The organism is Paenibacillus physcomitrellae (genome assembly GCF_002240225.1).
Lineage (GTDB): Bacteria > Bacillota > Bacilli > Paenibacillales > Paenibacillaceae > Fontibacillus > Fontibacillus physcomitrellae.
The window spans coordinates 1,903,157-1,960,827 of sequence record NZ_CP022584.1 but is presented as its reverse complement, the minus strand read 5'-3'; the positions used below and the strand labels follow the sequence as shown (position 1 = coordinate 1,960,827).

The 57,671-nt window shown below is 51.0% G+C and carries 49 protein-coding genes, 11 tRNA genes, 3 rRNA genes, 1 pseudogene and 1 other annotated feature (2 of these 65 running past the window's edge); of the genes and pseudogenes, 59 read left to right on the top strand and 5 right to left on the bottom strand.

Features of this window, described 5'->3' with window-relative positions:
• From CBE73_RS08905 to yajC, 44 genes and pseudogenes are all read left to right on the top strand, one after another.
• Positions 1-250, top strand: the 3' end of a protein-coding gene (locus CBE73_RS08905) for a Maf family protein (protein ID WP_174704806.1). 359 nt of this gene lie to the left of the window's left edge; only the last 250 of its 609 coding nucleotides appear in the window; its start codon lies beyond the left edge, outside the window; it ends in the stop codon at positions 248-250.
• Positions 251-338: 88 nt separating this feature from the next.
• Positions 339-1,028 carry a RadC family protein gene (gene radC, locus CBE73_RS08900; protein ID WP_094093927.1) on the top strand — a complete coding sequence of 230 codons (690 nt, stop codon included), beginning with the start codon at positions 339-341 and terminating at the stop codon, positions 1,026-1,028.
• Positions 1,029-1,086: 58 nt separating this feature from the next.
• Positions 1,087-2,121: a rod shape-determining protein gene (locus CBE73_RS08895; protein WP_094093926.1), complete on the top strand. Its 1,035-nt coding sequence runs from the start codon at positions 1,087-1,089 to the stop codon at positions 2,119-2,121.
• 51 nt (positions 2,122-2,172) lie between these two features.
• Complete coding sequence (gene mreC, locus CBE73_RS08890) at positions 2,173-3,051, top strand: rod shape-determining protein MreC (RefSeq protein ID WP_094093925.1); 879 nt, start codon at positions 2,173-2,175, stop codon at positions 3,049-3,051.
• Between the two features lie 2 nt (positions 3,052-3,053).
• Positions 3,054-3,587 (top strand): rod shape-determining protein MreD, encoded by a 534-nt coding sequence (gene mreD / locus CBE73_RS08885; RefSeq protein ID WP_094096211.1) that lies wholly within the window; start codon positions 3,054-3,056, stop codon positions 3,585-3,587.
• Positions 3,588-3,662: 75 nt separating this feature from the next.
• Complete coding sequence (gene minC / locus CBE73_RS08880) at positions 3,663-4,325, top strand: septum site-determining protein MinC (protein WP_094093924.1); 663 nt, start codon at positions 3,663-3,665, stop codon at positions 4,323-4,325.
• A gap of 2 nt (positions 4,326-4,327) precedes the next feature.
• Complete coding sequence (minD, locus tag CBE73_RS08875; RefSeq protein ID WP_094093923.1) at positions 4,328-5,125, top strand: septum site-determining protein MinD; 798 nt, start codon at positions 4,328-4,330, stop codon at positions 5,123-5,125.
• A 241-nt stretch (positions 5,126-5,366) separates the two neighbouring features.
• Entirely contained in the window at positions 5,367-6,326 is a 960-nt protein-coding gene (locus CBE73_RS08870) for a M23 family metallopeptidase (RefSeq protein ID WP_094093922.1), read from the top strand.
• The gene (locus CBE73_RS08865; protein ID WP_094093921.1) at positions 6,319-7,182 is read left to right on the top strand and encodes a M50 family metallopeptidase; all 864 of its coding nucleotides are present in this window, start codon (positions 6,319-6,321) and stop codon (positions 7,180-7,182) included. The genes CBE73_RS08870 and CBE73_RS08865 overlap by 8 nt, the downstream gene beginning before the upstream one ends.
• Before the next feature lie 81 nt (positions 7,183-7,263).
• Entirely contained in the window at positions 7,264-8,448 is a 1,185-nt protein-coding gene (locus tag CBE73_RS08860; RefSeq protein WP_094093920.1) for an Rne/Rng family ribonuclease, read from the top strand.
• A 66-nt stretch (positions 8,449-8,514) separates the two neighbouring features.
• Positions 8,515-8,597, top strand: a sequence feature (ribosomal protein L21 leader region).
• A 13-nt stretch (positions 8,598-8,610) separates the two neighbouring features.
• Positions 8,611-8,922, top strand: coding sequence for a 50S ribosomal protein L21 (gene rplU, locus CBE73_RS08855; protein WP_068697202.1), 312 nt, complete (start codon positions 8,611-8,613; stop codon positions 8,920-8,922).
• Between the two features lie 14 nt (positions 8,923-8,936).
• Positions 8,937-9,269, top strand: a complete 333-nt coding sequence (locus CBE73_RS08850) for a ribosomal-processing cysteine protease Prp (protein ID WP_094093919.1) — start codon at positions 8,937-8,939, stop codon at positions 9,267-9,269.
• A gap of 19 nt (positions 9,270-9,288) precedes the next feature.
• The gene (gene rpmA, locus CBE73_RS08845) at positions 9,289-9,600 is read left to right on the top strand and encodes a 50S ribosomal protein L27 (protein WP_068697198.1); all 312 of its coding nucleotides are present in this window, start codon (positions 9,289-9,291) and stop codon (positions 9,598-9,600) included.
• Between the two features lie 231 nt (positions 9,601-9,831).
• Positions 9,832-10,572: a Spo0B domain-containing protein gene (locus CBE73_RS08840; RefSeq protein WP_157739466.1), complete on the top strand. Its 741-nt coding sequence runs from the start codon at positions 9,832-9,834 to the stop codon at positions 10,570-10,572.
• Between the two features lie 13 nt (positions 10,573-10,585).
• The gene (gene obgE, locus CBE73_RS08835; RefSeq protein ID WP_094093917.1) at positions 10,586-11,899 is read left to right on the top strand and encodes a GTPase ObgE; all 1,314 of its coding nucleotides are present in this window, start codon (positions 10,586-10,588) and stop codon (positions 11,897-11,899) included.
• A 269-nt stretch (positions 11,900-12,168) separates the two neighbouring features.
• Positions 12,169-12,606 (top strand): ACT domain-containing protein, encoded by a 438-nt coding sequence (locus tag CBE73_RS08830; protein WP_094093916.1) that lies wholly within the window; start codon positions 12,169-12,171, stop codon positions 12,604-12,606.
• A 61-nt stretch (positions 12,607-12,667) separates the two neighbouring features.
• Positions 12,668-13,954 (top strand): homoserine dehydrogenase, encoded by a 1,287-nt coding sequence (locus tag CBE73_RS08825; protein ID WP_094093915.1) that lies wholly within the window; start codon positions 12,668-12,670, stop codon positions 13,952-13,954.
• Between the two features lie 39 nt (positions 13,955-13,993).
• A complete protein-coding gene (gene thrC, locus CBE73_RS08820) occupies positions 13,994-15,064 on the top strand; it encodes a threonine synthase (protein WP_094093914.1) in 1,071 nt (356 codons plus the stop codon).
• A complete protein-coding gene (thrB, locus tag CBE73_RS08815) occupies positions 15,061-16,017 on the top strand; it encodes a homoserine kinase (protein ID WP_094093913.1) in 957 nt (318 codons plus the stop codon). Before thrC ends, thrB begins: the two co-directional genes overlap by 4 nt.
• An 83-nt stretch (positions 16,018-16,100) precedes the next feature.
• Positions 16,101-16,982: a prephenate dehydratase gene (gene pheA / locus CBE73_RS08810; RefSeq protein WP_094093912.1), complete on the top strand. Its 882-nt coding sequence runs from the start codon at positions 16,101-16,103 to the stop codon at positions 16,980-16,982.
• A pseudogene (locus CBE73_RS22615) lies at positions 16,957-17,327 on the top strand (aminotransferase class IV); the annotation flags it as partial. The gene pheA and the pseudogene CBE73_RS22615, both read left to right, overlap by 26 nt.
• A gap of 154 nt (positions 17,328-17,481) precedes the next feature.
• A complete protein-coding gene (locus CBE73_RS08800) occupies positions 17,482-19,365 on the top strand; it encodes a LysM peptidoglycan-binding domain-containing protein (RefSeq protein ID WP_094093911.1) in 1,884 nt (627 codons plus the stop codon).
• Positions 19,366-19,893: 528 nt separating this feature from the next.
• Positions 19,894-21,448 (top strand): 16S ribosomal RNA (locus CBE73_RS08795).
• Between the two features lie 307 nt (positions 21,449-21,755).
• A 23S ribosomal RNA gene (locus tag CBE73_RS08790) occupies positions 21,756-24,700 on the top strand.
• 62 nt (positions 24,701-24,762) lie between these two features.
• Positions 24,763-24,879, top strand: a 5S ribosomal RNA gene (gene rrf, locus CBE73_RS08785).
• Together the 16S, 23S and 5S rRNA genes with 11 tRNA genes alongside form the textbook arrangement of a ribosomal RNA operon.
• A 16-nt stretch (positions 24,880-24,895) precedes the next feature.
• A tRNA-Asn gene (locus CBE73_RS08780) sits at positions 24,896-24,971 on the top strand.
• Positions 24,972-24,974: 3 nt separating this feature from the next.
• Positions 24,975-25,066 (top strand) — tRNA-Ser (locus CBE73_RS08775).
• Positions 25,067-25,082: 16 nt separating this feature from the next.
• Positions 25,083-25,157: transfer RNA gene (locus CBE73_RS08770), tRNA-Glu, on the top strand.
• A 10-nt stretch (positions 25,158-25,167) separates the two neighbouring features.
• Positions 25,168-25,243: transfer RNA gene (locus CBE73_RS08765), tRNA-Val, on the top strand.
• Between the two features lie 87 nt (positions 25,244-25,330).
• A tRNA-Met gene (locus CBE73_RS08760) sits at positions 25,331-25,404 on the top strand.
• Positions 25,405-25,443: 39 nt separating this feature from the next.
• Positions 25,444-25,520, top strand: a tRNA-Asp gene (locus tag CBE73_RS08755).
• A 16-nt stretch (positions 25,521-25,536) separates the two neighbouring features.
• Positions 25,537-25,609, top strand: a tRNA-Lys gene (locus CBE73_RS08750).
• A gap of 19 nt (positions 25,610-25,628) precedes the next feature.
• Positions 25,629-25,703: transfer RNA gene (locus CBE73_RS08745), tRNA-Gly, on the top strand.
• Positions 25,704-25,707: 4 nt separating this feature from the next.
• Positions 25,708-25,784: transfer RNA gene (locus CBE73_RS08740), tRNA-Arg, on the top strand.
• 24 nt (positions 25,785-25,808) lie between these two features.
• Positions 25,809-25,891, top strand: a tRNA-Leu gene (locus tag CBE73_RS08735).
• A 7-nt stretch (positions 25,892-25,898) separates the two neighbouring features.
• A tRNA-Pro gene (locus CBE73_RS08730) sits at positions 25,899-25,972 on the top strand.
• 216 nt (positions 25,973-26,188) lie between these two features.
• The gene (locus tag CBE73_RS08725) at positions 26,189-26,809 is read left to right on the top strand and encodes a BofC C-terminal domain-containing protein (RefSeq protein ID WP_244905537.1); all 621 of its coding nucleotides are present in this window, start codon (positions 26,189-26,191) and stop codon (positions 26,807-26,809) included.
• Positions 26,810-27,025: 216 nt separating this feature from the next.
• Positions 27,026-27,529: a crossover junction endodeoxyribonuclease RuvC gene (gene ruvC, locus CBE73_RS08720; RefSeq protein WP_068700666.1), complete on the top strand. Its 504-nt coding sequence runs from the start codon at positions 27,026-27,028 to the stop codon at positions 27,527-27,529.
• On the top strand, positions 27,526-28,146 hold the full coding sequence (gene ruvA, locus CBE73_RS08715; protein WP_094093909.1) for a Holliday junction branch migration protein RuvA: 621 nt from the start codon (positions 27,526-27,528) through the stop codon (positions 28,144-28,146). Before ruvC ends, ruvA begins: the two co-directional genes overlap by 4 nt.
• 30 nt (positions 28,147-28,176) lie before the next feature.
• Positions 28,177-29,181, top strand: a complete 1,005-nt coding sequence (gene ruvB, locus CBE73_RS08710; RefSeq protein ID WP_094093908.1) for a Holliday junction branch migration DNA helicase RuvB — start codon at positions 28,177-28,179, stop codon at positions 29,179-29,181.
• A gap of 57 nt (positions 29,182-29,238) precedes the next feature.
• Positions 29,239-31,359: a SpoIID/LytB domain-containing protein gene (locus CBE73_RS08705; RefSeq protein WP_094093907.1), complete on the top strand. Its 2,121-nt coding sequence runs from the start codon at positions 29,239-29,241 to the stop codon at positions 31,357-31,359.
• 6 nt (positions 31,360-31,365) lie between these two features.
• Complete coding sequence (gene queA, locus CBE73_RS08700; protein ID WP_094093906.1) at positions 31,366-32,394, top strand: tRNA preQ1(34) S-adenosylmethionine ribosyltransferase-isomerase QueA; 1,029 nt, start codon at positions 31,366-31,368, stop codon at positions 32,392-32,394.
• Between the two features lie 27 nt (positions 32,395-32,421).
• Positions 32,422-33,561, top strand: a complete 1,140-nt coding sequence (tgt, locus tag CBE73_RS08695) for a tRNA guanosine(34) transglycosylase Tgt (protein ID WP_094093905.1) — start codon at positions 32,422-32,424, stop codon at positions 33,559-33,561.
• 38 nt (positions 33,562-33,599) lie between these two features.
• A complete protein-coding gene (yajC, locus tag CBE73_RS08690; protein WP_094096210.1) occupies positions 33,600-33,902 on the top strand; it encodes a preprotein translocase subunit YajC in 303 nt (100 codons plus the stop codon).
• A gap of 174 nt (positions 33,903-34,076) precedes the next feature.
• Here the strand turns inward: yajC and CBE73_RS08685 are convergent, their stop codons facing one another.
• The 3 genes from CBE73_RS08685 to spoVB all read right to left on the bottom strand — a co-directional run bounded on the left by CBE73_RS08685 (position 34,077) and on the right by spoVB (position 37,107).
• Entirely contained in the window at positions 34,077-34,892 is an 816-nt protein-coding gene (locus CBE73_RS08685; protein WP_094096209.1) for a phosphatase PAP2 family protein, read from the bottom strand.
• Positions 34,893-34,998: 106 nt separating this feature from the next.
• The gene (locus tag CBE73_RS08680; protein ID WP_094093904.1) at positions 34,999-35,391 is read right to left on the bottom strand and encodes a TIGR04086 family membrane protein; all 393 of its coding nucleotides are present in this window, start codon (positions 35,389-35,391) and stop codon (positions 34,999-35,001) included.
• Positions 35,392-35,499: 108 nt separating this feature from the next.
• Positions 35,500-37,107, bottom strand: coding sequence for a stage V sporulation protein B (gene spoVB, locus CBE73_RS08675; protein ID WP_094093903.1), 1,608 nt, complete (start codon positions 37,105-37,107; stop codon positions 35,500-35,502).
• A gap of 241 nt (positions 37,108-37,348) precedes the next feature.
• Here spoVB and CBE73_RS08670 point away from each other — a divergent pair, with 241 nt between their 5' ends.
• The 6 genes from CBE73_RS08670 (at position 37,349) to CBE73_RS08645 (ending at position 44,018) form a co-directional block, all read left to right on the top strand.
• Positions 37,349-37,606, top strand: coding sequence for a post-transcriptional regulator (locus CBE73_RS08670; protein WP_094093902.1), 258 nt, complete (start codon positions 37,349-37,351; stop codon positions 37,604-37,606).
• Between the two features lie 128 nt (positions 37,607-37,734).
• Complete coding sequence (secD, locus tag CBE73_RS08665; protein WP_094093901.1) at positions 37,735-39,009, top strand: protein translocase subunit SecD; 1,275 nt, start codon at positions 37,735-37,737, stop codon at positions 39,007-39,009.
• Entirely contained in the window at positions 38,996-39,949 is a 954-nt protein-coding gene (gene secF, locus CBE73_RS08660) for a protein translocase subunit SecF (RefSeq protein WP_373286376.1), read from the top strand. Before secD ends, secF begins: the two co-directional genes overlap by 14 nt.
• 121 nt (positions 39,950-40,070) lie before the next feature.
• Positions 40,071-41,021, top strand: coding sequence for a cation diffusion facilitator family transporter (locus CBE73_RS08655; protein ID WP_094093899.1), 951 nt, complete (start codon positions 40,071-40,073; stop codon positions 41,019-41,021).
• 36 nt (positions 41,022-41,057) lie between these two features.
• The gene (gene recJ, locus CBE73_RS08650) at positions 41,058-43,457 is read left to right on the top strand and encodes a single-stranded-DNA-specific exonuclease RecJ (protein ID WP_094093898.1); all 2,400 of its coding nucleotides are present in this window, start codon (positions 41,058-41,060) and stop codon (positions 43,455-43,457) included.
• 42 nt (positions 43,458-43,499) lie between these two features.
• On the top strand, positions 43,500-44,018 hold the full coding sequence (locus CBE73_RS08645; RefSeq protein WP_094093897.1) for an adenine phosphoribosyltransferase: 519 nt from the start codon (positions 43,500-43,502) through the stop codon (positions 44,016-44,018).
• Positions 44,019-44,159: 141 nt separating this feature from the next.
• On the opposite strand, the gene uraA is transcribed toward CBE73_RS08645, so the two are convergent.
• Positions 44,160-45,479, bottom strand: coding sequence for a uracil permease (gene uraA, locus CBE73_RS08640; RefSeq protein ID WP_094093896.1), 1,320 nt, complete (start codon positions 45,477-45,479; stop codon positions 44,160-44,162).
• A gap of 350 nt (positions 45,480-45,829) precedes the next feature.
• Between uraA and CBE73_RS08635 the strand changes: the two genes are divergently transcribed.
• From CBE73_RS08635 to CBE73_RS08600, 8 genes are all read left to right on the top strand, one after another.
• On the top strand, positions 45,830-48,007 hold the full coding sequence (locus CBE73_RS08635; RefSeq protein WP_094093895.1) for a RelA/SpoT family protein: 2,178 nt from the start codon (positions 45,830-45,832) through the stop codon (positions 48,005-48,007).
• A 21-nt stretch (positions 48,008-48,028) separates the two neighbouring features.
• Complete coding sequence (gene dtd / locus CBE73_RS08630; RefSeq protein ID WP_094093894.1) at positions 48,029-48,475, top strand: D-aminoacyl-tRNA deacylase; 447 nt, start codon at positions 48,029-48,031, stop codon at positions 48,473-48,475.
• A 112-nt stretch (positions 48,476-48,587) separates the two neighbouring features.
• Positions 48,588-48,758 (top strand): hypothetical protein, encoded by a 171-nt coding sequence (locus CBE73_RS21900; RefSeq protein ID WP_157739464.1) that lies wholly within the window; start codon positions 48,588-48,590, stop codon positions 48,756-48,758.
• Positions 48,759-48,981: 223 nt separating this feature from the next.
• Positions 48,982-49,488 (top strand): type 1 glutamine amidotransferase domain-containing protein, encoded by a 507-nt coding sequence (locus CBE73_RS08620; RefSeq protein WP_094093892.1) that lies wholly within the window; start codon positions 48,982-48,984, stop codon positions 49,486-49,488.
• A 33-nt stretch (positions 49,489-49,521) separates the two neighbouring features.
• Positions 49,522-49,980: a hypothetical protein gene (locus CBE73_RS08615; RefSeq protein WP_094093891.1), complete on the top strand. Its 459-nt coding sequence runs from the start codon at positions 49,522-49,524 to the stop codon at positions 49,978-49,980.
• 594 nt (positions 49,981-50,574) lie between these two features.
• Positions 50,575-51,819, top strand: coding sequence for a histidine--tRNA ligase (hisS, locus tag CBE73_RS08610; RefSeq protein ID WP_094093890.1), 1,245 nt, complete (start codon positions 50,575-50,577; stop codon positions 51,817-51,819).
• A gap of 105 nt (positions 51,820-51,924) precedes the next feature.
• Positions 51,925-53,721, top strand: a complete 1,797-nt coding sequence (gene aspS, locus CBE73_RS08605) for an aspartate--tRNA ligase (RefSeq protein ID WP_094093889.1) — start codon at positions 51,925-51,927, stop codon at positions 53,719-53,721.
• Between the two features lie 36 nt (positions 53,722-53,757).
• Positions 53,758-54,525 (top strand): tRNA threonylcarbamoyladenosine dehydratase, encoded by a 768-nt coding sequence (locus CBE73_RS08600; protein ID WP_068697137.1) that lies wholly within the window; start codon positions 53,758-53,760, stop codon positions 54,523-54,525.
• A 220-nt stretch (positions 54,526-54,745) separates the two neighbouring features.
• On the opposite strand, the gene CBE73_RS08595 is transcribed toward CBE73_RS08600, so the two are convergent.
• Positions 54,746-55,231, bottom strand: a complete 486-nt coding sequence (locus tag CBE73_RS08595; protein WP_094093888.1) for a hypothetical protein — start codon at positions 55,229-55,231, stop codon at positions 54,746-54,748.
• A 249-nt stretch (positions 55,232-55,480) separates the two neighbouring features.
• Here CBE73_RS08595 and CBE73_RS08590 point away from each other — a divergent pair, with 249 nt between their 5' ends.
• Positions 55,481-57,671, top strand: the 5' portion of a protein-coding gene (locus CBE73_RS08590) for a HelD family protein (protein WP_094093887.1). It continues 2 nt past the right edge of the window; only the first 2,191 of its 2,193 coding nucleotides appear in the window; its start codon is at positions 55,481-55,483; the stop codon is cut by the window's right edge — 1 of its three bases falls inside, at position 57,671.

The following is a 57,671-nucleotide window of genomic DNA, read 5'->3' as shown; positions in this document are numbered from 1 at the left end:
ACGCGCGGTGGTGCGTTCAAGGATGACCAGAGTGACTATGAAGCCTATGAGCGAAGGTCAGGTATCAGCCTATGTACGCAGCGGGGAAGGTCTGGACAAGGCTGGAGCATACGGTATTCAGGGCCTTGGCTCTACACTGGTCACCGGGATTGAAGGCGACTATTTTAATGTTGTGGGGCTGCCGCTGTCTCTACTAGCGGACATGCTTGGCGAATTTGATCTTGATGTGCTGAATGTCAACGAAATTTGAAAGAAATGAAACTTTTGAAGCAGGCTAAGCGTTACTTGAATGTTTGTTGGAATTGAAAGCTTGAATTCGGGATGAGGAGAGGAACAAGATGGAGTCGCCGCTATACAGGCTGCGCGACATCCCCCATGAAGAACGACCGAGAGAACGCATGATGAGATATGGAGCGGGTGCGCTAAGTCACGCTGAACTGCTTGCCATACTGCTGCGGACGGGAACCCACCAGGAATCGGCTATCCATGTTGCCCAGAAGATTTTGTCCAAAGCGGGGGAAATCCGCGGTCTTGTGGATTTGAGTCTGGATGAATTAATGGAGATTAAAGGAATCGGGGAAGCTAAGGCCATCCAACTGCTTGCAGGGATTGAAATCGGACGCAGGCTGGCTCGTTCTACCCGAAGGGAAACCTTGATCATCCGAAGTCCAAAAGACGCGGCCGATATTGTTATGGATCAACTCCGCTATCTAAATAAGGAACATTTCATCTGTTTGTTTCTGAACACCAAAAATCATCTTCTCGGTCAAGAAACGCTTTCTATGGGAAGCTTGAATGCCTCGATTGTCCATCCGAGAGAAGTTTTCCGCGCCGCTATGAAATGCAGCAGCGCGTCGATTGTTTGCGCTCATAACCATCCGAGCGGGGATCCTTCACCAAGCCCGGAAGATATCCAGATTACCAAACGGTTAAGCGAAGCCGGAGCTATTATCGGCATTGATGTTTTGGATCATCTGATTATCGGGGACGGGCGGTTTGTCAGTTTGAAGGAAGAAGGTTTGATGTAATATAATAGTCCAGATATCCTGCCGAGCAGCGGCGATACAAGAAAAGGAGATTAACAGCATGTTTGGTGGTTTTACGAAAGATTTGGGAATTGACTTGGGAACGGCAAATACACTTGTTTATGTGCGCGGGAAAGGAATCGTTGTCCGGGAGCCTTCCGTGGTAGCGATCCATACCGACTCTAAAAATATTGTGGCGGTAGGTGAATCCGCCAAAAAAATGATCGGCAGAACGCCGGGCAACATCCGCGCGATCCGTCCGATGAAGGACGGCGTTATCGCAGATTTTGATACGACAGCTACGATGATTAAATACTTTATTTCGCAGGCTCAAAAGCAGCGTTCGATGTTCCAGCGCCATCCTAACGTGATGGTTTGCGTGCCTTCGGGCATTACGGCGGTTGAGCAGCGTGCTGTTGAAGATGCAACCAAGCAAGCCGGCGCACGTGAGGCTTATACGATTGAGGAGCCTTTTGCAGCAGCGATTGGCGCAGACCTCCCCGTTTGGGAACCAACCGGCAGCATGGTTGTTGATATTGGCGGAGGTACCACCGAGGTGGCTGTGATTTCTCTGGGCGGTATCGTAACCAGTAAGTCCGTACGCGTGGCAGGGGATGAGATGGACGAGTCCATTATCCAGTACATCAAACGCCAATATAATTTGATGATCGGGGAAAGAACGGCTGAGCAGCTGAAAATGGATATCGGTTCCGCGCTTCCGCTTGAGACCGTTGAAACGCTGGAAATCCGCGGCCGTGACCTTGTAACCGGTCTGCCTAAAACCATTTCCATTACTTCGGACGAAATTTCCGAAGCTTTGAATGATACGGTGAACGCTATCGTTGAAGCGGTTAAAGTCACTCTGGAGAAATGTCCGCCGGAGCTTGCTGCCGACATTATGGACCGCGGCATCGTGCTGACCGGAGGCGGAGCTTTACTTCGCAACCTTGACAAGCTGCTGGCCGGCGAGACGGGTATGCCTGTCATTGTTGCTGAGAATCCGCTGGATTGTGTGGCAATCGGTACGGGCCGTGCGCTGGACAACATCCACATGTTTAAAGCTAAAGGCCAGTCCGGACGTTCGAAACGTTCATAAAGATATATAAACCACCCTTGCAGTGGGAGAGAGAAAATGTATGGTTAGAGGGTGCTTAAACTGTTCAAATTACTGGGCAACAAACGACTGTTTTTCCTGCTGATGGGTTTGATCCTGTTTATCGCGGTCATGGGCTTTACGCTTGGACCGCGGGCAGGTTTGTCCTGGCCGGAGAAATTTAGCAAAGATACCGTCGGATTTGTACAGTATATCGTCTATAAGCCCGTCTCCTATATCGCGGGTTTCTTTGAAGATATTTCGAATTTGCGTTCCGTGCAGAAGGAAAATGAGGAGCTCAAGATCGCGCTCGCCCATTATACTCGGGACAAAGCCAAATACAATACCATTGAACAAGAAAATGAACGCTTGCGTCGGGACCTGAAGTTTACGGAACAACAGGAGCTCCGCAACAAAAATTACGAATACCGGATTGCCCATGTTATCAGCGTCAATAATGATCCGGACAACCGGACGCTGGTCATTGACCTGGGCAGCAGAAACGGTATCACAAAAGAGATGGCGGTTACCTCGGATAAAGGTCTGGTAGGCACGGTCAGCCAGGTCAGCAACTTTACGGCCACCGTTAAGCTGATGACAACCCTTGATTCCAAGGATCCTAATTCGAATGCCATTGCGGCAACGGTTCAAGGCAACGAGAATAAGTCCTTTGGCATGATTGAAAGCTACGATCAGCAGAAAGGCATGTTCCTGATGACGAAGATCAAAAGTGATGACCCGCTTAAAAAGGGCGATACCATCATTTCTTCCGGACTTGGCGGGGAATTCCCGCGGTTTATGGTTATTGGTACGGTGGAGAGCCGTCAGCCAGGGGAATTTGGTTTGACTGACACGGCTTATATCAAACCGGCCACTGAATTTTCCGACTGGAATGAGCTGTTTGTGGTTGTCACCCCTGAGGTTCCCCAATGATGATTAAACATCGCAATGTGATCCTCGTTCTAATGCTGTTTCTTCTGTTTATTGTAGAGGGCACGATATTGCCTTGGCTGATCCCTCCGGCTTGGCAGACGCGGATTGTTCCCTATTTGGTTTATATCGTGATCCTGTTTGTATCCGTTTATGAGAACCGACATAAGGCCCTGCTTCTGGGCGTTGTGTTCGGTTTGCTTCAGGATGTAGTTTATTATGGGGCCATGATTGGGCAGTTTTCTTTTGCGATGGGCTTTTCTGCTTATTTGATCGGTCTGTTATTTAAAGGAAACCGCACGCCGCTTCCGTTTATGCTGTTTGCTGTCCTCATGGGAAGCCTGCTGATGGATTCGCTTCTGTTCGGCACTTATAAATTGTTTGAATTAAACCATCAGGCATACAGCTGGTCGCTGATGAATCATATGCTGCCGAATATGATTTTTCATTTTATCTTTGCGCTTGTTGTGTACGTCCCGCTCAGACGATTTCTGGAGAATAAAACCTCCCGCCAGCGTTCCAAAGAAGAAACGGCTTAGCGTCAATTGTCAATTTGCGTAGAAAGCAGGAGATTAAGGGGCTTTGCGCGAATTACATAGTGGGAGGGACAGGCAATGACGGTAAAATCCAACCATGTAACGATCAAGGGCATCAAAGATGGCCTGGTTTTCCTGTTTGATGATCAATGTGATTTCTCGGAGTTATTGAACGAACTGCGCTACAAGCTGGAGCACAGCCATCAGAATATATTAACAGGCCCTATTGTTCATGTGGATGTGAAGATGGGCATGCGAAATATTTCCGAAGAACAGAAGACACTGATTCTAGAGACGTTGAAGCAGAAAGGGAATCTGCTTATCCGGTCAGTGGAGACCCCGGGGATCGTTGAGGATGAGCAGGGGGGACCTGCCATCAAGACACTTTGCGGAATGGTCCGTTCAGGGCAGATCTTAAAGCATGAAGGCAATCTGCTGTTTATGGGCGATGTGAACCCGGGAGGACAAATCATCTGCACCGGCGATGTGATCGTGATCGGTGCGATTCGCGGAATGGTTCATGCCGGATCGGGCGGCAATGAGAAGGCGGTCATCGCGGCCTCTTTTCTGGCGCCTACCCAGCTTCGCATAGCCGAAGTGATCAGCAGGCCTCCGGATGAATGGGAGAACCGGGAGACGAGCATGGAATTCGCTTTTCTGCAGGAAGGATCCATGCAAATTGATAAAATAAACCATGTGGGTAAGATTCGTCCGGACTTTAATGTGTTTAAAGGGGTGTAGATATGGGAGAAGCAATAGTCGTCACTTCAGGGAAAGGCGGCGTAGGCAAAACAACTACATCGGCTAATATCGGCACGGCTCTGGCTTTATTAGGGAAAAAGGTTTGCCTGGTGGATACGGATATCGGACTTCGCAATCTGGATGTCGTGATGGGGCTTGAGAACCGCATCATTTACGATCTGGTGGACGTGGCCGAAGGCCGCTGCCGTTTAAACCAAGCTCTGGTCAAGGACAAGCGGTTTGATGAGCTCTACATGCTTCCGGCCGCGCAGACCAAAGATAAAAATTCGGTTTCTCCTGAGCAGGTTCGGGACATCGTGCTTGAGCTGAAGAAAGAATATGAGTATGTCATTATCGACTGTCCTGCCGGAATCGAGCAGGGCTTCAAGAACGCCGTTGCCGGCGCAGATCGTGCCATCGTGGTTACAACGCCTGAGCATGCGGCGGTACGGGATGCGGACCGCGTCATCGGCCTGCTGGAGGGTACACAGGTCGAATCGCCGAAGCTGGTTGTGAACCGGATTCGTCCGAATATGGTCAAGTCGGGAGACATGCTGGATATCGAGGATATTATCCAGGTGCTCAACATTGATTTGATCGGTATTGTTCCGGATGATGAACATGTGATCAAGGCTGCCAACAGCGGAGAACCAACCGTTATGAATCCGAATTCCTCTGCAGCGATTGCCTATCGCAATATCGCGCGGCGCATATTGGGCGACACGGTTCCTTTGATGCCGCTCAATCAGAAGAAAGGCGCTTTTACGAAGTTCAAGAAATTTTTTGGTATGGGCGGTTAAACCTGCTCATAACAGACCCGATAAGCAGAACTTATTTAGTTTGAATATTTTATAGTTGAGTATTTTCATCCATACCAACAAAGGATGTTTTCAGAACTGTGCTGCAGTTTTGAAAACATCCTTTTTTCGTATTTTAGCGGGGAATTTCCGCGGGCGGACATGTTGTTCATAATCCTTCTCCTCTCAACATAAAATGTAGCGAACAAGCCCATGGCGCATAAATGGGAGAGGGGAACAGGTTATGGATGTTAAAGAGAACGTAAGGAAACGCCGGGAAGAACGGATTCGGGAGCTGCTGAGCCGGGAAGAACGGCAGCTTCAGTTATATACCCGGCCGTCTAATCCGGAAGACTTTGAATACGGCCGGGAGTCCCTTTTGCCTTTACAGGGGAGAACGGAGATGGAAGCTTTACAGGAGCAGCCGGGGGAAGAAAGAGATCCGGAGCTGATGTGGAAACAGGGGCGGGGTTTGTGGCGTGATGATGCTTTTGGCACAGCCCCTGCGTCGTCTTCGCCAATGGGATCCGGGTTCAAACCTGGTTCCGGTACGCCTGAACAAACGGACGGACCGCAGAAGGGTGGTTCTTTTATCCGAGCGTTATGGACCAGAACGTTTGTCAGTGCGGCTGTGTTTGGCATCTTATGGGGAATTCATCATGAACAGCCGGCCTGGTCCGCTCCGATTGAAAGCTTCGTCTCCACAACGCTGAATCAGGAAATGGATTTTCAGGCAGCAGAGGCCTGGTATGAGCGGAATTTTGGAGGGGCGCCGAGCTTTATTCCGATCTTTGGAGACAACGGGGGGCCGCAGCAGCTGGTACAGAGCGCTCATGGCTTCTCGATACCGATCCAAGGCAAGCTGGCGGAAAGCTTTGCTATCAGTTTGAAGGGCGTAGAGATTGTTCCGGATCTGGATTCAAAAGGGGCGCAAGAGGTTAAAAGCATTGAAACGGGCCGGGTTACGGAGGTCAACGATGACGCCCTGACAGGCAAAACAGTTGTCGTTCAGCACAGCGACGGTTATGTATCCATATATGGCCGTTTAACAGAGGTTTCGGTGTCTGAAGGGGATTGGCTGGAAGGTGGAGAGAGGGTCGGCAGCTTTTCCAAGGCGGAGAGCGGCGGCTCCGATACCGTTTATTTTGCGATGAAGAAAGACGGCCTCTACATCGATCCGGCAGAAGTGGTGCCGCTTGATTAAGATTGCCGGAATTCCGGTTTCTTTCCACCCCTTATTTGTTATAATTATGTTAACCTCTGTATTCACAGGGCATTTTGCCGAGCTGATTGTTCTGTTCGGGATTGTGTTTGTACACGAGCTCGGCCATGCCGCCGCAGCCCGGATGCTGGGTCTAAACGTGCTCTCTATTCAGCTGCTTCCATTTGGAGGAGTGGCTGTGGTGGAAGAAGACGGCCGGTTGAATGCCAGAAAAGAAATCTGGATCGCGGCGGCAGGACCGCTGCAGAACATCATTTTGGCTGGCTTAGGATTACTGCTGCATGTTGTGGGGATATGGAATGGGCCTTCGTTAACCTATTTTATCGAAGCCAATCTGCTGATTGTCTTGTTTAATCTGCTGCCGATTCTGCCTCTTGACGGCGGGAAGATCGGACAGGCTTTCTTCAGCCTTTTTTTGCCCTACCATACGACCTTGCTGTGGGCTGTCCGGATCAGCATTGTTTTTAGCGGGTTATTGATCGCTTATTCGTTTTATCCGCTGCTTTATGACCGGGGAGTTCAGCTGAATCTGCTAATGGTCGGCCTTTTTCTATTTTATTCAAATTGGGTGGATCACGGGAATATCCCGTTCCGGTTTATCCGGTTTCTGATCAGCAGGCAGCGGCTTTTTTCGGACAGCAAACCTTCTGCCAAAAATGCCCAGCCACTGGTTGCGGATTCGGCGAAACCTTTAGACACAATCCTGCGTCTACTTAGGAGAGAAAAGTATCATTTTGTTTATGTGGTGAACGCAAAAGGTGAACTTCTTGACATTGTGCCGGAGCAGAAAATGATCGATCTGTTTCTGACAGGCTTGGCTATAAATCATGGGAAATAAGCTTGGAAATAAGATGGGAAATAAATAGAGGTCCATAAAGGGCTGAACAAATAAATCGGGGAAATGGCAGCAGGTGAGAGTATGAAACAAATGGTAGTGCATTACGAACACGGTTCTGCCGAAATGGCGCTGCTGGAGAACGGGCGTCTAGTTGAGTATGCCGTTGAACGCTCGGACGGGAAAGGGCTTGTGGGCAGCGTCTTTAAGGGGCGGGTTGCCAACGTCATTCCGGGAATGCAGGCGGCATTCGTGGATATTGGCCAGAGAAAAAATGCTTTTTTGTACATAGACGACTGCCTCTCGCCTCATTTGGAGAAACAGCCGAAGGTCAAACCTTCGATTACAGAGCTGCTTTCACCGGGGCAGGAAATTGTGGTGCAGGTTACGAAAGATGCCATGGGCACCAAAGGAGCGCGGGTAACCACGCATTATTCGCTCCCGGGCAGGTTTATCGTGTATATGCCTACAGCGGGGTACGTTGCCGTTTCGAAAAAGATTGAAGACGAAGCCGAGCGCAGCCGGCTGAAGGAAATCGGCGAGCAGCTGCGCCTGGATGAGGAAGGCCTGATCTTTCGTACGATTGTAGAAGATCAGGAGCCAGGCGCGATCGAAGAGGATCTGGCGCTGCTCCGCCGGCAGTGGGAAGGCGTGCTGGAGAAGGCGGACAAGCTGAATGCACCAGCCCTCCTGCATCGTGATTTGAGCCTCGTGCAGCGGCTGATCCGGGATGTGTTCAGTCCGCAGACTGACGAACTGCTCGTAGACTGCGCCGCTCAAGCTGAGGAAGCCGGTCAGTTTCTGGGGAGTCTGGATCCCGGCTGGAAGCCGCAGATCAAATTCCATAATTCCAGCACGCCGCTGTTTGAAGCGTACGGGGTTAAGCAGCAGCTGGACAAAGACTTTCAGCGTAAGGTCTGGCTGCCGGACGGCGGATACCTGATCTGGGATCAGACCGAAGCGATGAATGTAGTGGATGTTAACACGGGAAAATATGTAGGCACGGATTCACTTGAGGAAACCGTGTTCCAGACCAACCTGCAGGCAGCGGAGGAAATCGCCCGGCTGCTGCGTGTCCGCGATATCGGCGGCATTATCATCATCGACTTTATTGATATGGAGCTTGAAGAACATCGTAATGAAGTGCTGGCCAGACTTCATACCTGCATGCGCAGCGACCGGACCCAGCATCATATTCTGGGCTGGACCAAACTGGGCCTGCTCGAAATGACTCGCAAGAAGATGCGGGAAAACACGGAACGGAAATAACCTAGGTTGATTTCCTGCCTGGGCTGTGTTAATATACTTAAGTATGTGTTTCAAGTACATCTTGTACACATGCTGTAACCGCACCAATCGGGTACATAAGTACGCCTGAAATAAAGCGTCACCTGAATTAGGCGAGTCTGAGACATGAGGAGGTGCAAGCAAATGTACGCAATTATCGAAACTGGTGGCAAACAATACCGTGTTCAAGAGGGCGATGTTCTTTACATCGAGAAGCTGAATGCTGCTGACGGTGAAACTGTAACTTTTGACCGTGTATTGGCTGTTTCTAACGACAACGGTTTGGTAGCAGGAACTCCAGTAGTATCCGGTGCTACTGTAACAGCGAAAGTAGAACGCCATGGTAAAGGCGCTAAGGTTGTTGTATTCAAATACAAACCTAAGAAGAACTACCACAAAAAGCAAGGTCATCGTCAACCGTACACGAAGGTGACTATTGAGAAAATCCAAGCGTAAGAAGGTGACGGTACTTGATTATCGTAACCATCAAACGCGATGAGCAGAAATCCGTTACTGGATTTCGGATTGAAGGCCATGCGAATTACGCAGAGGCTGGAAGGGATATTGTTTGCGCTGGTGTATCCGCTGTTACTGTAGGCTCAGTTAACGCTGTCGAAGAGTTGACCGGGATTGTAATGGATTCACATATGAAGAACGGCTTTTTAAGCGCGGATCTTCCGCTTGCAGTTCCTGACGAAGCCAAAGCTGAAGCTAGGCTGTTGTTATCTTCGCTCGTCGTGATGCTTCGGACTATTGAGCAATCCTACGGACAATACGTTAAGATTATAGATGTGACTAATTAAAGAAGGAGGTTGACCAGACATGTTGAAATTGGATCTTCAGTTGTTCGCATCCAAGAAAGGTGTAGGTTCCACAAAGAACGGCCGTGACAGTATTGCGAAACGCCTTGGCGTTAAGCGTGCTGACGGTCAAGTGGTTACCGGCGGCAGCATTCTCGTTCGTCAACGCGGAACGAAAATTCATCCGGGCACTAACGTGGGCATCGGTAAAGATGACACTTTGTTCGCGAAAGTGGACGGCGTTGTTAAGTTCGAACGTTGGGGCCGCGATCGCAAGAAAGTGAGCGTGTACCCTGTTGAAGTCGCTCCTGTAGCGGCTGCAGTAGAAGCTTAAGAACAAGCCCGAACGGCGAAAATCCCCGGCACAATGCCGGGGATTTTTTTTGAGAATCCCGGCTGGAAAATGAAAGAAGCTACAATTCGAGGCTCCGCGCAAGGCGGGGTTATTTTTCTAAGATCGATGCCCAATCTCAGCAGCTCATTCCACTTCGAAGATGTTACTTTATGTTATACTGTTGTATGTTGGACAGGGAAGGTAAAAATGCGTAGAGGATTGAGATTAATCATGAACGACCGTAGATCGTTAACGATTATTGCCGGCATTCTGCTGCTGATTCCTTTGGTTCTGTTTTATTTTAATCGCTCGTTGCTTATTCATATTCTGTTATGTATGTGGGTTGGCGTTGTTATTTACGGGTATTGGGTTTATATGCGAAAGCAGCAGGAGGCGGAGAAACGGCGTCTGCTCGAATCTTTCCAACGGACTGCAACTTCAACCCTGGCGCATTATCGGCATGATTGGATGAATGATTTGCAGATCTTATACGGCTATATAAAGCTCGGCAAACATGATAAACTGCTCGGCAGTTTGGACAGAATAAAAGAACGGATGGCTGCGGAAAGTCATATTTCCAGGCTGGGAATTCCGTCGCTTGTTTTTTATTTGCAGTCTTTTCGGGAAATGAACAACTCCGTTCAGCTTGAAGTTGTCGTTGAGGAAGGCTTGGAGCTTGGACCGCTGCTGGGCCGGCGGGAGGCAGACGATTGGGCGGAGACCGTGATCGAAACCATTCGGGCTTACCAGTTTGCCGGACGTTCCTCGTGGGGAGAAATTATCGGACTTACCATGTCCATTTACCGGGAAGGCGGCGAAGTTGTGGTCCGCTTTGAACCGGCGGGCACTTCGGGGAATCCGGAGCTGCTCAAAGCTAATACGGTCAAAGCGATCCGGAACAAGCTGATTTATTTGAAAGAAGAAGCCATGCAGCAGGGCGTTTGCGAGCTCCGTATGCCATTGGCTATTTAGAAGAGGTGACAGCATGTTTGTAGATAAAGCCAAGATTTATGTTAAAGGCGGTGACGGCGGCGACGGCATCGTGTCTTTCCGGCGCGAGAAATATGTGCCCGAAGGCGGGCCGGCCGGCGGTGACGGAGGCCGCGGGGGCAGCGTTATTTTTCGTGTGGACGAAGGCTTGCGCACCCTGATGGACTTCCGTTACCAGCGCCACTTTAAGGCGCAGCGCGGTGAGAAAGGCCGCAACAAAAGCCAGCACGGAGCCGGAGCCGATGATATGATCGTCCGGATTCCTCCGGGCACGGTCATCATTGATGAAGAAACGAACGAAGTGCTGGCGGATATGACCCGTCACGGCCAGCAGGTTGTAGTGGCCCGCGGCGGACGGGGCGGACGAGGCAATATTCGCTTTGCGACGCCAAGCAATCCGGCACCGGAGCTTGCCGAGAACGGGGAAGAAGGCCAAGAGCGCTGGATCATTCTGGAGCTGAAGGTCATGGCCGATGTAGGTCTGGTCGGATTTCCGAGCGTAGGTAAATCCACGCTTCTGTCTGTCGTATCGGCGGCACAGCCGAAGATCGGCGCTTACCATTTTACGACCATTACTCCGAATCTTGGGGTTGTCAGTGTCGGCGAAGGCCGCAGCTTTGTTATGGCTGACCTGCCGGGACTGATTGAAGGCGCGCATGAAGGTGTGGGTTTGGGTCATGAGTTCCTGCGCCATATCGAGCGCACCCGTGTCATCGTCCATGTTGTAGACATGGCTGGCTCGGAAGGACGAGACCCATTCGAGGATTGGGAGAAGATTAATGACGAGCTGAAGCTGTATAACGCCGAGCTTGAGAAACGCCCCCAAATCGTAGCCGCGAACAAAATGGATATGCCTGAGGCTCAAGAGAACCTTGAAACTTTCCGTAAGAAAGTGGCGGAGGTTCGTCCGGACCTGCTGATCATGCCGATTTCTTCGCTGACGCGGGAAGGGGTTCAGGAGCTGATGTATAAAACGGCGGATCTGCTGGATTCGATACCGGAAGCTCCGGCCATCGAAGAGGTCAGCGAGCTGGAAGAGCGGAAAATCTACAAGCTGGATAAAGAGGAAGACAACAGCTTTACGATTACCCGTGACAACGAAGCTTATGTTGTCTCCAGCCCGCGTGTTGAGCGGATGATGAAGCGGATGCAGCTGAACTCCCACGATGCGATCCTTAAGCTGGCCCGCACGATGCGTCATATGGGGATCGACGAGGAGCTGCGCAAACGCGGTGCTACCGACGGAACGATTGTCCGTATTGGCGATTTTGAATTTGAATTCGTTGAAGGAAGCAGCTACTACTATTGATTAGAAATGTTTAAGGCGGTGCCGCTTGGTAGGCTGTAGGCTGCCTTAGCTGAGCAGACAGCAGTTGGTAGGCATTATGAGCAGCATAGAGGATAGAACCTGTTGTTTTTCCGGAAGGAGAACGGCAGGTTCTTTTTCATTTTTGTAAAACAACGGAAAAAGCTTTGATCAATGTTATAATAAATAGGTTGATTTCTATTGCTTACATAGCATGTATGGGTTATAATGTCCACTATATAAATACAGGAGTCTTTAAGGAGAGGACGATTTTGCGGGAACGCTATTATCTGGTACGTGAAGATATTTTACCGGAAGCCGTGCTGAAAACCCTCCAGGTCAAGCAGCTGTTGGCCAGCGGGAATGTCAAAACGGTGCATGAAGCGGTCGAGCAGGTAGGCTTGAGCCGCAGTGCCTTTTATAAATACAAGGACGGGATTCATCAGCTGAATCAGCTTGAACGGGACCGTATCGTCACCATTTCATTGGATCTGGAACACCGTTCCGGGATTCTCTCTCAAATGCTTGCTTTGGTAGCCAGCTTCGGCGGCAACGTGCTCACCATTAATCAAAGTATTCCGCTTCAGGGTGTAGCCAACGTGGTGATCTCGGTAGAAACCTCCAGACTGACCGAAGAGCTGGATGAAATGCTGAGCAAGCTGCGCAGCGTGACCGGGGTCAAGAAGGTCCAGATTGTGGGTCAAGGTTAAAGCAGGATGAAGTTCAGGAACACAACAAATAGAGAAACGGAAGCGACGGGGAGGGGACAGCTTGAACGCAATTAAGATAGGACTGCTTGGATTGGGAACGGTAGGGACAGGTGTGGTCAGGATTGTGGAGAAACACCAGGAGGACCTGATGAGCCAGGTTGGTTCACCGATTCGGATTGAGAAAATTGCTGTCAAAAGCCTGGAGAAGGAACGCAGCATTGCCGTTGATCCGGCCATACTGACTCAGGATCCTTGGGAAGTGATCCGTCATCCTGACATCGATATTATTGTCGAGGTTATGGGAGGTGTCGAGGACACCAAAACTTATTTGCTGGATGCGCTTGAGCATGGAAAACATATCGTGACGGCCAACAAGGACCTTATGGCTTTATACGGTAGCGAAATCTTGGCCAAGGCGGTCGAGCAGCAGTGCGATGTGTTCTATGAAGCGAGTGTTGCCGGCGGAATTCCGATCATCCGGACATTGATCGAAGGGTTCTCCTCGGACAGAATTACGAAGATCATGGGCATTGTGAACGGAACAACCAATTATATCCTTACTAAAATGAGCCGGGAAGGCGCTTCTTACGAGGATGTATTGAAAGAAGCCCAGCAGCTCGGTTATGCGGAATCCGATCCGACTTCGGATGTGGAAGGGCTGGATGCGGCCCGAAAAATGGCCATTTTAGGTACCTTAGGTTTCCGTACCAATGTCGAGCTTCGCGATGTAAGCGTGCGCGGCATCTCCTCCGTATCCAAAGAGGATATCGCTTATGCCAGACAGCTGGGGTATGAAATGAAGCTGCTTGGCATTGCGGAACGCCATGATGAAGGCATCTCGATCAGCGTGCAGCCGACGATGGTGAGGACCTCCCATCCGATTGCGGCCGTTAGCGGCGTTTTTAATGCCGTATATGTGTATGGAGAAGCGGTGGGGGAAACGATGTTCTACGGGGCTGGCGCCGGGGAAATGCCAACGGCTACCTCCGTGGTCGCCGACCTTGTGGCGGTCATCAAGAACATGAAGCTCGGCGTCAACGGACTGAGAGCGATTGTCCCTTATAAGGAGAAGAAGCTGAAGGCGGATGACCAGGTCTTTTATAAAAATTTCCTGCTGCTGCAGGTAGACGACAAGGCCGGTGTTCTTGCGCAGATCACTCAAGTGTTTGCTGAATACGAGGTCAGTCTTGATTCCGTCATTCAAACCCCGAATGCCCAGCAGCCGGGGGCGGAGATCATGATCGTCACGCATTTGGCCAACAAAGCCAGCATGGAGAAGGTCATCAAACATTTCGAGTCGCTCGAAGTGATTCGGCGCATTAAAAGCAGTTATCGGGTTGAAGGATAAAAATATAGAGTTCTAAATAAAAGGGAGCTGGAGATCAAGATGAGATATCAAGGATTGCTGCAAACCTACAAGGAATATTTGCCGGTAACGGATAAAACGCCGATGCTGACGCTGCAGGAAGGCAATACGCCGCTTGTCCGGGCGGAGAACCTGTCGCAGGAGCTGGGGCTTGACCTCTATTTTAAATATGAAGGTTTGAATCCGACAGGCAGCTTTAAAGACCGCGGGATGGTGATGGCTGTGGCGAAGGCGGTAGAAGAAGGAAGCCGGACCATTATGTGTGCTTCTACCGGCAATACGTCTGCTGCAGCTGCGGCTTATGCCGCAAGATTGGGTTTGAATTGTATCGTTTTGATCCCGAATAATAACATCGCGCTCGGCAAGCTTGCTCAAGCCATGATTTACGGAGCTAAAGTCATTGCTATTGAAGGCAACTTTGACCGTGCGCTGGAAATCGTGCGCGAAATTACGGCCAAACATCCGATTACGCTCGTTAACTCGGTGAACCCTTACCGGATTGAAGGGCAGAAGACAGCGGCTTTCGAAGTTTGCGACCAGCTTGGCGAAGCGCCGGACGTTCTGGCTATTCCGGTCGGCAACGCGGGAAATATTTCGGCATACTGGAAAGGCTTCAAGGAATATCATGCCAAAGGGAAAATCAGCTCGCTGCCGCGTATGGTCGGCTTTGAGGCCGAAGGGGCGATGGCGATCGTCAAAGGCGAACCGATTCTGGAGCCGGAAACGGTGGCAACCGCGATCCGCATCGGCAATCCGGCCAGCTGGAAGACGGCTGTCGCAGCAGCCGAGGAATCAAGCGGCCAAATTAATTATGTGAGGGATGAAGAAATTTTGAGCGCTTATCGGACGATTGCTTCGCGTGAAGGCATTTTTGCTGAACCGGCCTCTGCTGCTTCTGTTGCTGGGGTATATAAACTGAAACGTGAAGGTTATTTCAAAGGCGGGGAGAAGGTGGTCTGCGTCCTGACCGGTCACGGTCTGAAGGATCCGAATATTGCGATCAAGAGCATCGGAGCGGAGCCGCTTGTTGTTCAGGATTCGGAAGAAGCCGTAATGGCGGCTATCGCCAAGCTGGAAGGTAACGGCGTATGATCCGCTCCGAAGGGGTCCGGATCAAGGTTCCGGCCAGCACCGCCAATTTGGGGCCCGGCTTCGATACGCTGGGCATGGCTTTATCTCTGTTTGCCTGGATCGAAATGAAGCCGGCGGAAAGGACCGTTTTTCACCTGTATGGGGAAGAGCTGCGGGGGATTCCGAAGGATAAGTCCAATCTGGTTTACAAGCTGGCCCAGCAGGTGTTCGCAGAGGCGGGCGTTTCGATTCCCGAACTCGAAATTTCGATGGCCTCCGATATTCCGCTCACGAGAGGTTTGGGAAGCAGCGCTTCGGCAATTGTTGGCGCCTTGTACGCGGCTAACGAGCTGATCGGAGCTCCGTTATCTATGGAAAAGTTGTTTGATATGGCTACAGCTGTCGAGAAACATCCCGACAATGTGGGGGCTTCCTTGTTTGGCGGGATCGTCTCGGCTGTTTGGGATGGAGAGCGGGCTGTTCATCTGCGGATTGAGCCGCCTGAGAAACTGCAGGTGCTTGTGGCGATTCCTTCTTTCTGGCTGCCGACTGAACAAGCACGCAAAGTGCTGCCGGAGTCCTTGTCTATGAAGGATGTGGTGTTTAATGTCAGCCGGGCTTCTCTGCTGACCGGAGCTTTGGCGTCCGGTAGATTAGACCTGATTGCCGCAGCCATGCAGGACCGGATTCATCAGCCCTACCGGGCTTCGCTTATCCCTGGAATGGAACAGATTCTGGCGGAGGCCTGTAGTCATGGCGCTCTTGGCGCAGCGCTCAGTGGTGCCGGGCCAACGCTCCTTGCGCTCGTTGAAAGGGATTCAAAACGCCGGAATGAGCTTGAAGCTTTTATCCAAAGGACACTGGGGGAGCATGGGATACAAGCCAAGATGCTTTGGCTCGAACCCTGTCCGGAAGGAGCAGGCAGAGTCGGAGCTCATGAGGCGGTTCCGTTTACCGCCGGAAATTTAGTCTAACAAGACTTCTGAATAAACGGACTTAAGCATACTGGTGTAATGCCGGTATGTTTCTGCGTTTACGATAGTAAAGGGGAATTGGAATGAGAACTATAGCACTGCTGCCGGAGGGCACAGTTTCGCATGAAGCTGTTTTATATTTGTTTGGAGATGAAGAGGTTCAGCTAAAGCATTATAAGCAAATTTCGGATGTGTTTCTATCTGTAGTTAATGGAGAGGCGGATTACAGCGCAATTCCGGTGGAAAATACGATCGAGGGCTCTGTGAGTCTTCATATGGACTGGCTTGTTCATGAAGTGGATGTGCCGATGCAGCTTGAATGGGTGTACCCCTCGATTCAGAATCTGATCGGTCGTAAAGAAGAATTTCAATCCGAAGGAAAAATGGATTACAGCAAAATCAAAAGGGTTCTTTCCCATCCTGTAGCTATGGCGCAGTGTCAGCAGTTTATTCGGACCCATATGCCTCAAGCTGAACTGGAAAATGTGGGCAGCACGGCTGAAGCGATTCAAAGCGTAGCGAATCACCCGGGAGAAGGCTGGACGGCTATAGGCACTGTACTTGGCGCGGAGCGTTATGGACTGGATCCGTTAGCACGGAAGGTTACCGACCATAACAACAATTTTACTCGATTTGTTCTGATTGGTCCTGACAAACTTGCACTTGAAGGCAAGGAGGCAACCCGGAAGACAAGTATTCTGGTTACGCTGCCTGCCGACTTTCCGGGTGCGCTGCACCAGGTGCTGTCCGCTTTTGCATGGCGCAAGCTGAATTTGTCGCGGATCGAATCCCGTCCGACCAAAAAGAAGCTGGGCAACTATTATTTTTATATGGATGTGCTTGAAGAGGTTGAATCGATCCTGCTTGGCGCGGCGATCGGGGAAATCGAGGCACTAGGCTGCCAAGTGAGGGTTTTAGGCTCTTACCCTAGTTATTCTTATACGGATTTACAAACGGAATCATAATCGGAAGCATCGCATTTACGATTCCGCTAAATCGATCATGCTCAAAATTCCGCTGAGCTTTGGGGAGATGCAGAAAGCGCTGATCGAAACGCTACGCCGCAACGAATTGAGAAACGGCATATCCGATTGGTTGTATCGCGCGGCGCCGGCGAAGCGATTATGATGAACGCACAAGGTTATGTGGCGGACGAAGTATTCCTGACCGGAACTGCAGCTGAGGTCATTGCGGTACGTGAAGTCGATGGCCGGGCTATCGGCGAAGGTCATGCGGGTCCGATGACGCTGAAGCTGCTTGAGGAGTTTCGTTCGATTGTGGATCAAGACGGCGTTAAAGTTTGGGAATAGAAGAAGATCAAAACCTTTCAGGAACCCGGATCAGGGGGAGCGGAAGGTTTTTTTTCAGTTTTAGGATAACAAATACCGGGCAGGTGCATAGGATGTATCAATGGAAAACGGGCTAATATCACGGCCCCAAGAAAGATTAGGAGGTTTTTGCCACGTGAAGATACACATGGTCAAAGAGGGCGACACTTTATACGAACTTTCGAAGAAGTATAACGTTCCTCTGCAAACATTGATAGACGCCAATCCGCAAATCACCAACCCTGACGTGTTAATGATCGGAGACAAAGTCAAAATTCCGTCTTCGGCCGTGACAGTAGGTCAGGATGACGGCGTTATTTACAAACATGTTGTCAAGCAGGGGGATACATTATGGAAGCTGTCCAAGGCATGGGGAGTGTCGCTCCAGGCGATGATCGAAGCCAATCCGCAGCTTAAGAATCCAAATGCTTTGCTTGTTGGTGAAGTGGTGAATATCCCATCTGGCGGAAGTGGCACAGGAACAGGGACCGGTACTGAAAATGCAGCTGCACCAAATACAAACAGCGGCAAAAAAAATACGGCGCCAAAGACGCCAACTGCACCTATTGTCCCTGCGCCGGAACCAGAACCAGTGCCAGCACCAACGCCTATCGCTCCGGAAGCCGAGCAGCCGGCTCCAGTGCCTGAACAGCCGGCTGTACCGATTCCTGTTTTGCCGGAGAAGCCGAAACCCGAATATCATTATGAAATTGAGTATTCGGAAATTGTCGTGCAGCAGCCTACACATTTTGAATATGTCCCTGTAGTGCCGGAGAATACACAGGTTCAGCCTGTCTTAGAAAAACCTTGCGGCTGCTCGGAAGTTAAACCTAATGAAAATGCTTTTATGCCGAACCAGCCAATGGTTCCTAATGTGGCGTCTTACTACGATTTTCCGAATATGAATATGCCTAATTCATCTCCTGTTTATCATGAGCCGACGAACGTATCTCCTTCCAATGTTGGACCATATCCTTTCGCGCCAGACCTGACCGCTCCAATTAACTATATGCCTAATTTAACTCCAACAAATGTATCCCCAACGAACTTCGCTCCAAACATGGCTCCGACGAACATGGCCCCAACGAACATGGCTCCAACGAACATGGCCCCAATGAACATGGCTCCAACGAACGTAGCTCCAACAAATGTATCTCCATTAAGTTATGCACCTCATTTTGCTCCGGTCAACGGATCGCCAATGAATTTCATTCCGAATATGGCGCCGATGAATATGGGACCGACTTATGTATCGCCTGTTGGTTACAGCCCTGTTGATTTCGCGCCAACAAATTACGCTCCTAATCTCTCTCAAGCCAATGTGTTCCCTGTTGAGGCAGACGGTAAACTGAATCAGGTAATGCCGCAAATGGAATCTACCGGCAGCGGTTACCCAGGTATTTCGAGTGACCCATATGGAAGCAGCATGCCTAATGTCGTTTCTCCGGAAATGATGGCTCCAGAAACAAATATGTATGTTCCGCAGCCGTGTGGATGCGAAGGAACACCTGTAGGGAATATGAACATCCAGCCATTTTCTTATGTGCAGCCTGAAAATGTCGGAGGATGGAATGTTCCAAATCCGGGGATGTTTGATGGAACAGGTCCTGCAGCCTACCAGGCTCCTTACTGGAACGGGCCGAATCATCCTGTGCTTCCTTATGGTGATCAAATGTCTAATAACTTCATGCCAGGTTTCTATCCGCCGCATTTAATGGGTTATGGTATGCCTTATGGATCTATGGTACCTGGAGCGCCAATTGGCGGAGTTGGGACTCGTGAAGATTTCGAATCTGGAGAAGCTTTTGCCGCAGCTGAGCAGAATCAAGTTCAAAGCACTCCAGGTGAAGCTGATACGGCCGCTCAACAAGAGCAGAAAGTAAAGGTTTCAACAGAACCCGGAGCCAGAAGAAGCGGCGGCGCTAAGAAACAGACACGGGCTCAGGATAAAAACGTAAAAGCCAGAAACACTTCAAGTAAATCAAAGTCTACAAGACGAAACCCGTGGATCGGGAACTAATCGCCAATCATACCTTTCAGTATGGTTAAGACAGTAAGATTACAGGTAAAGAGTATATAACTGTAGTGATAAAGCGGGGCTTGTGCTCCGTTTTATTTTTTTTTTGGGGTTAAAAGCCTTGCGTTTACATCAAATCTATGATAAATTATATTTCCGTTCGATTTCTACTAAGTGGTTTAAGAGGTCAAACGAAAAAAAACTCTTGCGTTAATCGATGAGATTATGCTAAGATATAAATCCGGTTGATTTTATAACTTCTTAGAAGGAAAACTTCTTCAAAAAAAGTGCTTGCCAAGTCAAATCGGATGTGATAAGATATAAGAGTTGCTGCTGAGGACGAAAACGAGCGACAAAATGAAAAGTTTGATCTTTGAAAACTGAACAACGAGTGAGAAATAAATTGAGATACTTAGGGTGAAACAATCCTAACGGATTGAATTTCATCCGATCTCGTCAGATTCAAAATGAGCTAAACAAACACTTTGAATGGAAGACCTACCGCCTTCGGGTGGCAGGGACCTTCCATCTTTAATGGAGAGTTTGATCCTGGCTCAGGACGAACGCTGGCGGCGTGCCTAATACATGCAAGTCGAGCGGAGCCTCAGGAGAGCTTGCTCTCCTGAGGCTTAGCGGCGGACGGGTGAGTAACACGTAGGCAACCTACCTGCAAGACTGGGATAACTACCGGAAACGGTAGCTAATACCGGATACGCAGTTTCCTCGCATGAGGGAGCTGGGAAAGACGGAGCAATCTGTCACTTGCGGATGGGCCTGCGGCGCATTAGCTAGTTGGTGAGGTAACGGCTCACCAAGGCGACGATGCGTAGCCGACCTGAGAGGGTGAACGGCCCCACTGGGACTGAGACACGGCCCAGACTCCTACGGGAGGCAGCAGTAGGGAATCTTCCGCAATGGGCGAAAGCCTGACGGAGCAACGCCGCGTGAGTGATGAAGGTTTTCGGATCGTAAAGCTCTGTTGCCAGGGAAGAACGTCGGGTAGAGTAACTGCTACTCGAGTGACGGTACCTGAGAAGAAAGCCCCGGCTAACTACGTGCCAGCAGCCGCGGTAATACGTAGGGGGCAAGCGTTGTCCGGAATTATTGGGCGTAAAGCGCGCGCAGGCGGCCATTTAAGTCTGGTGTGTAATCCCGGGGCTCAACTCCGGGTCGCACTGGAAACTGGGTGGCTTGAGTGCAGAAGAGGAAAGTGGAATTCCACGTGTAGCGGTGAAATGCGTAGAGATGTGGAGGAACACCAGTGGCGAAGGCGACTTTCTGGGCTGTAACTGACGCTGAGGCGCGAAAGCGTGGGGAGCAAACAGGATTAGATACCCTGGTAGTCCACGCCGTAAACGATGAATGCTAGGTGTTAGGGGTTTCGATACCCTTGGTGCCGAAGTTAACACATTAAGCATTCCGCCTGGGGAGTACGGTCGCAAGACTGAAACTCAAAGGAATTGACGGGGACCCGCACAAGCAGTGGAGTATGTGGTTTAATTCGAAGCAACGCGAAGAACCTTACCAGGTCTTGACATCCCCCTGACCGGATCAGAGATGGTCCTTTCCTTCGGGACAGGGGAGACAGGTGGTGCATGGTTGTCGTCAGCTCGTGTCGTGAGATGTTGGGTTAAGTCCCGCAACGAGCGCAACCCTTGACTTTAGTTGCCAGCAGGTAAGGCTGGGCACTCTAGAGTGACTGCCGGTGACAAACCGGAGGAAGGTGGGGATGACGTCAAATCATCATGCCCCGTATGACCTGGGCTACACACGTACTACAATGGCCGGTACAACGGGAAGCGAAAGAGCGATCTGGAGCGAATCCTTAGAAGCCGGTCTCAGTTCGGATTGCAGGCTGCAACTCGCCTGCATGAAGTCGGCATTGCTAGTAATCGCGGATCAGCATGCCGCGGTGAAGACGTTCCCGGGTCTTGTACACACCGCCCGTCACACCACGAGAGGTTACAACACCCGAAGTCGGTGGGGTAACCCGCAAGGGGGCCAGCCGCCGAAGGTGGGGTAGACGATTGGGGTGAAGTCGTAACAAGGTAGCCGTATCGGAAGGTGCGGCTGGATCACCTCCTTTCTATGGAGTACCTCGCTTCCGTAGCGAAGCGGTACAAATACGGCGAAGAAGGATGCTCTCGAAGTATCTTTGCTTCGCAAAGATTTCACTTCTCACTCGTTGGTCAGTTTTGAGAGCTCAAACTCTCAAAACGTATGACTTCCAGAACTTTCTTGTAGAAAGTCAGGTCTGGATGTGATACACTCATCTTCCGGTTAAATCGACCGGTAAGATTTGATCCTTGAAAACTGGATAACGAAACAACAAATGCGAATTAGAACATTCTTTTTTAGCTGAAACTTGTGTCAAAAACAAGTCTTTAGTAGTTGGTTAAGCTACTAAGAGCACACGGAGGATGCCTAGGCGCTAGGAGCCGAAGAAGGACGTGGCGAACAACGATAAGGCCTCGGGGAGCTGTAAGCAAGCTTTGATCCGGGGATGTCCGAATGGGGAAACCCGGCTGGTGTAATAGCCAGTCACTCGTAACTGAATACATAGGTTGCGAAGAGGCAGACCAGGGGAACTGAAACATCTAAGTACCTTGAGGAAGAGAAAACAAGTAGTGATTCCGTCAGTAGCGGCGAGCGAACGCGGAAGAGCCTAAACCAAGAGGCTTGCCTCTTGGGGTTGTGGGACGTCTCACATGGAGTTACAAAGGAATAGGGTAGGCGAAGAGGTCTGGAAAGGCCCGCTAGAAGAGGTAAAAGCCCTGTAACCGAAAGTCTATTCCCTCCGAGACGGATCCCGAGTAGTGCGGGGCACGTGAAACCCCGTATGAATCTGCCAGGACCATCTGGTAAGGCTAAATACTCCCTAGTGACCGATAGTGAAGCAGTACCGTGAGGGAAAGGTGAAAAGCACCCCGGAAGGGGAGTGAAAGAGATCCTGAAACCGTGTGCTTACAAGAAGTCAGAGCCCTATGATGAAACTTCGTTTCATCACGGGTGATGGCGTGCCTTTTGTAGAATGAACCGGCGAGTTACGTTCCCGTGCAAGGTTAAGGTGAGAAGCCGTAGCCGCAGCGAAAGCGAGTCTGAATAGGGCGAATAAGTACGTGGGCGTAGACCCGAAACCGTGTGATCTACCCCTGTCCAGGGTGAAGGTGCGGTAACACGCACTGGAGGCCCGAACCCACGAACGTTGAAAAGTTCGGGGATGAGGTGGGGGTAGCGGAGAAATTCCAATCGAACTCGGAGATAGCTGGTTCTCCCCGAAATAGCTTTAGGGCTAGCCTCGGTGGTACAGTCGTGGAGGTAGAGCACTGATTGGGTGCGGGGCCCGCAAGGGTTACCAAGCTCAGTCAAACTCCGAATGCCATAGACTGATTAACCGGGAGTCAGACAGTGAGTGCTAAGATCCATTGTCAAAAGGGAAACAGCCCAGACCATCAGCTAAGGTCCCCAAGTGTGTGTTAAGTGGGAAAGGATGTGGAGTTGCACAGACAACCAGGATGTTGGCTTAGAAGCAGCCACCATTTAAAGAGTGCGTAATAGCTCACTGGTCGAGTGACTCTGCGCCGAAAATGTAACGGGGCTAAACACACCACCGAAGCTATGGCTTGATGCAATGCATCAGGGGTAGGGGAGCGTTGTATGTGGGTAGAAGGTGTACCGTAAGGAGCGCTGGACAGCATACAAGTGAGAATGCCGGTATGAGTAACGAAAAGATCAGTGAGAATCTGATCCGCCGAAAGCCTAAGGGTTCCTGAGGAAGGTTCGTCCGCTCAGGGTAAGTCGGGACCTAAGGCGAGGCCGACAGGCGTAGTCGAAGGACAACAGGTGGAAATTCCTGTACCACCGTAAACCGCTATGAGCGATGGGGTGACGCAGCAGGGTAGTGACGCGGACTGATGGATGTCCGTCCAAGCAGTGAGAGGGTAGCATAGGCAAATCCGTGCTACATAACCTTGGGCTGTGATGGGGAGCGAAAATTGCAGTAGCGAAGGTCATGATCTCACACTGCCAAGAAAAGCCTCTAGCCAGGTGAAGGTGCCCGTACCGTAAACCGACACAGGTAGGCGAGAAGAGAATTCTAAGGCGCGCGGAAGAACTCTCGTTAAGGAACTCGGCAAAATGACCCCGTAACTTCGGGAGAAGGGGTGCCTCGGTAGGGTGAATAGCCCGAGGGGGCCGCAGTGAAAAGGCCCAAGCGACTGTTTAGCAAAAACACAGGTCTGTGCGAAGCCGTAAGGCGAAGTATACGGGCTGACGCCTGCCCGGTGCTGGAAGGTTAAGGGGAGTGGTTAGGGGTAACCCGAAGCTATGAACTGAAGCCCCAGTAAACGGCGGCCGTAACTATAACGGTCCTAAGGTAGCGAAATTCCTTGTCAGGTAAATTCTGACCCGCACGAATGGCGTAACGACTTGGGCGCTGTCTCAACGAGAGATCCGGTGAAATTTTAATACCTGTGAAGATGCAGGTTACCCGCGACAAGACGGAAAGACCCCATGGAGCTTTACTGCAGCTTGATATTGGACTTTGATACGATTTGTACAGGATAGGTGGGAGCCTAGGAAGAGGGAGCGCAAGCTTCCTTGGAGGCGCCGTTGGGATACCACCCTGATCGTATCGGAGTTCTAACCTGGTGCCCTGATCGGGCATGGGGACAGTGTCAGGTGGGCAGTTTGACTGGGGCGGTCGCCTCCTAAAGAGTAACGGAGGCGCCCCAAGGTTCCCTCAGAATGGTTGGAAATCATTCGAAGAGTGCAAAGGCAAAAGGGAGCTTGACTGCGAGACTGACAAGTCGAGCAGGGACGAAAGTCGGGCTTAGTGATCCGGTGGTACCGCATGGAAGGGCCATCGCTCAACGGATAAAAGCTACCCTGGGGATAACAGGCTTATCTCCCCCAAGAGTCCACATCGACGGGGAGGTTTGGCACCTCGATGTCGGCTCATCGCATCCTGGGGCTGAAGTAGGTCCCAAGGGTTGGGCTGTTCGCCCATTAAAGCGGTACGCGAGCTGGGTTCAGAACGTCGTGAGACAGTTCGGTCCCTATCTGTCGTGGGCGTAGGAAATTTGAGAGGAGCTGTCCTTAGTACGAGAGGACCGGGATGGACGCACCGCTGGTGCACCAGTTGTTCCGCCAGGAGCATAGCTGGGTAGCTAAGTGCGGAAGGGATAAGCGCTGAAAGCATCTAAGCGTGAAGCCCCCCTCAAGATGAGATTTCCCAATTTAGTAAGACCCCTTGAAGACGACGAGGTAGATAGGCTGGGGGTGGAAGTGCAGCAATGCATGGAGCTGACCAGTACTAATCGGTCGAGGGCTTATCCAAATAGATCTAATCGCAATTGATTGTTTCGTATCCAGTTTTCAAGTGATCAAACACTTGAATCGTTTGGTGGCGATGGCGGAGGGGTTCCACACGTACCCATCCCGAACACGACCGTTAAGCCCTCCAGCGCCGATGGTACTTGGACCGCAGGGTCCTGGGAGAGTAGGACGTCGCCAAGCGAAACTTATTACATATTCCCTGATAGCTCAGTTGGTAGAGCACTCGACTGTTAATCGAGTTGTCACAGGTTCGAGTCCTGTTCGGGGAGCCATATGGAGAGGTGTCCGAGTTGGCCGAAGGAGCACGATTGGAAATCGTGTAGGCGTCACAAGCGTCTCGAGGGTTCGAATCCCTCTCTCTCCGCCAGCTAGGATTTTAGTAAGGCCCGTTGGTCAAGGGGTTAAGACACCTCCCTTTCACGGAGGTAACAGGGGTTCGAATCCCCTACGGGTCACCATATTTTTCTCGGAGGCTTAGCTCAGCTGGGAGAGCATCTGCCTTACAAGCAGAGGGTCGGGGGTTCGAACCCCTCAGCCTCCACCACTTCACCACAAAAAGTGAAGTTCAGTCTTTGGAGCGTAATCTGATTACTTTTCGAGGGCTCCATACAATAAAACAACCTTTTACTGACGCGGGGTGGAGCAGCCCGGTAGCTCGTCGGGCTCATAACCCGAAGGCCGCAGGTTCAAATCCTGCCCCCGCAATAATCCCTTTAAGGGATCAAATGCAAGACCTTAGGCTGTGGAACCGTGGTGTAGAGGCCTAACATGCCTGCCTGTCACGCAGGAGATCGCGGGTTCGAATCCCGTCGGTTCCGCCATTTTATTTTATTGTACGAGCCATTAGCTCAGTTGGTAGAGCACCTGACTTTTAATCAGGGTGTCGAAGGTTCGAGTCCTTCATGGCTCACTTTTCATCTTTATTTTATGCGGACGTGGCTCAGCGGTAGAGCATCGCCTTGCCAAGGCGAGGGTCGCGGGTTCGATTCCCGTCGTCCGCTCCATTATGCGCCCTTAGCTCAGCTGGATAGAGCGTTTGACTACGAATCAAAAGGTCAGGAGTTCGAATCTCTTAGGGCGCGCCATTTTTCTTTATAGTTTTACACCATGCCGGTGTGGCGGAATTGGCAGACGCGCGCGACTCAAAATCGTGAGGGAAACCGTGGGGGTTCGAGTCCCTTCACCGGCACCATAGTTATCGGGATGTAGCTCAGCTTGGTAGAGCACCTGGTTTGGGACCAGGGGGTCGCATGTTCGAATCGTGTCATCCCGATTCAGTAAAGCAGTCATTCTCAGGAATGACTGTTTTTTTGTTTTTTTATAATTTGCGGAGATCCGTAATCATCAGGTTATTTGCATAATTGCGACCCTGCAGGGTCAAAATAGGAAAAATAACACTGGATAGAAGGGGATACCCGTGAGTATTTTTAACTTGAAGAGAAGGATGAGAAATCGCTGGAGAAGGTGGAGAAGAGCCGTATGGACATTTATGGCTGTAGGATTGTTATTTGGCCTTGCCAGCCTTGGCATGCCTCTCTCCGAGCAGTTAAAAGAGCTGCTGAGCGATGACGGACCAGTCGCCAAAGAAACGTTGGCCGGCATACAGGAATGGACAAAGGAGAATGCCGAAGGAGTTTCCCGTGAGGATTTCAAAAATGAATTGACCCGTTCCAGGCAGGTACGGATTGTGCATACAGGTACGGTTTATGTTTGCGGCTCCGAAGATAAGATCGTCGGTATTATGAAGCCGGATGAAATTATCGCTTTAATGAAAGCCCATCCCGGCTGGGAGGGAAGGATTGATCCTAAGGGGGAAGTCTGGCTGGAGGAGCATGTTGCAGAGTTATCGGCAGCCTGCAAAGAGAAAGGCTATATTGGCCTTGATTCCAATGGGACTTTGAGTTTATTTGAAGGGAAGCCCGAGAAGGAGAAGGTGATGCGGACGTTTTTTCAAATTGATATTAAGTCTATGGAATCTGCTCTTCCCAAAGAAATTGTAAATCAGCTCCACAACGGGATTCGGGTACAGGATTTAGAGGAATATAACAGTGTGATATCGACTTTTAGCGATTATGCCTTGGACCCTGAGGATGGAAAAAGCAAACATTAGAATAACTTTGTTCAAATATATACGGGTAAATATATACGAGTAAAAACGAACCGGGACGTTCAAAGGAACGTCTCTTTTTGTTGTATAGGTCTATTTCTCTAATTTACATCAGATTCGGATCTAAACCTGCCCCTGAAAGCATAAAGTTTGCTATAATAAGGGGAATACATATGTTCGCCTCAGGGTGAGGACGGACATGGTTTGGGAGAGATGAATTTGCGCATTTTAGGCATTGACCCGGGGATCGCGATTGTGGGATTCGGGTTTGTTGATAAAGAGGGCAGCAAGGTTGTGCCCGTGCAGTACGGATGTATTCAAACTGAAGCACACACGCCCGAAGAAGAGCGTCTGCTTCATGTTTATGAAGGAATGACTCAATTAATTGATAAATATAAGCCGGATGCGGTGGCTTTGGAGAAGCTGTTCTTCAACCGAAATGTGACAACGGCCATGACAGTCAGCCAAGCGAGAGGCGTTATGGTGCTTGCTGCCGTTCAAAAAGGGCTGCCGATTGCCGAATATACGCCTATGCAGATCAAACAGGCGATCGTGGGATACGGCAAAGCGGAGAAGAAACAGGTTCAGGAAATGACCCGCATGTTCCTTAAGCTGCAGAAAGTGCCCAAACCGGACGATGTGGCGGATGCGCTGGCGGTTGCGATTTGCCACGCTCATTCTTATACTTTAAATTCCAGGATAAATGAGGTTTTGCGTAAATGATCGATTTTCTTAGAGGGCGTGTCGTCCATTTTGAAACGGAATATGTGGTGCTTGACGTGCATGGGGTCGGGTATCGGGTGTTCTGCCCGAATCCGTATTATTTTGCTAAAAGTAAAGATAAAGAAGAAGTTACGATTTATACCCACCATCATGTGCGTGAAGACGCGATTCTGCTGTTCGGGTTTGCTACGCGGGAAGAGCAGAAGCTGTTCCGCAAGCTGATTGAGGTTTCGGGTATAGGGCCTCGGGTAGCGCTTGGCATATTAGCCGGGGGAACGCCGGACAGTGTTGTGGCTGCTATTTACCAAGAGAATATCACGTTCCTGACGAAGCTGCCGGGCATCGGCAAGAAGACGGCCCAGCGGATTATTCTCGATCTGAGGGACAAGCTGGATGGGATCAGTACGGGAACGGTTGTGATTCACTCCGAGCTGGAAGTCGATTTGTTTAATCCGGATCAGTCGACCTGGCAGGAAGCCAAGGAAGCGCTCAAATCGCTTGGTTATACGGATACGGAACTTGACAAGGCATGGCAAAATATGAAGGACAACGTCACGCCGGACGAAACCGTGGATGCGGTGATGAAGAAGGCGCTCAAGCTGCTGTACGTCGGATAAAGCGAGGAATAGGAAGGGGGCGGTGCAAAGATGGAGGACCGGATCATTTCGGCGAACTTGATGATGGAAGATCAGGCGGTGGAACTCAGTCTGAGACCGCGATATTTATCCGAATACATCGGACAAGGGCAAATCAAAGAGAATTTGAAGATATATATCGAAGCGGCCAAAATGCGCAAGGAAGCACTGGATCATGTGCTGCTGTACGGCCCTCCGGGGCTGGGAAAAACAACGCTCGCCAACATCATTGCCAACGAGCTTGGCGTTAACCTGAGGACCACCTCGGGTCCGGCTATTGAACGCCCGGGCGATCTGGCAGCGCTGCTGACGAATCTGCAGGAAGGCGACGTTCTGTTTATCGACGAAATTCATCGTCTTCACAGAACGGTGGAGGAAGTGCTTTATCCGGCGATGGAGGATTTCGCGCTGGATATTATGATTGGTAAAGGCCCTAGCGCCAGATCGGTGCGTTTGGACCTGCCTCCTTTTACTTTGATAGGTGCCACTACACGGGCTGGGCTGCTGTCTGCGCCGCTGCGCGACCGGTTTGGGGTAGTCAGCCGTCTGGAGTTCTATTCGGTGGAGGAGTTAAGCTATATCGTTTCCCGGGGCGCGGATATTCTGAGCATCGAAATTGTCGGTGACGCGGCTGAAGAGATTGCTCTGCGTTCACGCGGAACGCCGCGGATTGCCAATCGTCTGTTAAAAAGGGTCCGTGACTTCGCGCAGGTGCGCGGAGACGGAATCATTACGCAGGAGGCCGCTGTAGAGGCCCTGCGCATGCTCCAGGTCGATCCGAGAGGCTTGGATCAAATCGACCATAAAATGCTGCGGGCAATGATTACGAGCTTTAGAGGCGGCCCTGTGGGTCTTGATACGATAGCGGCCACGATTGGTGAAGAGAGCCAAACGATTGAAGACGTTTATGAGCCCTATCTGCTTCAGATCGGGTTTCTTCAACGGACGCCGAGAGGGCGGATGGCGACGCCGGCGGCGTACCATCATTTGGGACTGCCTATTCCCGACTCTATGTAATAGGCAAAGCACTTCTAACAAACTTTTTTAGTAAGCAATACGGAAAGCGAGGTTCGTATGAAATTTAACAGAAGGTTAACCGGCTTGATGAAGTGGAGCAAAGGGCTCGGAGCCGGAATACTCATGTTTGGAGCTTTATGCGTGCCGGTTTCGGCAGATGATTCGGTTGATCCGGTGCAGGATCGGATCAGGGTTGCCATGTTTCTGGATCTAGGGAGCACCTATAAGTCAACCACCCCTTCCGTTACTCTGTTACCTGCAACTGAAGTGAGCGCGGGTCCGGGAACAGCGGATAGTTATACAAATTGGATTCAGTCCAGTGCAGGGAAACAGGTGAAATTCAGCGTCAACGGGTTTCGGATCAAAGCGCTGCAAACGTCTGATTTTAGCACGGCTGCTTCGGCGGCCAAAAAACTTCAAGCTACGGCAAATAAGCCGCTTTTGTTCTCTGAAGATGCCGGAGGTAAGACGGTTTATCAGTTATATACCGGTATGTATGCAACCGCCGATGATGCTAATAAAGCTATAAGCTCGGTTTCCAGCACACTGGGAAGTTTGCTGGGTTCTCAGAAACCGGAAGTACGGGGAAAACTGTATCTTTCTGCCGGAAATTTCAGTTCGGCTTATGATGCGCAGTCCCTGCGCGAGCAAATCCATGCCCAGGGACTCGATGCCTGGGAGGTGCTGACGCCTGGGGCGGGGGGCAAGCCTGCCTATTCCGTCTGGATTGGGGAGGCCTCAACGGAAGCGCAGCTTGCAGCTGCTAAAGCAGCTGTCTCTGCAAAGCTGCCTAATCTGCAGCTGTCTCCGGTAGATGCAGTCTCACCGGCTTTGATCATTCAAAGCGATGTGACCTCCGATTTAAGCACGCCTGTTAATATTCCGCTTTATATAGTAACAGGTACCGGCACCAAGCTGTGGGTGGATGCAGGTCCAAGCGGCATCACTCAGGTCAAAGAAAGATCCAGCCGCAAATATCGCGGCGGATTCGAAATCAGCATGGTGAACGGACAACTTGCGTTCGTGAATGAACTGCCTATGGAGCAATATTTGTACTCCGTTGTAGGGGGAGAGGTCTCCGCTTCCTGGCCGCTGGAGTCGCTTAAAGCGCAGGCCGTGGCTGCGCGGAGCTACGCGTTGTTTCAATCTCCAACCAAGTTTACTGTCGCTGGGGTAGTTGATACGACGCTCAGCCAGGTTTATTCCGGCGTGGGGACAGAGGCGGACAGCATCATTCAAGCCGTCGATAGTACGGCCGGTGAAGTGTTGAAAAGCGGAGGCAAAGTTATAGAAGGACTTTTCTCCGCTAATAGCGGAGGCATGACGGCTGATCCTTCCGAGGTTTGGGGGAATCCGGCTCCGGTATATGCGGCTGTTCCAAGCACGGAAGATCAGGTTGCTTCCGCCAGCTTGAAGAAATGGTATCATGTACTTCTGAGCAGTGGTAAATCCGGCTACGTACGGGAAGATAATACGAAGCTGACCGGCGCTTCGACCGCCGCCGGCCTTAAATATTTAACGGTAACGGCCAACAACACCAATGTGCGGCCGCAGCCACTCGTTCAATCAGGTGCAGATCCGGTTGCTCAAATGGACCCGGGCGATCAGGCGGTCGTGCTTGAGCAGGTGGATGAATCAGGTTCTTATGCTTGGATTCGCGGACCTTTCAGTTCAAGCCAGCTTGTGACTAGCATGAAAGGCAAGGTTTCCGGCACGATCCCAGCCTCTGTTACGTCACTGGAAGTGACAAAGCGGGGGCCTTCGGGACGTGCTACAGAGGTAAAGGCCAACGGTCAGGTGCTGAAGGTCAAATACCCGGATTTGTTCCGCTCCACGTTTGGCAGCCTGCCTAGCACGCTATTTGATATTGTAGAGACAGGAAGGTATACTGTACAGGGTGCAGGCGGACAAACCGGAAAAGGCACCGCGGCACCTGGCACAACGGTGCTGTCGGCCTCTGGCAAAACCAGCTTGTCCGGTGGCGGACTCGTTGTAATGAGCGGAGACGGACAAGCCCGAGTGGTGGATCAGTCGAACGCTTTCCTCTTTATCGGCCAGGGCAACGGTCATGGACTTGGCATGTCCCAATGGGGAGCCAAAGGAATGGCGGACGCCGGGTATGATTACCAGAGCATTTTGCAACACTATTATCAGAATGTAACGATTACGAAGGACTGATTGTAAATGGATGTAGAATTATATGATTTCGAGCTGCCGGAGCATCTGATTGCGCAGACTCCACTGCTGGATCGTACAGCTTCACGGCTGCTTACTTTAAATAAAGAAACCGGCCATATCGAGCACCATCAATTCTCGCATATCCTGGAAGAGTTGAAACCGGGCGATACTTTGGTGCTTAACGATACAAGAGTGCTGCCGGCACGGCTGTTTGGCACCAAAGAAGATACGGGGGCCAAAGCTGAAGTGCTGCTGCTGAAGAACTTGTCGGGGGACAAGTGGGAAACGCTTGTTAAACCCGGGAAGAAGCTCAAGAAAGGTTCGGTCATCGTCTTCGGCGATGAACTGAAAGCTTTAGTGGAAGAAGAAGGCGAAATGGGCGGCCGGGTGCTGAATTTTCAGTACAGCGGCATCTTTAATGAAATTCTGGATCGGCTGGGCCAAATGCCGCTGCCTCCTTACATTAAGGAGAAATTGGAGGATAAGGAACGTTATCAAACCGTATATGCCCGTCATGAAGGCTCGGCGGCTGCTCCGACAGCGGGACTGCATTTTACAGAGGAACTGCTGGACCAGATTCGCGCCAAAGGAGTTACGATTGCTTTTGTAACGCTTCATGTGGGGCTGGGAACCTTCCGTCCGATGTCGGTTGACCGGGTGGAAGATCATGTCATGCACGAAGAATATTATATTTTGCCGCAGGAAACGGCCGATATTCTGAATGAGACGAAAGCGCGGGGCGGCCGGGTGGTTGCGGTAGGAACAACTTCGGCACGTACGCTGGAGACGGTAGCTGGCAAATGTGAAGACGGGAACATCGTCAAATCCAGCGGCTGGACTGGTATTTTCATTTATCCGGGTTACCAGTTCCGTTTGGTGGACTGCCTGATTACCAATTTCCATCTGCCGAAATCCACGCTGGTGATGCTGGTCAGCGCGCTCGCTGGAAGAGAACGGATTCTCAAGGCGTACCAGGAAGCAATCGAACGGGAATACCGCTTCTTCAGCTTTGGAGACGCCATGTTGATTTATTAATAGATTGTTAGAGGATGGTTGATAAGATTGGCAGCAGCGATTACTTACGAACATATTAAAACCTGCAAGCAGTCCGGGGCCAGACTCGGGCGTGTTCATACGCCCCACGGCGTAATCGAAACGCCGATCTTTATGCCGGTGGGCACGCTGGCAACGGTGAAGACGATGAGTCCGGAAGAACTGAAGGAAATGGAAGCGCAAATTATTTTGTCCAACACGTACCATCTGTTTCTTCGTCCGGGCCATGAAATTGTCCGCGAAGCCGGAGGCTTGCACAAATTCATGAACTGGGACCGCGCGATCCTGACGGACAGCGGCGGCTTTCAGGTATTTTCGCTTAGCGACATGAGAAAAATCACCGAAGAAGGCGTCCACTTCCGTTCTCATCTGAACGGAGACAAGCTGTTCCTTTCTCCGGAAAAAGCCATGGAAATCCAGAACGCCCTCGGCTCGGATATCATGATGGCTTTTGATGAATGCGCCCCTTATCCGGCGGAACATAAATACGTGAAAGATTCGCTTGAACGTACCACAAGATGGGCGGAAAGATGCCTGGAAAGCCACGCCCGGCCTCAGGATCAAGGCTTGTTCGGCATCGTGCAGGGTGGGATGTTTGAGGACCTGCGCAAGCAGAGCGCACGTGATTTGACTTCCCTGGATTTTCCGGGTTATGCTATTGGTGGACTGAGTGTAGGCGAGCCTAAACATCTTATGTATGAAGTGCTCGATTACACGGTGCCTTTACTGCCGAGTAACAAACCCCGCTACTTGATGGGGGTAGGTTCACCGGATGCGCTTATAGAAGGCGCGATCCGCGGCGTGGACATGTTTGACTGCGTGCTTCCGACCCGGATCGCCCGCAACGGCACAACCATGACCAGCCAAGGAAGACTGGTGGTTCGCAATGCCCAGTATGCCCGCGATTTCGGTCCGCTGGATCCGGAATGCGATTGCTATACATGCCGCAATTATTCGCGTGCATACCTTCGTCACTTGATCAAGAGCGATGAAACGTTTGGCCTGCGCTTAACCACTTACCATAATCTGCATTTCCTGCTCAATCTGATGAAACAGGTTCGTCAGGCGATTATGGACGACAGGCTGCTGGACTTCCGGGATGAATTTTTCGAGAAGTACGGTCTGTTCGGAAATGAGAAAGGGTTTTAAAATTTTGGCTTTGGAATGAAGGGGGTTTCAACATGCATATGTTTCAGTATGCAGCAGCTCAAGGGGGTAACGGGATCGTCGGGATCATCGTTCCTTTTGTCATCATGTTTGCCGTATTCTATTTTCTGCTGATCCGTCCGCAGCAAAAGAAACAGAAAAATCGTAACTCCATGCTTAGAGAGCTGAAAAAAGGGGACAAGATCGTAACGATCGGAGGACTCCACGGCACGATTGTAGAATTGACCAACGATATTGTTGTCATTCGCGTTAACGATGTAACGAAAATGACGTTTGACCGCAGTGCGATCAGTCACAGCGTTGCGTCTTCAGCAACCGAGTAGCCCCTGCCAGGAGCAGCTGCAGCGACACCGCTGCTGGAACGAGGGCAGTTGGTAGTCAGCAGAGCTCAGCAGAGCTCGCAGGTAGAAGAATAAAGCCGGCTTACAGCTTAAATGCTGCAGCCGGCTTTTTATTTTTGCAGGAATCGGAATTTCTTTGATTTGAATTAGAATAGATCAGCGCTGCTGGAACATCAAAGGTTTGGCTTCGGTATGACGAACCGTCCGGGAGGCCCAATGAACGGCAATAGTCGTTGAAATTGCGGATAGAAGAAGTCCGCCGATCATATCCGTCAGCCAGTGGATGCCCATATAGAAGATGGAGAAAATGATGACGACAGCGATCGTGCAGGCAATTGCCGCCCACCTGCGGTTCCCGGAACGGACGGCCAAAATGGCCATAGAGACCGAGATCGCGGTATGCAGGCTTGGAAAGCAGTTATCCAAGCCGGAGAGCGGTCTATAAATCTCCTCGAATTTCGGGAAAGCCTCGAGCATATAAAAACTAACGCCAGCAGGGGCGTAGGACCATACCTCGCTGATCGGGAAAAATAGGAAAAACGGGATAGCAATCAAATAATTCAGCAGCACCGTATAGCAAGAGGCAATTAAAAAAACCTTGTTACGCTGACTTGCATAGATTCCGATGGAAGCTACCAAGACGGACTGCAGGAGAATGACGTAGAAAAAGGCCGATATCTGAGAGACCCAGACATGGTGGAACAATTGCTGAAAATCACGGCCAAAATGCCCCTCGATTCCGAAAAAAACAGAGGTAAAGTCCTTTCGTTCCGATGACATCAAGCTTTCCAGCTTTAATTCATATTTGTTAACCAAAAGCACGCAGCTCATAGCGATGAATACAAACAGGAACCTCCAGGAATGGAGCAGTTCATATACAAAACGATAAGCGGCAATCAAGGGATTCCGGCCTGTGCCCGCGTAAATGAGGACAGCGGTCATGAAGACGGTTAAGCCAGATATAAAATACATAGATTCATAAAGCAAAGCAGGAATAGCCTCCTTAGGGTCAAAACTCCGATTTAGATAGTTTATCATACCTAAAGAGAGAGAGGGTATCCCTTGTTCTTAACCAAGGTTAGTTTTTTCTTGCATTTTTCCCGAAAATTCCACCGATAGCTCCGATCAGGAAGGCCGGGATGAAATAGAAGAAGTCGCCGCCCTTGAATGTGGAGTCCAGTGCAAGGAAGCTGATCACAAATAGCAAGATCGCATAAAGGATACCTGTGATAGCTCCTTGGTACCAGCCTTTACGTTCGCTTCTTTTGCCCGATACAAAGCTGCCGATAAGCAAGGACAAAGCGTGAATGACATACGTAAAGGTGGATAGACTGGTTTCTTCAAGCGGGGACCATTTAAGCAGCAAAGAGAGAAACAAAGCGCCGAGCATCATCCATAAATAGGCATACCACAGTCCGGAAAGTGTGGGGCCGGCAATGCGGAAAGGCATAAAGCGACGGATGTGTTCCATAAAAACCTCCTAAACCTCTTTTTTTATTTTAATTGTATGGCAAGCATGACAAGCCTAGACCGCAGAAATCAAAGCATTTTCTAAGCAGGTCCGCGGTAAGGCCGGGAGTCATCGAAACCATCTTCCAAAGATTGGGACCCGCTGCAGGTCGAATCGATCAATGAGTCCTGTGGCAAAGGTTAGAACCAGGTAAAGGACAAATGCAGCAGAAGCCGAGCAGATAAATTGTATGAGTGCCGATGCCGAAGGCGTAAACGGAATTTCATGATACAAATAGCTGGCGCAGCCTGCCATTATGAGCATCGCGCAGATCACTTTGACAGCATCCATGAGCGGAAAGCGGTATTGAAGCGCTCGCGCGACAGCGGCACCATGCAGTAAAGTAACAGTGATAATGTTGGCGATGCTGGCAATAATGGCTCCATAGATCCCAAGTGACGGATTTGAGGCGAGATAAAGGATCAGACCGATTTTGATAATCGCCCCGATCAAGGTATTGGTGAGGGCCGTCCCGGGTTTGTCCAAAGCCTGCAGCGTAGCTTGCAAAGGGGCCTGAACGTACATAAACAAAGCAAACGGAGCCATCACTTTCAGCATGCCGGCAATATCGCTGTTGTTATAAAGAAGCTGGCAGAGCGGTTCAGCCAATACATACATCACAACTGCAAACGGGGCACCGGTGACAAGCGCCAGCCGGAGAGACTGATGAAGCCGTTTGTGTATCGTTTTCTTATCTCCTCTGGCTTGTGCTTCCGCCAAGGAGGGCACCAGTGAAATCGCCAAAGAGGTCGTAAGTGCACCTGGCAGCAGAAGCACAGGGATGACCATTCCCTGAAGAGCCCCGTACTGCGCCGTGGCAACTGCGGTTGCGACGCCGGCAATGGCAAGGCTTTGGGCCGTAGTGATGGATTCAAGCAGGTAAGACAGCGATCCAACCAGCCGGCCGCCGGTGACGGGGATGGCGATTCTTAAAATGCGGCGAAGCGTATACATAAACCCCGTCTGTGCAGCCGCTTTAGCCGCAGTGCCGGGCGGGAGAGGGGCAAGCTGGGATTGCAGCTTCTGCTGGTCTTGTGATTCCTTCCTGCGGTGCATGAAAAACTGCCAAAGCAGCGAAAGCAAAGCAATCATTTCACCGGCTAGGACACCCAGCATAGCACCTGCAGCCGCGTAAGCAATGCCCATCGGAAGGAACAGGGAAGCGAACCAAAGCTGGCACAAGATACGGGCAAGGGTCTCCAAAATGGAGGAGCTGGCCGATGGGATCATATTTTGTTTTCCCTGGAAATAACCACGAAAGACAGAAGAAATGGCAACGATCAGAATCATAGGGCTCATACTGATGAAAGAAGGATAAACCCGTCCGTCCGTGAGCACGTTTCTCATCAGCCAAGGGGCGGCGAGCAGGGAAAGAATCATACAGACCAAACCCGCAGCGCCGGAAAGAATCAGGCTGGTACGCAGCACGGCTCTGGATTTCTCGGGTTTGCCCTCCGATTCCGCCTCCGCGATCAGCTTGGCAATGGCAAGGGGAATGCCGCCGGAAATAATGGTGACCAGCACCAGGAAAAAGGGATAGCCCAGCTGGTACAGACCCACGCCTTCCGCGCCGATGACTCTGGGCAATAGAATGCGGGGGATAAAGCCCAAGATACGGTTTACAATGCCTGCAGCAAGCAGAATCATAGTTCCGCGAATAAAAGATTGTTTGTTCAAATCGGGTCCCTCTTCTCCTTCATAATCCTGGGCTGTGCAATCTGGTAGTTGATATATGGATATGCCTAACCTGTCCAGCTTCATGACAGCTACTTTTGTACAGATCAAGGCAACTTTATGGAGAAGCAGGATTTTGAAAGGGAGGAACCGAAATATTAACTGATTCCACCATCACTATTAAATGGTATAATGTCTGAGAGGTTACAGTTATAACCTACGAGAGCGAAAGGAGTTTACCCGGATGGCTGATGAAGAAATCAACGACGAGGAACTGATTAAAGCCATTGACGAGCTCTGCCAAAGCAAAGCGGAGGAATTTCGCTTATTCGGCTATGAGCAAGTAACGCCAGCCGATGTTTGGGAATGTGTCAGCTCAAAATATAAAAAGGATGGGATTCCGCCAGTTCACCGGCTGGTAAATGACATTCTTACCTTAAAAGCAACAACCTTTATGAATTATTTGACGCTTTCCGCCTATCGTGGATCCCGTTTTGAATAACAGGGGTTCTTTTTTTGCCTGAGGAGACCATAATTTGACATGCTTCAACTTGTTTCTCACAAATTGACGGCGTTTTCCTGCATGGCTATAATAGGAATATTGAGAATGAAAGGGGAACAATTAACGGGATGAAAAGAATCGTCACATTCATAGCCGTAGTGGTAATTACCATTGGGGTTATGGCCGGGACAAGCCCTTGGTTAATCAATAAGATGGAACTTGGCCTTGACTTGAAGGGCGGGCTTGAGATTTTGTATCAAGCGACACCTTTGGAGAATGGAGCTAAAGTGACCAAGGAATCCCTGACACAAACGGCACTTAGTCTTGAGAAACGTTCCAATGTGCTTGGCGGGACAGAACCTGAAGTTACGACGGAAGGAACGGACCGGATCCGGCTCAAAATACCGGGAGTAGCAAACAACGAGGAAGTCCGCAAGAAGCTGAGTGAACCGGCATCGCTGACTTTCCGGAGTAAAGACGGTACGGAGAAGGAAGCGAGCCAATACAACAAGATTGAACTGGTGGGCAGTGACTTCGCCGAAGATGGAGCAAGTATCACTTATGATCAATTGAATCGCCCGCAAATCAGTATCAAATTGAAAAACAAAGAGAAGTTTGCTGAAGTGACCAAACGTCTTGCGGCTAATCCTCCGGGTTCCGCGGAAAGACAGCTTGCGATCTTCCTGGATGATCAGCTGCTCTCCGCTCCGGAAGTTCAACAGGAGCTGAATCAAGGTACAGCTGTCATAACAGGTTCCTATACGCTTGATGAAGCACAAGAGCTTAGAGATACGATTAATCTCGGTGCTTTACCGCTTAAGCTTACAGAGAAATATTCCCAGGTCGTAGACGCGACTTTAGGTAAATTGTCTCTGCATCAAACGCTGCTGGCAGGCGGAATTGCATCCGTTGTCATTCTTCTGTTTATGATGATTATCTACCATCTTCCTGGTGTAATCGCCAGCTTTACGCTGATCTCGTATGTCTGGATGATGCTGCTGGTCTTCCATTTTGCCGGAGTAACCCTTACCCTTCCGGGGATCGCGGCCTTTGTGCTCGGGATCGGGATGGCGGTTGACGCCAACATCATTACCGATGAACGGATCAAGGAAGAACTCAGAAGCGGCAAGAGCATTATGTCTGCTGTCAAAGCGGGGAACAGAGTTTCGTTCCGTACGGTTATGGACGCTCACGTCACAACCTTTATTGCAGCAGCCGTTATGTACTGGATGGGGACAGGCTCCGTTCGCAGTTTTGCACTCGTCCTGATGATCGACATCGTGGTGAGCATTATTACGAACATTTTCTTCTCCCGCTATCTGCTTGTGCTTCTGGTGAAGGGGAATGTCATCAAGAAACCGGGCTTGCTTGGTGTTAAGGAGAGTGAAATTGGTGCCCTCTAATACAAATACAAACGAAAAGACAACAGCTAACCAAAAGACGAGATGGAACTGGGATTTCATTAAATACAGTAAGTATTTCTACACGTTCTCTATCCTAGTAACTGTAATAGGGATAATAAGCCTGCTCGTGTTTCAATTGAATTACGGGGTAGATTTCCGCTCGGGTTCTAACGTGGATATCTCTGCGAAACAGTTGTCCAAAGCCCAGATTCAAGAAGTCATGAACGAGGCCGGATTAGGTCAGCGGGATATGGTCATTACGCCTGGTTCCCAGCAGAGCAGCGTCCGTTTCTCGGACGTGCTGTCGGAAGCCGATCAAAGCAAGCTGCAGGAGGCTGTTACAAGCAAGCTTGGCAAAGACGCTTCCACCGAAATCAATACGGTAGATACGGAAATCGCCAAGGAGCTTGAACGAAACGCGCTGATTGCAGTGCTTGTGGCCAGCTTGGGGATCATCATTTATGTGACGATCCGCTTTGAATGGCGTTTTGCCATTGCGGCTATTGTAGCCTTGCTCCATGATGCCTTTATGGTTATTGCGATCTTCTCGATCTTCCGTCTGGAAGTCAACTTGACGTTTATCATAGCACTGCTGACGATTGTGGGTTATTCGATCAACGATACCGTCGTTATCTTTGACCGGGTTCGTGAGAATATGCGTTTTGCCAAAGTGAAAACTCGCCAGGATCTGCATGCCGTGGTAAACAAAAGTATCTCTCAAACGATGACGCGTTCGATCAACACGGTGTTTACCGTATTTATAGCTTCTGTGGCCCTGCTTATCTTCGGCAGCGAAGCCATTCGGATGTTCTCGCTTGCGATGGTCATCGGTTTGCTGTTTGGTGCTTATTCCTCTATCTTTATCGCGAGCCCGCTGTGGTTCCTGCTTAAAGGTAAAAATGTAAACACAAGCAAAAAACCGGCAAAAGCGACTAACTAAGCCATAATTAAAGAGAGCAAAGCCGCGTCGCCCATGACGCGGCTTTCAGCTTTTCAAGGCTCATTTTCCCCGTTTAGATGGATAAAAATGAATTCTCGATGGATCTGCAAGGAGGACTAGCATGAGAAACCGGCAAACTGTTCAAATGGATGAAGTTTCTTGGGCGGGAGCCCTTAACCGTCTTACCCTCGCTTTATTTAAAGGAGCTGTAGGATGGTTGGGAGGCAGCAAAGTATTGCTGTCGGATGCTTTGTTCTCTGCGGGAGATGCCATTTATGCTTTAACAGGGCTGCTGCCGGGTAAGTTGTCCGGGGAATCTGTGGACAAGACCGGCCGAACCAGCCGTAAGCAAGCTGGTAACGGGCTGCTTATGATAGCTGTGCTAAGTCTGATCCTGGTATGGGGAGCGGCTCAGGCGATTGCGGTTTCCGTAAAAACGCTTATGGACTCAATCCTTCCAGCCCCTCATTACGCTGCCGGAATGGCTGCCATTGTATCTATCGGCATTAATGAAGCCTTGTTCCAGAATCAGCTTCGCCGAGTAGGCTGGGGAGAGAAAAGGAAAAAGCTGCTGGCCGAGCATAGGTTATCAATTCTTTCATCTTTAATCGTTCTAATTGGAGTTATTTGCGCCATGACTGGCGATTTGCTTGATAATGACGTTCTTCTTGAATTTGATCCGGCTGCCGCGATTATTGTGGGAGTTCTGGTGCTCTGGAAAGTGGGCCGAATGCTGTATGAGACGGTCTTAAACGCGTCCGCGGCGCCGGAACCGAAATACGATACCCAGCAAATGATGGACACCATTCAGCGGGTATATGGGGTCATAACGGTTGATGAGCTTCAAATCGCTGAACGAGGCGGCAAGCTGGCCGTTTATGTCCAGATTAGTGTCAACCCGCACATTTCGATGCATGAAGCGGTTGAAATTGCCGGAAGAACTAAGGTTTTGCTGCTCAGGAGGTTCGCCTATATCCAGGAAGCGGAGGTACACGTTATGCCGTACAACCCTGGTTATCCGTATAAAAGTAATTACGAAATTAAGAATCAGGACGAAACACTGCTGCAATGAGGGGTGTGGATCTAGAGAAAGCAGGAGGTGGTATAGTTGCTGCATGCCCATTATCGCTGGAGCACACTTAAGCCCAATGAGCAGGCGGTAGCCAAGCTGACGTCGGAAATGAAGCTTCCCGAAATGGTGGCTTCCCTGCTTGTTACCCGCGGGTTTGACACGAAAGAGAAAGCGGAGGCCTTTTTATCGGCCGGAACAGAGGGATTACATGATCCTTACAGTCTTCACGGAATGGAGAAGGCTGTGGCTCGGATTCGGCAGGCGCTGGAAGGCCGAGAGCGGATTTTAATATACGGCGATTATGATGCAGACGGCGTGTCATCCACATCAATGATGATTCGGCTTATGGAGCATCTGCAGGCTGATTATGAATGGTACATTCCTCATCGTTCCAAAGAAGGTTACGGCCTGCACAACCACGCCCTGGAAGCAGCGGCTGAGCGTGGGGTGACTTTGGTGGTCACCGTGGACACGGGGATCAGCGCCGTTCAGCAGGTAGCTTTTGCGAAAACGCTTGGTATGGATGTGGTGGTCACCGATCATCATGAGCCGCCGGCCGTTCTGCCGGAAGCCTTCACGCTTGTTAATCCGAAGCTGCCGTTTTGTTCTTATCCGTTTAAAGGACTAGCTGGTGTAGGCGTGGCTTATAAGCTGGCTTGCGCTTTAGTAGACAAGGTTCCGTCATCATGGACTCAGCTGGTTGCGCTGGGAACGGTGGCGGATTTAATGCCTCTGACGGGTGAAAATCGGATTTTGGTCTCGCAAGGACTCGTCTCTATGACAGAGGAACCGCTCACCGGGATGGACGCGCTGCTTCAGGTCTCCGGTAGCGCGGCCGTGAATTCGACTACTATTGGTTTTGCTATGGCTCCGCGGATCAACGCAAGCGGCCGGCTGGAGCATGCCAAGGAAGCCGTCGAACTGCTGATTACGCAAGATCCGGATAAAGCTGCCGCAATTGCGGACAAGCTAGATTTATTGAATCGTGAACGCCAGCAGATCGTGGATGATATTGTTCAGGATGCAGTGAAACAGCTGGAAGAGAATCACCCGGATGGCACCGTTCCATCCGTAATTGTGTTAGCGGGTGAGGGCTGGAATGTCGGAGTTGTCGGTATTGTGGCTTCCAAGCTGGTGGAAAAATATTATCGCCCTACGCTCATACTCGGCATTGATGCCGAAACAGGCATGTGCAAAGGATCGGCCCGCTCGATCCCGGGTTACGATATGTATGAGGCGTTGACCGAATGCGCGGATCTTTTGGATCATTACGGCGGTCATCCCTCGGCAGCTGGAATGTCTCTTCACCGGGACCAGTTGACAGCATTTAGTGCAAGTTTAAACGCTTATGCTGAGAAGGTGCTAAACGAAGAACATTACATACCGGTGCTTACGGCGGATCTGGAGTGTACGCTTGACGAAATCCATGTGCAATCGATAGAGCTGTTGTCCAAGCTGGAGCCGTTCGGAATGAATAATGGCTGCCCGCGTTTCCTGATTCGGGGGACACAGATCCTCGAATGCCGCCAAATGGGCAAAGACCGCAGACACTTGAAGATTACGCTCAAACAAAACGGTAACGTGGTTGAAGCGGTTGCTTTCGGCAAAGGCCCCTGGGCGGGTCTGCTGACCGAAGGCGCCGTCATGAATCTTGTTGCCGAAGCCAGCATCAATGAATGGAACGGTTCCCGTAAAGCCCAGCTGATGCTTATAGACGGTGCCGTGGATCATGCCCAGATTTTCGATTATCGGGGGATTAAGAATCCGTGGCATAAGCTGGACGAATTATTTGATCATTGGCAGTCGCTGCCAGAGAACAACAAAGGAAAGGCAGCTCTGGTGGCCAGACCGGACAGCGGAACAAAGTTATATAGACAATTGCGGGAATTGCCGGTTTGGGTATATGATAGGAACGCTGGTCTGATCATGGAATCTGCCGAAGCGGCGGCCAGATGCCGTCCGGAGGAGGTTACAGTGCTGTTTATAGCGGATGCTCCTGAAACGCCGGAGCAGTTAAACGCGATAATGGCTTCCTTTGGCGCAGTGGAACGGATCTATCTCCTGCATTCGGCAGGAGAAGAATCGGAACGTGTAGAAAGCCCTACACGGGAACAATTTAAACAGGTGTATGCGCTGCTTCGCAAAGCGGCCGAGCAAGCCGTACCGGAACCGAAGCTGATCGGCTGGCTGTCGGATCAAACCCGTCTTTCGTCCCGGATGGTGACGAAAACGCTGGCGATTTTTGAAGAATTGAACTTTATTTCAAGGGACCGGGGAATGATAAGATTAAATCCGGCTCCGGCCAAAAGACCTTTGGAATCGTCCATACGCTACAATGAATTGAGCCTGCTGGCGGAGATGGAGCACTATTTGCTCTATGCCGGCATTTCAGAGCTGACAGAATGGATTCTAGGCAGAATGAAAGGCGTATCCTGATTCTGCGAGAGGACTGGAACATTTTTAGGAGGAGATTAACAAGTGGATTTCAAAGATTACATCCGGGTGATTCCGGATTTCCCGCAGCCGGGAATTAGTTTTAAGGATATTACGACCCTGCTGAATGACGGGGCAAAATACCGTGAGGCGATTGAGGAAATGAGAAAGATGATCGCCGATCTCAAGATCGATTTGATCGCAGGTCCGGAAGCTCGCGGGTTTGTGGTTGGAGCGCCGCTGGCCTATGCGCTTGGTGTAGGCTTTGTGCCGATTCGTAAACAAGGCAAACTTCCTTTTGACACGATTGAAGTTTCCTATGATCTTGAATATGGTACGGACGTTCTGGCTATGCACCGCGATGCTGTTAAACCGGGGCAGAATGTGCTGATCGCTGACGATCTGCTGGCCACGGGCGGAACGATTGCCACCTGCGTTGACCTGATCCGTCAAGTTGGCGGTAATGTGGTCGGAGCCGCTTTCATGATTGAATTGCAGGACCTTAACGGCCGTGCCAAGCTGCCGGATGTGGAAGTCTTTACGTTGACCCAATACCCTTTTTAAGGAACACGAACGAAACAGCAGCCAAGCCCTGATGGGTCAAATGGTACATAAAAGGACCGCCTAACAAGGCGGTCCTTAGTGTTTTTTTATAGCTGCTTGAAGTATGACGAGTTAGGCCAGGGATGTCGGGAGAGCCGCCCCTTAGTCCGGATTTTTGACTGGCGGTGCCTGCTCGCGGGATTCATTGGACAATCCCGTCACTTGCAGGAGACGGAAGAACAGACTGAGCAGGATGCCGACAATCGTGGCCAGCGCCATGCCTTTAAGCTGCACGGTACCGAAAGTAACCGTTGCTCCGCTCAATCCGGTCACCAGCACGACTGTAGTCAGCAGTAAGTTCTGGGCCTTGGAATAGTCTACTTTCTGCTCGACCAGGATACGCAGACCGGAAGCCGCGATAACCCCGAACAGCAGGAGAGACACACCGCCCATAACAGGTCCGGGAATCGCCGCGATGGCTCCGGTGAAGGTGCCGGAGAAAGATAAAACAATCGCGATAACCGCTGCTCCGCCTATCACAAATATGGAATAAACGCGGGTCAGCGCCATTACGCCGATATTTTCGCCATAGGTTGTATTGGGTGTTGAGCCAACGAAACCTGACAGGATCGTGGAGATCCCGTTGCCCAGCAGCGAACGGTCGAGTCCGGGATCCTTGGACAGATTTTTACCTACGATATTGCCGGTTACGAGCAGGTGCCCGACATGCTCCACAATGACGACAAGCGAAACCGGAATGATGGTCAGGATGACTGGCCAGTCAAATGTAGGTGTCGTTAGGGTTGGAAATTGAACCAGACTGGCGTCCCGGATAGCGGTTGTATCGATTTGACCAAGCGGGAAAGCCAGTACGTAACCGACCACAATACCAATCAGGATATGGATGATCTTGGGGAAACCGCGGAACATTACCGCTCCGAGCAGGGTTACGGCCAACGTAATCATCGACAAGGCGATGACTTTGCCGTTCGGTGCCCATGAAGCTGGATCTGCGCCGTCCGGCGCAATAAGGCCGGCCATTTGGGCGGCTACCGGAATCAGCTCAAGACCAATCAGCGCTACAATCGCGCCCATGGCCGCAGGCGGGAAGACGATATCCAGCCAGCCTGTCCCGGCGAATCGGATGATCAGTGCCACAACAGCGAATATAACCCCTGTTACGACAAAGGCGCCAAGCACAAGCGAATAACCGTCGGAATTGTAGCCGTATTTATCCAATACGCCCGTTACCGGTGCTATGAAGGCGAAGCTCGAGCCCAGATAGGCAGGAATCTTGCCCTTGCATATCAAGATATAAAGCAATGTGCCGATCCCATTCATCAATAAAATCATTCCCGGATCGACGTGGAACAGATTGGGCACCAGAATGGTGCTTCCGAACATGGCAAACAGATGCTGAAGGCTCAGCAGCAGCCCGGGTCCGAAGGGGAGTTTCTCATTTACTTGAATTTCACGCTGCACGATTTCCGCTCCTTGTTATTCATTTATTCCACACACTTTTGTATCCTCAATCTTAATAGCTTATAGAGTTGGACTTCATTTTTCAATAACGATTTTAATATTTACCCCAAATCTTTACCAAGCCTTCATGCAGAATGGTTGACGCGGCCTGATGCAAGAGGCATAATTATAGGAAATCATTATTTCGAGGAACCTGATGCCGGAAGAGCTATGAACAGGTTCCATTTTCATATTTCAATGGACGGAATCAACCTATTTTACGTATAAATGAACGAGGTATCATCATGCGCCGCATTGGAGCGTTCTCATGGTTGTTCATTTATGAATAGAAAGGAAACGACAACGATTCAATGGGTATACAGCGATTACTTGAAAAGGCGTCCGCCTATATCACAGAAGCTGATCTGAACCGCATCCGCGAAGCGTATGAATTCGCCGAACAAGCTCACCACGGCCAAGTCCGCAAATCGGGAGAGCCTTATATTCTTCATCCACTCGCCGTAGCGGATATTGTCGTTAATATGGGCATGGATGTGCTGTCGATTATTGCGGCTCTGCTGCATGACGTGGTAGAAGACACAACGGTTTCCCTGCAGGAGATTGAAGCTCAATTCGGCAGTGACTGCGCCATGCTGGTCGACGGTTTAACCAAGCTGGAACGCATTCGGTTCCAGTCCAAAGAAGAGCAGCAGAATGAAAACTACCGGAAGATGTTTATTGCGATGGCCCAGGATATTCGGGTTATCGTGATCAAGCTTGCGGACCGCCTGCACAATATGCGAACGCTGAAGTATCAGTCTGAAGAAAGCCAGCGCCGGATTGCCTATGAAACGCTGGAGATCTTCTGTCCCATCGCACACCGTCTCGGTATTTCCGCGATCAAGTGGGAGATGGAGGATATTGCGCTTCGTTACTTAAATCCGCAGCAGTATTACCGGATTGCCAATCTCATGCATAAGAAACGTGCGGAACGCGAAGCTTTTATCGATTCCGTTATTTCTCGTATTTCTGAGAAGCTGGACGAAATGGGTGTTGTAGCCGATCTGTCCGGCCGTCCGAAGCATATTTACAGCATCTATAAGAAGATGACAAGCAAAAACAAACAGTTTAACGAGATTTATGATCTGTTTGCTATTCGCATTATCGTTGACAATATCAAAGACTGTTATGCGACACTTGGCATCATCCATACACTGTGGAAGCCGATGCCGGGCCGCTTCAAGGACTATATCGCCATGCCGAAGGAGAATATGTATCAGTCCCTTCATACAACCGTGGTGGGTCCTAACGGCGAGCCGACGGAGGTTCAGATCCGGACCTGGGAAATGCACAAAACCGCTGAGTTCGGTATCGCGGCCCATTGGGCCTATAAAGAAGGCGGAGGAGATCCTACAGGTCCGGAAAGCAAGATGCCGTTCTTTAAAGAGATTTTGGAGCTCCAGCATGAAGCCCAGGACGCTTCGGAATTTGTCGAATCCCTGAAGATGGATTTCTTCTCTGACCTGGTATTTGTATTTACGCCGAAAGGGGAAGTTATTGAGCTTCCGATGGGTTCTGTACCGCTTGATTTCTCTTATCGTATTCATACGGAGGTCGGCAATCGGACGATCGGGGCCAAGGTTAATGGCCGGATCGTACCGCTGGATCACAGACTCAAGAACGGCGACATCGTCGAGATTTTAACTTCCAAACATTCTTATGGACCCAGCCAGGATTGGCTCAAAATCGCCCAGTCTTCCCATGCGCGGAGCAAGATCAAGCAGTGGTTCAAGAAAGAAAAACGCGAAGAAAATGTCGAAAAAGGTCGAGATTTAATCGAACGCGAATTAAAGCGCGCCGGTTACGAGCCATCTTCCTTAATGACGGATGACAAGCTGCTCGATGCGGCCCGGAAGTTTGCTTTTAACGATATTGACGATATGCTGTCAGCTATCGGTTTTGGCGGCTTAACGGCTGCCCAATGCTGTACGAAGCTGACCGAGAAGCTCCGCAAGGAGCAGGAAGAGGCGGGGCAAATTGAGCTTTCCTCCGAAGTTAAGGAAGTTAAAGCCCAGCCGGATGAGAAGAAGCACCGGCCAACCAACGGGGTTAAGGTCAAAGGTGTCGATAACCTGCTTGTCCGTTTCGCCCGCTGCTGTAATCCTGTACCAGGTGACGATATCATCGGCTATATCACCCGGGGAAGAGGCGTATCTGTCCACCGCAGAGATTGTCCGAACATCCCGGGCGGAGATGATGGGGAAGCAGCGCGTGTTATCGATGTAGAGTGGGAAGAGGCAGTTGAAGCCAACTACAGCGTTGATATTGAAATTACGGGACATGACCGCAGAGGCCTGCTGAATGAGGTGCTTCAGGCGGTGTCCGAAAGCAAAACCAATATTTCGGCTGTTTCAGGCCGGTCTGATAAAAATAAACTTGCGTTGATCCATATGACGATCCTCATTCGCAATACGGATCATTTGCAGGCCGTCGTAGAAAAGATCAAACGGGTGCAGGATGTTTATTCCGTTCACCGGATCATGCAATAAAAGCAGTAAGGAGATTGGAGCATGCGGGTACTTGTACAGCGCTGCAAGCGGGCGCAGGTAACAGTAGAAGGAGAAGTCACGGGCCGGATTGGAACCGGGTTAATGCTCCTTGTCGGCATAACTCATGACGATCAGGAGTCTGACGCCGCCTATTTGGTTGAGAAAATATCCGGGCTGCGCATTTTTGACGATGAAGACGGGAAAATGAACCTCAGCGTGCTGGACATCGGCGGCAGCATCCTGTCTGTTTCCCAATTTACGTTATATGGCGACACGCGGAAGGGCAAACGGCCGAGCTACAGCCAGGCAGCGGGCGGAGAAGCGGCTGAACCGCTGTATAATCGCTTTAATGAGCTGCTGCGGGCCAAAGGACTGACCGTGGAAACTGGCCGCTTTGGAGCCGATATGGACGTAGAACTGGTGAACTGGGGCCCGGTGACGCTTTGGGTGGAAAGTCCTCAGAAATGAATTAGAACCTCTATGCAAAACGCTATGGTCTTGGTCCTGGCGTTAACCTGCATAGAGGTTTTTTGTTTCGGGCATTCTTTAAGAGAATGAATTAGCAAAGGGGTTCGTCTCATTGCGACAATCGGATAAACCTGCAGCTTGCTGCCAGGCCGCTCTTTATTTTCCAGGAAATATCCGTGAAGCGGCTGAGCTTAGCCGTATGGCCGGGGATGGACGGGAAACGGCGCTCCAAGCAAGCAGACCGCGAAGCGGCAGCTCGAACCGGGGCAGCCGTTTATGCTGAGAGGGTAAGCAGCCTTGACCAAAGCAGTAAGACCAACAATGACTGTAGAGGAATAACCATCGAAGGCATCCAGGTTTGGGTGCCTTTTTCCCTCTTCATGCTCATGCTGGTTGCAGATTGATGCCTGTGCAGCTTGCCGAAAGTCCGGAGTTGTTAGAAAAAGGAACGGGAAGGGTAATAAAAATTGGAACGATTAACACCGCTGGAAGGGAGATCGGTAACGATGAGCAAAGTAGCGTTTTTACTCGCGAGCCAGTTTGAGGATTCCGAAATGCAAGTGCCCTACGATGAAGTGAAGCAAGCCGGACATGAGGTCGATATTATTGGCCTTAAAGCAGGCGAAACTTTAAAAGGCAAGCAAGGGAAAGCCGAATATACAACAGACAAAGCCATTACGGATGTCAAAGCAGACGATTACGATGCCGTGGTGATCCCGGGCGGTTCTTCGCCGGAAAATTTACGGCTGGATCCAAACGTACTTGAATTTGTCAAGGCGTTTGATGCCTCGAAGAAACCGGTAGCGGCGATCTGCCATGGACCACAGATTCTGGCCAGCGCAGGTTTGCTGAGAGGCAGAACGATTACTTCATATCCTCCGCTTCAGGATGATATGGTGAACGCCGGTGCTAATTTTGTCGATGAGGAAGTCGTGGTGGACAGCAACTTCATTTCCTCCCGTACTCCTAAAGATGAACCTGCGTTTGTCCGGGAACTGCTGAAGGTGCTGTGAATATACCAAAAATAAGAAAAGGAAGTGATCTTCATGTCCAGGCATATTCAAGCGTATTTTAAAACCGAAGATGACGCAGAGAGCGCAAGAACCCGTTTGATCGGGTACTCTATGGAAAATTTAGAGGTGGGCCGTCTTGAAGGCGGGCTCGGCAACGACCACGAAATTCTGATTCCGATTGCTCCAGTCGGGAACACCCCGGGGATGTATGCGGGCGGAGCGCAAACCGCTGGCGGAGTCGGCGGCGGCGTTTATACGACTCAAGGTGCGATTCCGCTTAACAACGTTAGGGATAACGAAACGGAAGCCGAGCGCGACCGGCGTGAAGACCGTCCTGAGCAGGATGATCTGGAGCTTGGCACCTATCCGCTCTCGAATGACGATTATAATGACCTTCAATATGTACTGAGCGCCCGGGTGGACGACCAGCAGTATGAGGAGGTCGTGCAGAAGCTGCGTTCGGAAGGCGCATATGTGGAACGTTTCGATTAACGTTGGCTATCGCGGCCGTACCGAATCAAGAGCTTGCCTCTTTGTAATACAACTGTAATATTAGCGCTGTTTCGTTGTAATGTTGGCTGTTTATAATAAAGGCATGACCCCCTTTTTTAATATATGCTGTTGAACCTGCTGAATGAAGCAGGTTTTTTTCTTGTTTTCTTTCTTGACTTTGCCTCTTTAGTTCCTTAAAATCTAACAATAACAGTTACATTCGATATGTCGAATTTCGACGAAGGGACAAAGTACTTCAAACCCACTTCCACAGAGAGGAATTCCGGAACCGCGGAACGTTGCATACGTTCGATGGCGGACAGGCTGGAAGAATTCCGTAGATGATTGAACGAAAGACCTCCTGGAGAACCTGCGGCGAACCTTGCAGTAGCCGTATGGCGTAGACGGGCGTTAACCGTGTTAAAGCGACTGGTTGTAGGTTTTCGGACAACCGGCCGGAATGTGGGTGGCACCACGGGTGACTAAATAATCAGGTCCCTCGTCCCTGTTGCGTTAAGCATCAGAGGCGGGGGATTTTTTATATTGTAGAAATCCAAGATTATATATTGAGACTAGAAAGTGGAGGAACTAACGATGGCTTTTCAAAAACCGACAGGCACCCAGGATCTGCTTCCGGGTACTGTAGAGAAATGGCAGTTCGTAGAGGACAAGGCACGCGATTTGTGCCGCAGATTTAATTACCGGGAAATCCGGACGCCGATTTTTGAGCAAACTTCCCTGTTCGAACGCGGCGTCGGCGAAACCACCGACATTGTCGAGAAAGAAATGTACACGTTTGAAGATAAAGGCGGCCGGAGCATGACGCTTCGTCCGGAGGGAACCGCCGGCGTGGTCCGTTCTTACGTGGAAAATAAACTGTACGGCGAACCTGATGTGAGCAAGCTCTATTACATCGGTCCGATGTTCCGTTACGAACGTCCGCAGGCCGGGCGTCAGCGCCAGTTCCACCAGTTCGGGATCGAGGCGTTTGGCGCCACGGATCCGGCGATTGATGCCGAAGTGATTTCATTGGGGTATCAGTTCTGCATCGAGCTGGGACTGAAAGGCGTCAAGGTGGAAGTGAACTCCGTCGGCAATGCCGCCGTACGGGCCGCTTACCGCGAGAAGCTGCTGGACTTCCTGCTGCCGATGAAGGACAGCTTGTGCAAGGACTGCCAGTCCCGGATTCACCGCAATCCGATGCGCGTGCTGGACTGCAAAACGGACCAGGAGAAATTCGTCAACGCGCCGTCGATCCTCGACAGCCTGGATGAGGAGTGCAGCACCCATTTTGAGCAGGTGAAAAAATACCTCGACGAAATGGGCGTTGATTACGCCGTAAATCCTCGTCTTGTTCGCGGTTTGGACTATTACACGCTGACTGCCTTCGAATATAAGGCACAAGGCATCGGCGCTATTGACACTGTGGGCGGCGGCGGCCGCTACAACGGCCTCGTCGGCGAAGTCGGCGGTCCGGACCAGCCGGGCATCGGGCTTGGCATCGGTCTGGAGCGGATTCAGCTCATCCTGGAGAACCAAGGCGTGGAAGTGCCGGCGGTCAAGCCGCTGGACGTCTACCTGGTAGCGCTGGGCGAAGCGGCCGAGCAGGAGATCACCAAGCAGCTGTTCAAGCTGCGCCAGGCCGGTTTCTCAGCGGAACGCGATTATCTGGGCCGGAAGATGAAAGCCCAAATGAAATCGGCGGACCGGATGCAGGCGCGCTACACGGCGATTCTTGGCGACGACGAGCTGTCGCGCGGCGAAATCGCGCTCAAGTCGATGGAGAACGGCGAGCAGAAGACGGTGAAGCTGTCCGAACTAGCTGATGAGCTGAAATAAATCGTGATCAATGAAGCAATGAAGCAATGAAGCGATGAAGCAAGGCAGATGATACATGTTAATTTTTTTAGATCAACCAAATTTATATAAAAGGGAGTTAATTGTATGTCTAAGACAAGGACACATCATTGCGGCCAGATCACTGAGGCCCAAATCGGAGAAACGGTAACGCTGAACGGCTGGGTGCAGACCCGCCGCGACTTGGGGGGCGTACTGTTCATCGACCTGCGCGACCGCAGCGGCATCGTGCAGATCGTTTTTAACCCGGCTTATTCTGGAGAAGCTTTGACCATTGCGGACCGTGCGCGCAGCGAATACGTGTTGTCCGTTACCGGTAAAGTCGTGAAACGCAGTCCGGAAACCGTCAACCCAAATCTGCCTACTGGCGAGGTGGAAGTGCAAATTACGGAAATCGAAGTGCTGAACACGGCTAAAACGCCTCCGTTCTTCATTGAGGACGGCATTGAGGTCGACGAATCGCTTCGTCTGAAATATCGTTACCTGGACCTGCGCCGTCCGGAAATGCAAAATACACTTCGGCTGCGCTCCAAAGCTTCGAAGATTTTCCGCGACTTCCTGGACGAGCAAGGATTTTTTGAAGTCGAAACGCCGATTTTGACGAAGAGCTCCCCGGAAGGCGCACGCGACTATCTGGTGCCTAGCCGGGTGCATGAAGGCGAATTTTTCGCCCTGCCGCAATCTCCGCAGCTGTACAAACAGCTTCTGATGGTCAGCGGCATTGAACGTTATTTCCAGATCGCCCGCTGCTTCCGCGACGAAGACCTGCGCGCCGACCGCCAGCCGGAGTTCACCCAGGTCGACCTGGAGACCTCCTTCCTGAGCCAGGACGAGCTGCTGGGCATGATGGAGCAGCTGATGGCCCGCCTGTTCAAAGAAACGATCAACGTGGACATTCCATTGCCGTTCCAGCGCTTGACTTATGCTGACGCGATGGACAAATACGGTTCTGACAAGCCTGACCTGCGTTTTGGCATGGAGCTTATCCAAGTCAGCGACCTCGTGGCAAGCAGCGGCGTGAAGGTGTTTGCATCCGTGATTGAAAAAGGCGGCGAGGTCAAAGTGCTGAACGCCAAAGGCTGCGGCATCTGGAGCCGGAAAGAGATCGACGACCTGGGTCCATTTGCAGCCCGCTACGGTGCCAAAGGCCTGGCCTGGATTCAAGTCAAAGAAGGCGAATTCAAAGGCCCGATCGTGAAATTCTTTACGCCTGAAGAAATCGAAGCCCTTAAAGCACGCACCGGCGCCGAAGAAGGCGACCTGCTGCTCTTCTCCGCCGACACGAAAAAAGTCGTAGCCGACGTGCTTGGCGCACTCCGTCTCAAAATCGGCAAACAGCTTGGCCTGATCAACGAAAACGAGTTCAAATTTGCCTGGGTAGTAGATTTCCCGCTGCTCGAGTGGGATGAAGAAGCCAAACGTTATGTAGCGCTGCATCATCCGTTTACGCGTCCACGCGAAGAGGATCTGCATCTGCTCGATACGAACCCTGACCAGGTTCTGGCACAAGCCTATGACATCGTGCTTAACGGCTATGAAGTGGGCGGCGGTTCCATGCGGATCTACAAACGCGACATTCAGGAAAAAATGTTCGCAGCCCTCGGCTTATCGCAAGAGGAAGCGAAAGACAAATTCGGCTATCTGCTCGACGCCTTCGAATACGGCACGCCTCCGCACGGCGGCATGGCGTTTGGCCTTGACCGTCTGGTAATGCTGCTGTCCGGACGCACGAACCTGCGTGAAACGATTGCATTCCCGAAAACGGCAAGCGCCACCGACCTGATGATGAACGCGCCGTCCGAAGTCGATCAATCCCAGCTTGAACAGCTGCACATCAAATTGGCGCCAACGGTGAAGAAAACCGCTGAAGAAGCCAAGGCGTAAGCAAGCTGGATCGGAAAAAGGAGGAACATCATCACCATGCGCAACCAATTTTCAAGAACGGAGCTGGCTATTGGCGCCGAAGGCATTGAGGTCATGCGAAACAGCACCGTCGCCGTACTCGGCGTCGGCGGCGTCGGCTCTATGGCCGTCGAAGCGCTGGCCCGTGGCGGGATTGGCCGGATCATTATGATTGATAAGGACACGGTTGACATCACCAACGTCAACCGGCAGATCCCGGCGCTCACCACTACGGTCGGCCAGAAGAAAGCCGACGTTATGCTAGACAGGGTGAAGCAGATCAATCCCGACTGCGATGCGATTGCTTTGAATATGTTCTATACGGAGGAAACGTACGAGCAGCTGTTTGAGCTGAAACCGGATTATATCATCGACGCCTCCGACACGATTGTGTACAAAATCCATTTGATCAAGGAATGCCTGAAACGGAACATTCCGCTGATCTCCAGCATGGGCGCGGCGAACCGGATGGACCCGACCAAATTCCTTGTTGCGGATATTTCCAAGACGCATACGGACCCGATGGCCCGTGTCATCCGCAACAAGCTGCGGAAAGAGGAAGGCATCAAAAAAGGCGTTAAGGTCGTCTTCTCGACCGAAACGCCGGTAAAGCCGCGCAAAGAGGTTACGGAGAAAATCGTGCCGGAAAACGCGCCGGAAATCCGTAAAGCGAAGCAGCCGCCGGCGAGCAACTCTTTTGTACCGCCAACCGTTGGCTTGATTATGGTCAGCGTGGTTGTAAGAGAGCTGCTGGAAGCGGCCGAAAAGAATAGAAACAAAGAATAGAAACAAAGAATAGGAACAAAACGTAGAGGAAATTAAAACACCTTCAAGGGAATGCAGCCATGTCGTAAGGCAGGGTGACTATCTTGGAGGTGTTTTTGTGTTGGCAGAGGCAGCAAACGTTGATCATGGATTTTCAGAAATGTTTATACTTATATTCAAGATTTATCCCCTTCTCAGTATTTTTTGAGCAGGCTTACTGCTTGGGCGATTGCGTGCAACTTTAGCTATAGCTCTTAATCGTTCTAGTCCAGGGATAGGTTTCGCCGCCGGTCTGGTGTTTGAAAGGGATGAGGGGGAGGTTCAGCCTGAGCGTCGTATGTTTGGGAATGCCGAACAAAGTAATGAATTCGACTTCGGCGCTAACGTCAATCGAGAGTGTTGAGGACATTCTGAAGTCATTCATTTTGAGTGGAGGCAAGGCTGAATCCTCATTTAACCCATACAGGATTTCCTGGAGGACAGCTGACTGATTGGCGGGATCGGACATTTTGGCGGCATAAAAAGGCAAGCTGCTACCCTGCGAGATAATCTTCTGCCGTTCTTGGGCACGGAATTGAACAGCCTCGGAGGCTTGTTGAATCGCGGACATCGTTGCCTGCTCCACTTGATCGCGTTTGGAAAGATAATCGCTGCACCATAAAACAACAACTGCACCTATAGCTAATAAACCAATTATAATGACGCGGGCCCTCTTGCTTATTTTCATGGCAACTTCCAACTTCCTTCTTCTTCTGGATTAAAAGTATTCGTTACTCCTTTTATGTCGTATCTGTAAATTACCTTAAGGCTGCACGAGAAGTCAATGCACGGCGAATTTAGGACAGGACGGTTGAGGGGTAAACCCGATTCATCCGGTACCTTTTTCCCCTGCCAAGTGATATAATGGATATTCTTTGGTTCAGGAGCAATTGGCCTGTCGCCATAAGACCCATACCAATCTTAGGAGGTAACTGAAATGGACGATTTTCAAAGTGCCTATCAAGAGGAAAAGGAACACCTGGACCGAACGTTGGCCACGATCGAAGCCGAACTGGCGAGATTGCGGGCGGTGCCTGTCTACACGGGCAATGATTACACGGAACAGGTGCTGGAATCGGGCAGGGAATCAGCGCGCAGAGGGCTGGCCCAGTCGGTGCAGGAGCCTTACTTCGGACGGCTGGATTTTGAAGAGAAAGACGGGAAACGAATGCCGCTCTATATCGGCAAAAACGGGGTAGGCGGCGAAGGCGAGAAGCCGATTGTCATTGACTGGCGCGCTCCGGTGGCCAGTTTGTTTTATTCTTTTACCGGAGGGGACTCGGCTTCCTATGAAGCGCCTGAAGGATTGATTGAAGGCCTTGTTTATTTAAAAAGGAACGTCATGATCCGCAAACAGATCCTCGAACGGGTGGTGGACACCTATAACCGGGATGACGGCGGCCCTGCCGTCTCGGATGAATTTTTGCTGTACCGCCTCGGGGAGAACAAGGATAACCGGCTACGCGACATCGTGTCGACGATTCAGGCCGAGCAGGACCAGATCATCCGTGCCGCCCGCAATACGGCGCTGATCATTCAGGGCGTGGCGGGAAGCGGAAAAACGACGGTGGCCCTCCACAGGCTGGCTTATCTGCTTTATCAATACAAGGAACAGATTGCGGCAGACCGGATGGTGATTTTTGCGCCAAACCGGATGTTTATCGATTATATTTCCGATGTGCTGCCGGAGCTGGGCGTGGGCGATATTCAGCAAAATACGTTCAGCGACTGGGCATCGGATGTGCTGGGGCTGGATGAAACGCCGATGGACGGGCCGGATGAGCTAGGAAAATGGTTCGAGCTCGGAAAAGGGTTCGATCAGCCGGGCGCAGGCCGCTTGGATGATCAGCTATTGCCGGGACGTTTCAAAGGTTCTATGCTATTCCGTGATCTGCTGGAGGAAACGGTCAAGCGGCTGGAGAGATATTGCCTGCCTGAGGAGGATTTTTCGCCATGGGACGGTGCGGTACTGAAGGAAACAACGATCCGTCAGTGGTTTGATGAGGAATATAAACCTTATCCGCTGGTCCGCCGGAAGGAACGGACTTTGGCGCGGATTCACCGCTGGATCGAAATGGAGCTGAAGAAAGCTCCGTCGGCGGCCGCTCTTAAGGACCGCAAGAAGAAAGCTTCCCAGCGCGAAAAAGCCTACGCCAAAAAATGGCCGGACCTGTCGCCGGCTGCCGTTTACAAAGCGTTGTTCGGCGCGAAGAAACTCGCCGGCGCGGCGGAGCCGCTGCAGGCCGAACTGGATGAACTGGCTCAGCAAATCCCGCAGCCAATCCTGAAGCAGACGTCGGGCGATTTGAAAAAGAATAAATTCCGGGAAGAAGACCTTGCCGGATTGTTATACCTGTTCGCCACACTGGATGAAATCCGCGGCGGGCAGCGGTTTGACCACGTCGTGATTGACGAGGCGCAGGATTTTTCCCCGCTGCAGGTGGCGGTGCTGGACAAATTCGTCAAAGGGCACTCCTTTACGATTCTGGGCGATTTGTCGCAGGGCATCCACTATTATCGGGGCGTACGGAAATGGGAAGAGATGCAGAGTTTGTTCGCGCCTGAAGAAACGGCTTATTTTGCGCTGACGCGCAGCTACCGGTCGACGATGGAAATCATCCTGTTCGCGAATGAAATTCTTAAACGCGGCGTCGATACCGAGCTGCTGGCCGTGCCGGTCTTCCGCAGCGCGGAGCCGGTGCGGGTGCTGAGCATCGATCTGCCGGACCGCGTGAAGTGGATTGCCGCCGCGCTTGACCGCGTCATGCAGGGGCCTTACCGGACGGCGGCGCTGCTGACAAGAACGCTGCAGGAGGCGGAAGAGCTGCACGCCGCTTTAGCAGAGCTTGGCAAGGAACTGAACCTGATCGACGGCCGCAGCAGTGAGTATCAAGGCGGGATGTCGGTGCTGCCGGCTTATTTGTCCAAAGGCCTGGAGTTCGACGCCGTCCTGGTTACTGATGTAGATAAAGAGCATTACGGCGAGCAGGACGCCAAATTGCTGTACGTCGCCTGCACCCGTGCGCTGCATGAGCTGTGGCTGCTGTCCTCCGGCGAACTACCGCCTTATGTCGCAGCAGAGGATCCGGAGATCGCTTTGACGGTGTGGCCGGAGGAGAAAAAAGCTT

Excerpts from the sequence above, each read along its gene's own strand:
- pheA (WP_094093912.1), top strand. The coding sequence starts at position 16,101 with ATGAGAACTATAGCACTGCTGCCGGAGGGCACAGTTTCGCATGAAGCT.
- CBE73_RS08655 (WP_094093899.1), top strand. The coding sequence starts at position 40,071 with ATGAGAAACCGGCAAACTGTTCAAATGGATGAAGTTTCTTGGGCGGGA.
- secD (WP_094093901.1), top strand. The coding sequence starts at position 37,735 with ATGAAAAGAATCGTCACATTCATAGCCGTAGTGGTAATTACCATTGGG.
- radC (WP_094093927.1), top strand. The coding sequence starts at position 339 with ATGGAGTCGCCGCTATACAGGCTGCGCGACATCCCCCATGAAGAACGA.
- yajC (WP_094096210.1), top strand. The coding sequence starts at position 33,600 with ATGTTTCAGTATGCAGCAGCTCAAGGGGGTAACGGGATCGTCGGGATC.
- CBE73_RS08705 (WP_094093907.1), top strand. The coding sequence starts at position 29,239 with ATGAAATTTAACAGAAGGTTAACCGGCTTGATGAAGTGGAGCAAAGGG.
- CBE73_RS08615 (WP_094093891.1), top strand. The coding sequence starts at position 49,522 with ATGTCCAGGCATATTCAAGCGTATTTTAAAACCGAAGATGACGCAGAG.
- thrB (WP_094093913.1), top strand. The coding sequence starts at position 15,061 with ATGATCCGCTCCGAAGGGGTCCGGATCAAGGTTCCGGCCAGCACCGCC.
- ruvB (WP_094093908.1), top strand. The coding sequence starts at position 28,177 with ATGGAGGACCGGATCATTTCGGCGAACTTGATGATGGAAGATCAGGCG.
- CBE73_RS08635 (WP_094093895.1), top strand. The coding sequence starts at position 45,830 with ATGGGTATACAGCGATTACTTGAAAAGGCGTCCGCCTATATCACAGAA.
- CBE73_RS08870 (WP_094093922.1), top strand. The coding sequence starts at position 5,367 with ATGGATGTTAAAGAGAACGTAAGGAAACGCCGGGAAGAACGGATTCGG.
- ruvA (WP_094093909.1), top strand. The coding sequence starts at position 27,526 with ATGATCGATTTTCTTAGAGGGCGTGTCGTCCATTTTGAAACGGAATAT.
- queA (WP_094093906.1), top strand. The coding sequence starts at position 31,366 with ATGGATGTAGAATTATATGATTTCGAGCTGCCGGAGCATCTGATTGCG.
- CBE73_RS08840 (WP_157739466.1), top strand. The coding sequence starts at position 9,832 with ATGAACGACCGTAGATCGTTAACGATTATTGCCGGCATTCTGCTGCTG.
- CBE73_RS08725 (WP_244905537.1), top strand. The coding sequence starts at position 26,189 with ATGGCTGTAGGATTGTTATTTGGCCTTGCCAGCCTTGGCATGCCTCTC.
- dtd (WP_094093894.1), top strand. The coding sequence starts at position 48,029 with ATGCGGGTACTTGTACAGCGCTGCAAGCGGGCGCAGGTAACAGTAGAA.
- CBE73_RS08685 (WP_094096209.1), bottom strand. The coding sequence starts at position 34,892 with ATGTATTTTATATCTGGCTTAACCGTCTTCATGACCGCTGTCCTCATT.
- CBE73_RS08620 (WP_094093892.1), top strand. The coding sequence starts at position 48,982 with ATGAGCAAAGTAGCGTTTTTACTCGCGAGCCAGTTTGAGGATTCCGAA.
- CBE73_RS08595 (WP_094093888.1), bottom strand. The coding sequence starts at position 55,231 with ATGAAAATAAGCAAGAGGGCCCGCGTCATTATAATTGGTTTATTAGCT.
- rpmA (WP_068697198.1), top strand. The coding sequence starts at position 9,289 with ATGTTGAAATTGGATCTTCAGTTGTTCGCATCCAAGAAAGGTGTAGGT.
- rplU (WP_068697202.1), top strand. The coding sequence starts at position 8,611 with ATGTACGCAATTATCGAAACTGGTGGCAAACAATACCGTGTTCAAGAG.
- hisS (WP_094093890.1), top strand. The coding sequence starts at position 50,575 with ATGGCTTTTCAAAAACCGACAGGCACCCAGGATCTGCTTCCGGGTACT.
- CBE73_RS08670 (WP_094093902.1), top strand. The coding sequence starts at position 37,349 with ATGGCTGATGAAGAAATCAACGACGAGGAACTGATTAAAGCCATTGAC.
- minD (WP_094093923.1), top strand. The coding sequence starts at position 4,328 with ATGGGAGAAGCAATAGTCGTCACTTCAGGGAAAGGCGGCGTAGGCAAA.
- thrC (WP_094093914.1), top strand. The coding sequence starts at position 13,994 with ATGAGATATCAAGGATTGCTGCAAACCTACAAGGAATATTTGCCGGTA.
- CBE73_RS08895 (WP_094093926.1), top strand. The coding sequence starts at position 1,087 with ATGTTTGGTGGTTTTACGAAAGATTTGGGAATTGACTTGGGAACGGCA.
- CBE73_RS08860 (WP_094093920.1), top strand. The coding sequence starts at position 7,264 with ATGAAACAAATGGTAGTGCATTACGAACACGGTTCTGCCGAAATGGCG.
- aspS (WP_094093889.1), top strand. The coding sequence starts at position 51,925 with ATGTCTAAGACAAGGACACATCATTGCGGCCAGATCACTGAGGCCCAA.
- obgE (WP_094093917.1), top strand. The coding sequence starts at position 10,586 with ATGTTTGTAGATAAAGCCAAGATTTATGTTAAAGGCGGTGACGGCGGC.
- minC (WP_094093924.1), top strand. The coding sequence starts at position 3,663 with ATGACGGTAAAATCCAACCATGTAACGATCAAGGGCATCAAAGATGGC.
- CBE73_RS08680 (WP_094093904.1), bottom strand. The coding sequence starts at position 35,391 with ATGGAACACATCCGTCGCTTTATGCCTTTCCGCATTGCCGGCCCCACA.
- CBE73_RS08600 (WP_068697137.1), top strand. The coding sequence starts at position 53,758 with ATGCGCAACCAATTTTCAAGAACGGAGCTGGCTATTGGCGCCGAAGGC.